Annotated in this window: 51 protein-coding genes and 3 pseudogenes (2 of these 54 running past the window's edge); 30 read left to right on the top strand and 24 right to left on the bottom strand. The window is 54.5% G+C overall.

Features of this window, described 5'->3' with window-relative positions:
* Both mtnK and Q3H59_RS16045 read left to right on the top strand, forming a co-directional pair.
* Window positions 1-691 carry the 3' portion of an S-methyl-5-thioribose kinase gene (gene mtnK, locus Q3H59_RS16050; RefSeq protein WP_137385220.1) on the top strand. Its footprint begins 509 nt before the window's first position, so 691 of the gene's 1,200 nt are visible here — the last part of the coding sequence; the start codon falls outside the window, past its left edge; its stop codon occupies window positions 689-691.
* An 83-nt stretch (window positions 692-774) separates the two neighbouring features.
* Window positions 775-861 (top strand): annotated as a pseudogene (locus Q3H59_RS16045) (hypothetical protein); the annotation flags it as partial.
* 315 nt (window positions 862-1,176) lie between these two features.
* Here the strand turns inward: Q3H59_RS16045 and Q3H59_RS16040 are convergent.
* From Q3H59_RS16040 to Q3H59_RS16030, 3 genes are read right to left on the bottom strand one after another with little or no spacing between them, the layout of a single operon-like run.
* On the bottom strand, window positions 1,177-1,668 hold the full coding sequence (locus Q3H59_RS16040) for a type VI secretion system tube protein TssD (RefSeq protein ID WP_101762526.1): 492 nt from the start codon (window positions 1,666-1,668) through the stop codon (window positions 1,177-1,179).
* The gene (locus Q3H59_RS16035) at window positions 1,669-1,941 is read right to left on the bottom strand and encodes a hypothetical protein (RefSeq protein ID WP_277974563.1); all 273 of its coding nucleotides are present in this window, start codon (window positions 1,939-1,941) and stop codon (window positions 1,669-1,671) included.
* Window positions 1,916-2,437 (bottom strand): DUF2778 domain-containing protein, encoded by a 522-nt coding sequence (locus Q3H59_RS16030; RefSeq protein ID WP_137385221.1) that lies wholly within the window; start codon window positions 2,435-2,437, stop codon window positions 1,916-1,918. Before Q3H59_RS16030 ends, Q3H59_RS16035 begins: the two co-directional genes overlap by 26 nt.
* Window positions 2,438-2,650: 213 nt before the next feature.
* On the opposite strand from Q3H59_RS16030, the gene Q3H59_RS16025 reads away from it, so the two are divergent.
* Window positions 2,651-2,791, top strand: coding sequence for a hypothetical protein (locus tag Q3H59_RS16025; RefSeq protein ID WP_192415402.1), 141 nt, complete (start codon window positions 2,651-2,653; stop codon window positions 2,789-2,791).
* Window positions 2,743-2,916: pseudogene (locus Q3H59_RS16020) on the top strand (hypothetical protein); the annotation flags it as partial. The gene Q3H59_RS16025 and the pseudogene Q3H59_RS16020, both read left to right, overlap by 49 nt.
* A gap of 35 nt (window positions 2,917-2,951) precedes the next feature.
* Here Q3H59_RS16020 and fadE read toward each other — a convergent pair.
* On the bottom strand, window positions 2,952-5,396 hold the full coding sequence (fadE, locus tag Q3H59_RS16015; protein ID WP_309835812.1) for an acyl-CoA dehydrogenase FadE: 2,445 nt from the start codon (window positions 5,394-5,396) through the stop codon (window positions 2,952-2,954).
* A 243-nt stretch (window positions 5,397-5,639) separates the two neighbouring features.
* Here fadE and lpcA point away from each other — a divergent pair, with 243 nt between their 5' ends.
* Window positions 5,640-6,221 carry a D-sedoheptulose 7-phosphate isomerase gene (gene lpcA / locus Q3H59_RS16010; protein ID WP_192415399.1) on the top strand — a complete coding sequence of 194 codons (582 nt, stop codon included), beginning with the start codon at window positions 5,640-5,642 and terminating at the stop codon, window positions 6,219-6,221.
* Window positions 6,222-6,269: 48 nt separating this feature from the next.
* A complete protein-coding gene (locus Q3H59_RS16005) occupies window positions 6,270-7,037 on the top strand; it encodes a class II glutamine amidotransferase (protein ID WP_008108933.1) in 768 nt (255 codons plus the stop codon).
* Here the strand turns inward: Q3H59_RS16005 and dpaA are convergent.
* Window positions 7,008-7,751, bottom strand: coding sequence for a peptidoglycan meso-diaminopimelic acid protein amidase (gene dpaA, locus Q3H59_RS16000; RefSeq protein WP_101762523.1), 744 nt, complete (start codon window positions 7,749-7,751; stop codon window positions 7,008-7,010). The two genes, Q3H59_RS16005 and dpaA, sit on opposite strands and share 30 nt — an antisense overlap.
* Window positions 7,752-7,995: 244 nt before the next feature.
* On the opposite strand from dpaA, the gene dinB reads away from it, so the two are divergent.
* Window positions 7,996-9,051 carry a DNA polymerase IV gene (gene dinB / locus Q3H59_RS15995; protein WP_309835809.1) on the top strand — a complete coding sequence of 352 codons (1,056 nt, stop codon included), beginning with the start codon at window positions 7,996-7,998 and terminating at the stop codon, window positions 9,049-9,051.
* A 115-nt stretch (window positions 9,052-9,166) separates the two neighbouring features.
* Here the strand turns inward: dinB and Q3H59_RS15990 are convergent, their stop codons facing one another.
* The 4 genes from Q3H59_RS15990 to pepD all read right to left on the bottom strand — a co-directional run bounded on the left by Q3H59_RS15990 (window position 9,167) and on the right by pepD (window position 14,493).
* Complete coding sequence (locus Q3H59_RS15990; protein WP_309835807.1) at window positions 9,167-10,231, bottom strand: sugar ABC transporter substrate-binding protein; 1,065 nt, start codon at window positions 10,229-10,231, stop codon at window positions 9,167-9,169.
* Window positions 10,232-10,258: 27 nt separating this feature from the next.
* On the bottom strand, window positions 10,259-11,257 hold the full coding sequence (locus tag Q3H59_RS15985; protein ID WP_309835806.1) for an ABC transporter permease: 999 nt from the start codon (window positions 11,255-11,257) through the stop codon (window positions 10,259-10,261).
* A complete protein-coding gene (locus Q3H59_RS15980; RefSeq protein WP_192415393.1) occupies window positions 11,254-12,759 on the bottom strand; it encodes a sugar ABC transporter ATP-binding protein in 1,506 nt (501 codons plus the stop codon). Before Q3H59_RS15980 ends, Q3H59_RS15985 begins: the two co-directional genes overlap by 4 nt.
* 273 nt (window positions 12,760-13,032) lie before the next feature.
* Window positions 13,033-14,493, bottom strand: coding sequence for a beta-Ala-His dipeptidase (pepD, locus tag Q3H59_RS15975; RefSeq protein ID WP_192415435.1), 1,461 nt, complete (start codon window positions 14,491-14,493; stop codon window positions 13,033-13,035).
* A gap of 255 nt (window positions 14,494-14,748) precedes the next feature.
* Here pepD and gpt point away from each other — a divergent pair, with 255 nt between their 5' ends.
* From gpt to crl, 3 genes are all read left to right on the top strand, one after another.
* Window positions 14,749-15,207 (top strand): xanthine phosphoribosyltransferase, encoded by a 459-nt coding sequence (gpt, locus tag Q3H59_RS15970; protein ID WP_007887137.1) that lies wholly within the window; start codon window positions 14,749-14,751, stop codon window positions 15,205-15,207.
* Window positions 15,208-15,328: 121 nt separating this feature from the next.
* Window positions 15,329-16,576: an esterase FrsA gene (frsA, locus tag Q3H59_RS15965; protein ID WP_280172500.1), complete on the top strand. Its 1,248-nt coding sequence runs from the start codon at window positions 15,329-15,331 to the stop codon at window positions 16,574-16,576.
* A gap of 102 nt (window positions 16,577-16,678) precedes the next feature.
* Window positions 16,679-17,080, top strand: coding sequence for a sigma factor-binding protein Crl (crl, locus tag Q3H59_RS15960; protein WP_008108946.1), 402 nt, complete (start codon window positions 16,679-16,681; stop codon window positions 17,078-17,080).
* 81 nt (window positions 17,081-17,161) lie between these two features.
* On the opposite strand, the gene ompC is transcribed toward crl, so the two are convergent.
* Entirely contained in the window at window positions 17,162-18,253 is a 1,092-nt protein-coding gene (ompC, locus tag Q3H59_RS15955; RefSeq protein WP_101762516.1) for a porin OmpC, read from the bottom strand.
* 245 nt (window positions 18,254-18,498) lie between these two features.
* Here ompC and proB point away from each other — a divergent pair, with 245 nt between their 5' ends.
* The 7 genes from proB to Q3H59_RS15920 all read left to right on the top strand — a co-directional run bounded on the left by proB (window position 18,499) and on the right by Q3H59_RS15920 (window position 23,930).
* Entirely contained in the window at window positions 18,499-19,602 is a 1,104-nt protein-coding gene (gene proB / locus Q3H59_RS15950; protein WP_101762515.1) for a glutamate 5-kinase, read from the top strand.
* A 10-nt stretch (window positions 19,603-19,612) separates the two neighbouring features.
* Entirely contained in the window at window positions 19,613-20,866 is a 1,254-nt protein-coding gene (gene proA, locus Q3H59_RS15945; RefSeq protein WP_309835799.1) for a glutamate-5-semialdehyde dehydrogenase, read from the top strand.
* Window positions 20,867-21,219: 353 nt separating this feature from the next.
* Window positions 21,220-21,951: a S24 family peptidase gene (locus Q3H59_RS15940; RefSeq protein ID WP_309835797.1), complete on the top strand. Its 732-nt coding sequence runs from the start codon at window positions 21,220-21,222 to the stop codon at window positions 21,949-21,951.
* 415 nt (window positions 21,952-22,366) lie between these two features.
* A complete protein-coding gene (locus Q3H59_RS15935) occupies window positions 22,367-22,642 on the top strand; it encodes a hypothetical protein (protein WP_110867800.1) in 276 nt (91 codons plus the stop codon).
* A gap of 183 nt (window positions 22,643-22,825) precedes the next feature.
* Entirely contained in the window at window positions 22,826-23,293 is a 468-nt protein-coding gene (locus Q3H59_RS15930; protein WP_101762511.1) for a glycoside hydrolase family protein, read from the top strand.
* Window positions 23,290-23,640: a hypothetical protein gene (locus tag Q3H59_RS15925; protein ID WP_101762510.1), complete on the top strand. Its 351-nt coding sequence runs from the start codon at window positions 23,290-23,292 to the stop codon at window positions 23,638-23,640. The genes Q3H59_RS15930 and Q3H59_RS15925 overlap by 4 nt, the downstream gene beginning before the upstream one ends.
* A complete protein-coding gene (locus Q3H59_RS15920; RefSeq protein WP_110867798.1) occupies window positions 23,637-23,930 on the top strand; it encodes a hypothetical protein in 294 nt (97 codons plus the stop codon). The genes Q3H59_RS15925 and Q3H59_RS15920 overlap by 4 nt, the downstream gene beginning before the upstream one ends.
* A 19-nt stretch (window positions 23,931-23,949) precedes the next feature.
* Here Q3H59_RS15920 and Q3H59_RS15915 read toward each other — a convergent pair whose 3' ends face one another.
* Window positions 23,950-24,093 (bottom strand): hypothetical protein, encoded by a 144-nt coding sequence (locus Q3H59_RS15915; RefSeq protein ID WP_158527638.1) that lies wholly within the window; start codon window positions 24,091-24,093, stop codon window positions 23,950-23,952.
* 39 nt (window positions 24,094-24,132) lie between these two features.
* On the opposite strand from Q3H59_RS15915, the gene Q3H59_RS15910 reads away from it, so the two are divergent.
* Complete coding sequence (locus Q3H59_RS15910) at window positions 24,133-25,878, top strand: glycosyl hydrolase family 28-related protein (RefSeq protein ID WP_192236783.1); 1,746 nt, start codon at window positions 24,133-24,135, stop codon at window positions 25,876-25,878.
* Window positions 25,879-26,004: 126 nt separating this feature from the next.
* Here the strand turns inward: Q3H59_RS15910 and Q3H59_RS15905 are convergent, their stop codons facing one another.
* Window positions 26,005-27,777, bottom strand: a complete 1,773-nt coding sequence (locus tag Q3H59_RS15905) for an autotransporter outer membrane beta-barrel domain-containing protein (protein WP_309835793.1) — start codon at window positions 27,775-27,777, stop codon at window positions 26,005-26,007.
* A gap of 94 nt (window positions 27,778-27,871) precedes the next feature.
* Between Q3H59_RS15905 and Q3H59_RS15900 the strand changes: the two genes are divergently transcribed.
* Window positions 27,872-28,096, top strand: a complete 225-nt coding sequence (locus tag Q3H59_RS15900) for a hypothetical protein (RefSeq protein WP_225614606.1) — start codon at window positions 27,872-27,874, stop codon at window positions 28,094-28,096.
* Window positions 28,097-29,286: 1,190 nt separating this feature from the next.
* Here the strand turns inward: Q3H59_RS15900 and Q3H59_RS24730 are convergent.
* Window positions 29,287-29,406 (bottom strand): annotated as a pseudogene (locus Q3H59_RS24730) (ESPR domain-containing protein); the annotation flags it as partial.
* 351 nt (window positions 29,407-29,757) lie between these two features.
* On the opposite strand from Q3H59_RS24730, the gene Q3H59_RS15895 reads away from it, so the two are divergent.
* Window positions 29,758-30,066 carry a hypothetical protein gene (locus Q3H59_RS15895; RefSeq protein ID WP_309836765.1) on the top strand — a complete coding sequence of 103 codons (309 nt, stop codon included), beginning with the start codon at window positions 29,758-29,760 and terminating at the stop codon, window positions 30,064-30,066.
* Here Q3H59_RS15895 and Q3H59_RS15890 read toward each other — a convergent pair.
* From Q3H59_RS15890 to Q3H59_RS15865, 6 genes are all read right to left on the bottom strand, one after another.
* Window positions 29,970-33,371, bottom strand: a complete 3,402-nt coding sequence (locus Q3H59_RS15890; RefSeq protein WP_309835791.1) for an autotransporter outer membrane beta-barrel domain-containing protein — start codon at window positions 33,369-33,371, stop codon at window positions 29,970-29,972. The two genes, Q3H59_RS15895 and Q3H59_RS15890, sit on opposite strands and share 97 nt — an antisense overlap.
* A gap of 285 nt (window positions 33,372-33,656) precedes the next feature.
* The gene (locus tag Q3H59_RS15885; protein WP_217547452.1) at window positions 33,657-34,727 is read right to left on the bottom strand and encodes an ABC transporter ATP-binding protein; all 1,071 of its coding nucleotides are present in this window, start codon (window positions 34,725-34,727) and stop codon (window positions 33,657-33,659) included.
* Window positions 34,720-36,489: an iron ABC transporter permease gene (locus Q3H59_RS15880; RefSeq protein WP_101762505.1), complete on the bottom strand. Its 1,770-nt coding sequence runs from the start codon at window positions 36,487-36,489 to the stop codon at window positions 34,720-34,722. Before Q3H59_RS15880 ends, Q3H59_RS15885 begins: the two co-directional genes overlap by 8 nt.
* Before the next feature lie 73 nt (window positions 36,490-36,562).
* Window positions 36,563-37,651 carry an ABC transporter substrate-binding protein gene (locus tag Q3H59_RS15875; protein ID WP_137385230.1) on the bottom strand — a complete coding sequence of 363 codons (1,089 nt, stop codon included), beginning with the start codon at window positions 37,649-37,651 and terminating at the stop codon, window positions 36,563-36,565.
* Between the two features lie 170 nt (window positions 37,652-37,821).
* Window positions 37,822-38,514 (bottom strand): response regulator, encoded by a 693-nt coding sequence (locus tag Q3H59_RS15870; RefSeq protein ID WP_110867792.1) that lies wholly within the window; start codon window positions 38,512-38,514, stop codon window positions 37,822-37,824.
* Window positions 38,507-40,147: a sensor histidine kinase gene (locus tag Q3H59_RS15865; RefSeq protein ID WP_309835786.1), complete on the bottom strand. Its 1,641-nt coding sequence runs from the start codon at window positions 40,145-40,147 to the stop codon at window positions 38,507-38,509. Before Q3H59_RS15865 ends, Q3H59_RS15870 begins: the two co-directional genes overlap by 8 nt.
* A 1,026-nt stretch (window positions 40,148-41,173) precedes the next feature.
* Between Q3H59_RS15865 and Q3H59_RS15860 the strand changes: the two genes are divergently transcribed.
* The 4 genes from Q3H59_RS15860 to Q3H59_RS15845 all read left to right on the top strand — a co-directional run bounded on the left by Q3H59_RS15860 (window position 41,174) and on the right by Q3H59_RS15845 (window position 46,137).
* The gene (locus Q3H59_RS15860) at window positions 41,174-42,151 is read left to right on the top strand and encodes a glycosyltransferase (RefSeq protein WP_101762501.1); all 978 of its coding nucleotides are present in this window, start codon (window positions 41,174-41,176) and stop codon (window positions 42,149-42,151) included.
* Between the two features lie 16 nt (window positions 42,152-42,167).
* On the top strand, window positions 42,168-43,475 hold the full coding sequence (locus Q3H59_RS15855) for an oligosaccharide flippase family protein (protein ID WP_192415371.1): 1,308 nt from the start codon (window positions 42,168-42,170) through the stop codon (window positions 43,473-43,475).
* Window positions 43,472-44,467, top strand: a complete 996-nt coding sequence (locus tag Q3H59_RS15850) for a glycosyltransferase family A protein (protein WP_101762499.1) — start codon at window positions 43,472-43,474, stop codon at window positions 44,465-44,467. The genes Q3H59_RS15855 and Q3H59_RS15850 overlap by 4 nt, the downstream gene beginning before the upstream one ends.
* 380 nt (window positions 44,468-44,847) lie before the next feature.
* Window positions 44,848-46,137 carry an HAAAP family serine/threonine permease gene (locus tag Q3H59_RS15845; RefSeq protein WP_309835781.1) on the top strand — a complete coding sequence of 430 codons (1,290 nt, stop codon included), beginning with the start codon at window positions 44,848-44,850 and terminating at the stop codon, window positions 46,135-46,137.
* A gap of 45 nt (window positions 46,138-46,182) precedes the next feature.
* On the opposite strand, the gene Q3H59_RS15840 is transcribed toward Q3H59_RS15845, so the two are convergent.
* The 3 genes from Q3H59_RS15840 to dbpA all read right to left on the bottom strand — a co-directional run bounded on the left by Q3H59_RS15840 (window position 46,183) and on the right by dbpA (window position 50,665).
* Window positions 46,183-47,739, bottom strand: a complete 1,557-nt coding sequence (locus Q3H59_RS15840) for a methyl-accepting chemotaxis protein (RefSeq protein ID WP_110867787.1) — start codon at window positions 47,737-47,739, stop codon at window positions 46,183-46,185.
* 442 nt (window positions 47,740-48,181) lie between these two features.
* Window positions 48,182-49,144 carry a chemotaxis protein gene (locus tag Q3H59_RS15835; RefSeq protein ID WP_008105989.1) on the bottom strand — a complete coding sequence of 321 codons (963 nt, stop codon included), beginning with the start codon at window positions 49,142-49,144 and terminating at the stop codon, window positions 48,182-48,184.
* Between the two features lie 141 nt (window positions 49,145-49,285).
* The gene (gene dbpA, locus Q3H59_RS15830) at window positions 49,286-50,665 is read right to left on the bottom strand and encodes an ATP-dependent RNA helicase DbpA (RefSeq protein WP_101762496.1); all 1,380 of its coding nucleotides are present in this window, start codon (window positions 50,663-50,665) and stop codon (window positions 49,286-49,288) included.
* A 402-nt stretch (window positions 50,666-51,067) separates the two neighbouring features.
* On the opposite strand from dbpA, the gene Q3H59_RS15825 reads away from it, so the two are divergent.
* Complete coding sequence (locus Q3H59_RS15825) at window positions 51,068-51,265, top strand: hypothetical protein (protein WP_039333073.1); 198 nt, start codon at window positions 51,068-51,070, stop codon at window positions 51,263-51,265.
* Between the two features lie 123 nt (window positions 51,266-51,388).
* Here Q3H59_RS15825 and Q3H59_RS15820 read toward each other — a convergent pair whose 3' ends face one another.
* Window positions 51,389-52,750 (bottom strand): amidohydrolase family protein, encoded by a 1,362-nt coding sequence (locus Q3H59_RS15820; RefSeq protein WP_309835776.1) that lies wholly within the window; start codon window positions 52,748-52,750, stop codon window positions 51,389-51,391.
* An 88-nt stretch (window positions 52,751-52,838) separates the two neighbouring features.
* Window positions 52,839-53,699 carry a LysR family transcriptional regulator gene (locus Q3H59_RS15815; protein WP_309835774.1) on the bottom strand — a complete coding sequence of 287 codons (861 nt, stop codon included), beginning with the start codon at window positions 53,697-53,699 and terminating at the stop codon, window positions 52,839-52,841.
* A gap of 87 nt (window positions 53,700-53,786) precedes the next feature.
* Between Q3H59_RS15815 and Q3H59_RS15810 the strand changes: the two genes are divergently transcribed.
* The 5 genes from Q3H59_RS15810 to yniD all read left to right on the top strand — a co-directional run.
* Window positions 53,787-54,959, top strand: a complete 1,173-nt coding sequence (locus Q3H59_RS15810; RefSeq protein ID WP_192415367.1) for a cyanate transporter — start codon at window positions 53,787-53,789, stop codon at window positions 54,957-54,959.
* Between the two features lie 176 nt (window positions 54,960-55,135).
* Window positions 55,136-55,903, top strand: coding sequence for a transcriptional regulator LldR (gene lldR / locus Q3H59_RS15805; protein WP_101762492.1), 768 nt, complete (start codon window positions 55,136-55,138; stop codon window positions 55,901-55,903).
* The gene (gene lldD / locus Q3H59_RS15800) at window positions 55,900-57,090 is read left to right on the top strand and encodes an FMN-dependent L-lactate dehydrogenase LldD (protein ID WP_309835768.1); all 1,191 of its coding nucleotides are present in this window, start codon (window positions 55,900-55,902) and stop codon (window positions 57,088-57,090) included. Before lldR ends, lldD begins: the two co-directional genes overlap by 4 nt.
* A 62-nt stretch (window positions 57,091-57,152) precedes the next feature.
* On the top strand, window positions 57,153-57,581 hold the full coding sequence (locus tag Q3H59_RS15795) for an OsmC family protein (RefSeq protein ID WP_101762490.1): 429 nt from the start codon (window positions 57,153-57,155) through the stop codon (window positions 57,579-57,581).
* A 79-nt stretch (window positions 57,582-57,660) separates the two neighbouring features.
* Window positions 57,661-57,671 carry the 5' end (the start) of a small membrane protein YniD gene (gene yniD / locus Q3H59_RS15790; protein ID WP_021507251.1) on the top strand. Its footprint extends 97 nt past the window's final position, so only the first 11 of its 108 coding nucleotides appear in the window; its start codon is at window positions 57,661-57,663; its stop codon lies beyond the right edge, outside the window.

The raw sequence follows: 57,671 nt of genomic DNA, 5'->3' as shown, positions 1-57,671 counted from the left end.
CGAAATCACCGAAGATTTATTCTTCAACGATCCGTTTATTGACCATGAGCGCAACAAATATCCTGCGGCACTGGAATCGCTGGTGGTCAGCCTGCGCAGCGACGATGCGCTAAAAATCGCCGTGGCCGGTCTCAAACACCGTTTCTTCGCCGATGCGGAAGCCTTGCTGCATGGCGATGTACACAGCGGTTCCATCTTTGTCGCCGATGGCAGCCTGAAAGTGATTGATGCGGAGTTTGGTTACTTTGGGCCGATAGGTTTTGATGTCGGCAGCGCGATAGGCAACTTGCTGATCAACTACTGCTGCCTGCCGGGCTTGCTGGCACCGCGTGAGGCAGCAGAAGGGCGTGAACGTCGTCTGAGTGACGTGCAGGATATTTGTAATCAGTTTGCCAGCCGCTTCCTGGAATTGGCGAAAGAGAAAACCCGCGATGTGGCGCTGGCCTATCCCGGTTACGCCGAATCTTTCCTGCGCAAAGTGTGGCGCGATACCTTGGGTTATTGCGGTACCGAGTTGATCCGCCGCACGGTGGGAATGTCTCACGTTGCGGATTTCAAACAGATTGAAGATCAGACCATGCGCACCGAGTGTATTCGCAGCTGTATCACGCTGGGACGCACGCTGATTCTGGCTGCCGATCATGTTGCTGATGTGGATGCGCTGATTGCGCGGATTCGTCAGGCGGGTTAATGCTGGCGTCGGGAAATCAAGCAGGGCTGCAGAATAACCGGCTGACGCTGCGCAGCAAAAAACCAGATAGTTAAACTGCGGGGCGACGGGAGAGGTCGTTCCCGAGAGTGGAGAAAGAGAGGCCCTGGAAGTACCCGACAGCCAAAAGAAAAAATGCCAGTCAGGCTTAACTGACTGGCATTAGCCCCGTTTCCGGGGCTTTTTTTATTTCACGTTTAAGCTGGATTTTTTAGCTTCATAACGATGTGTTCAACACCCGGCTCATTCGGTAACAGCTGAAGGGACGATTCAATGACAGTAATTTTCCTGCGTTGATGTCATCCAGGCGGCCACGCACAATCTTATCGGTGTGAACGTTTAAGTCGATGCTAAAAACATCAGCGCTTGCGATCATTTTGTCACGTTCAGACTGTGGCAAGGCTTAAAATTCTTCGAAGTTCTTTGGAAAAGCTTTATTTGCTGAGTGAAAGTTAATTACTAACGGATTACGCAGAAGGACGTTCGTTCCATGCGTCCGTGTACTGGATATTACCATCCACAATACGCCAGGTGATTTTTTCATACTGCAGGCTGACGCTTTCCGTGTGGTTCAGCTTGTCATTGCCCGACAGTTTTGTGTTGGCCACGCCGCAGTTAACGCCGGTGACTTTCACGTTTTCCATCAGCACGGTGTAATAGCACACCTCTTGGCCCGCATCGCTGATGTTGTAGAAACGAATTTCGGCGCTTTTCAGCGTCTGGCCGGTGGCCGCTGCTTTATAGAGATAAGGCGTTGAGCTATCCACCTCTTTCTCGATCATCATTGATGAATGCTGGCGCGTGCCGGTTATTTTGCCGTTAGCGGTGTCTACCGGCAGGTTAATACCGTGGCTCAGGCCGATAATTTCAATGCTGCCTTCACGTTCGTGAACATCGACAGAACCTCTAATATCCGCGCCACCATCGTCTTTAAGCCACATATACGGAGGAATTGGCATTTATTTGCTCCTTATTTTTTTGATTAACTTCATTGTTAAAATGTAAATAACAACCGTGATGGGAATCACTGTGCATACGGACATGTAGAAATAGATGTCGTAAAAACGATCCGCTCCAATCTCTTCATTCCCGTAGATCATTTGGCCGATTTTCAAGGCTAATTGTTCGTTAAACCATAACTCTGGCGGGCCCAGAGTACGGGCGACAACGAGCATCAGCGCGAGAAAAAAAGCGACTTTGGCCGCTCTACGGGCAAGTGTTTGAATAACCACCGGCAACCACCTCAATGTATCCGCGCGCCATTAAATTTTTCATGCAAGGAACCGGGATCGGCGCTGTTCTCAGAAGGGCATTACGAATTAGTGCATAGTCTGAATTAAGGTGGAGAGTTATACATCCTTCAGATACGCGGCCGGGATGAAGGCGAAATAATCCGCGTTTGACGTCATTAATCCACGTTTCATCATCAATGCTCAGATCGTCACGATATAAAGCAAACCATTCGTCGCGATCAAATTCAGCACCGTTAAAAACGCGGTTATATAAATCCTGTGACTTTGCCTTAGCCCATGAAAGCAGGCCACCCCTCCCACGCTCAACAATCCAGTATTTACCCGGTGGGATAGGCCCAACGTTTGGGACGGCCATACATGCAGGAATATTTCTGTAGGCACCTTTTCCGGAAAACGCCATGAAGACGCCCACGCCATACAGATTCAACGGCACGAAATCTGCGCCGTTCAAAATCATCTTACCAATAATTGGCATCGTTAATCCCTAACCTTTAATCCATGTAGTAACTGATGTTTACGTTACATCCCTCAGATTGTCAGGACCAGAAATAATTAGAGTTGGTGATCAATAAAGCTTTTACGATCACGCTTTGCTATTGGCGTTGTTAAAACAACAACGAGAGATAGAGAATCTCAACGAACAATCCCCCTTTCGCGCAAGACGTGCGACACAAACAGGATATTCGTTATGTCGCAGACGCTGACCGATCAGGATTTTAAGAACGCCGCCACCAAACTCAGCTGCAGTGAAGCCGCCGTGCGCGCCGTCGCCGAAGTAGAGAGCTCCGGTATCGGGAAATCAAGCAGGGGCTGCAGAATGACCGGCTGACGCTGCGCAGCAAAAAACCAGATAGTCAAACTGCGGGGCGACGGGAGAGGTCATTGCCGAGAGTGGAGAAAGAGAGGCCCTGGAAGTACCCGACAGCCAAAAGAAAAAATGCCAGTCAGGCTTAACTGACTGGCATTACTCCATGCGGAGCTTTTGTGTTTTAAGCGGCTTCACTGGCCCGCGGGTTGGATTTCGTCTGCGGCTTTGGCACCGCCAGCGCTTCCGGCGCGAAATCATCGACGTTAATCGCTTTCAAACGGCTGGCTTCCGCACGGATCAAGACCTGCGCTTCGCTCTCATCAATCCAGCCCGCTTTCAGGCCCTCTTGTGCCAGCGCATCCAGTCGGGTAAATGACAGATGCTTTTTCTGCTGCTTGCATAAACGATCGTGAATCACTTCGGCGGCCATCACATCCTGCAGCGCCTGCTCCAGCTGACCGGCAGGATTATGTGCGCTTGGTGCCAGATATTGGCCGCGGCCCAAACGGGTACGGGTCGCAGAAGGCAGCTGCAGCAGTTTCGCCAGCTTGTGGTCCAGTTTATCTGACGGTGCCGGGCAGTGATGACCACCGGCGAAAATCACCAGTCGCAGCGCACCGGCCACCATGCGGTTCGGGAAGTTACGAAGCAAATCATCCATCGCCACTTCGGCCTGATGCAGCGCATCCTGCACGCCCCAATGTACCAGCGGCAAATCGGCTTCGTTGCGGCCTTCATCGTCATAGCGCTTCAGGGTGGCGGAGGCCAGATACATCTGGCTCAGCACATCACCGAGACGCGCCGAGATACGTTCACGACGTTTCAGGCTGCCGCCCAGCACCGCCATCGATACATCTGACAGCAGCGCGAGGTTGGCGCTCAAACGGTTAAGGTGTTGATAGTAGCGGCGCGTGGCGTCGCGGGTTGGTGTGGCGCTAGTGCGGCCGCCGGTTAAGCCCAGCCACAGGCTGCGTACTTTATTACTGCCTACGTGGCCAATATGGCTGAATAGCGCGCGGTCAAAGGTCACCAAATCGTTTTTCGCTGCGGCGTTCATCTCTTCCAGCATCCACGGATGGCAGCGGATCGCGCCCTGGCCGAAGATGATCATGCTGCGCGTCAGGATGTTAGCACCTTCCACGGTGATGGCGATCGGTGCGCCCTGATAAGCCCGCGCCAGGAAGTTGTTTTCGCCCAGCATAATGCCTTTACCGCCAGCGATATCCATCGCGTCGATAATCGCGCGCTGACCGCGATGGGTGCAGTGATACTTCACAATCGCCGATAGCACCGCCGGTTTTTCACCGAGCATAATGCCGCTAGTGATTAGCGTTGCGGCAGCATCCATCACGTAGGCGTTACCAGCAATGCGTGCCAGCGGCTCTTCGATCCCTTCCATCTTGCCGATAGAGACTTTGAACTGACGGCGGATGTGCGCATAGGCACCGGTCGCCAGTGCAATGCTTTTCAGGCTGCCGGTTGAGTTCGAAGGCAGCGTGATGCCGCGACCGACTGAAAGACACTCCACCAGCATGCGCCAGCCCTGGCCGGCCATGGATGGGCCGCCGATGATGTAGTCGATGGGTACGAAAATGTCTTTACCGCGCGTCGGACCGTTCTGGAACGGCACGTTGAGCGGGAAGTGACGTTGGCCGATCTCTACGCCAGGCGTGTGCGTTGGGATCAGTGCGCAAGTGATGCCAAGCTCTGCGGTATCGCCCAGCAGGTGATCCGGATCGGAGAGTTTAAACGCCAGGCCCAACACGGTGGCAATCGGTGCCAGCGTGATATAGCGCTTGTTCCAGGTAAGGCGCATGCCCAGCACTTGCTGACCTTGCCACTCGCCCATGCACACCACGCCGGTATCGGGAATCGCGCCGGCATCCGAACCCGCTTCCGGGCTAGTCAGTGCAAAGCACGGGATCTCATCACCGCGTGCCAGGCGCGGCAGGTAATGATCTTTCTGCTCATCGGTACCGTAATGTTGCAGCAGTTCGCCGGGGCCGAGTGAGTTCGGTACGCCAACGGTGATCGCCAGAATGCCGGAGACGCCCGCCAGTTTCTGCAGCACGCGCGCCTGCGCATAGGCGGAGAATTCCAGGCCGCCATACTCTTTCTTAATGATCATGGCGAAGAAGCGATGCTGTTTCAGATACGCCCACAACTCCGGCGGCAGATCGGCCATTTCATGGGTGATTTCGAAATCGTTCGCCATGCGGCACGCTTCTTCAACCGGACCATCGATAAAGGCCTGCTCCTCTTCGGTCAGGCGCGGCTGCGGATAGTTGTGCAGCTTCTGCCAGTCCGGTTTGCCGCGGAACAGGTCGCCTTCCCACCATGTGGTGCCGGCATCGATCGCCTCTTTTTCGGTGCGCGACATCGGCGGCATCACTTTCTGGAAGCTGTGCAGCGCCGGTTTCGAGAACAGGCTGCGACGCATCACCGGCAGGTTAAATGGCAGCAGAATAATCGCCAGCGGCAGCAGCATCCATGGCGTCCATAAGTCAGCGGCCGCCAGTGCGCCGGTCCACAGCAGCAGAATTGCGCTGCTCAGCTGAAGCGAAATTTGGTGGTAGAACAACACGCTAAGCAGGATTAGCGTCGCAACGATTGAGGCAACCAACATAATGAACCACTCCATAAGTAGTAAGAGGTCTGACCTGTTATGGATGTAGGTTTAGAATATGGGGCAAAATTTATCAATCTGTTTACATCGCAATTACAACACATCTCACAAATTCGTTGCACGATGCGCAACAACTGCCAAACTTCCTCGAGACGCCGCGCTTTTCCTTATGGCAGGCGCTTTGCGGCTTAGCCCCATTCCGTTAAACTTGCCGGGTCAATCTTTCCTCTAAAGGACATCTCTATGTATCAGGACATTATTCGCTCAGAACTCAATGAAGCAGCCGATACGCTCAACACGTTCCTGAGTGACGAAGCCAACATTCACGCCATTCAGCGCGCCGCAGTTCTGCTGGCCGATAGCTTTAAAGCGGGCGGCAAGGTGCTCTCCTGCGGTAACGGCGGCTCGCACTGCGATGCGATGCATTTTGCTGAAGAGCTGACTGGACGCTACCGTGAAAACCGTCCTGGCTACCCGGCGATTGCCATTTCTGATGTCAGCCATCTGTCGTGCGTCAGTAACGATTTTGGTTATGACTATGTGTTCTCGCGCTATATCGAAGCGGTAGGCCGTGCAGGCGATGTGCTGCTGGGTCTTTCTACGTCCGGTAACTCTGCCAACATCATCAAAGCCGTGGAAGCTGCGCGCGCGAAAGGCATGAAAGTGATTACTCTGACCGGCAAAGATGGCGGCAAGATGGCAGGTTCGGCGGATATCGAAATTCGTGTGCCGCACTTTGGCTATGCCGACCGCATTCAGGAGATCCACATCAAAGTGATTCATATTCTGATGCTGTTGATTGAAAAAGAGATGGTTAAGTCATGATGCGTTCCTCTCGCCGCGCGCGAGAGGATCTAACTTAAGGCGGTTGCTATGTGCGAATTGCTCGGGATGAGCGCCAATGTCCCCACGGACATCTGTTTCAGTTTTACCGGTCTGGTGCAGCGTGGCGGTGGAACCGGGCCGCACAAAGACGGTTGGGGCATCACGTTCTACGAAGGAAAAGGGTGCCGCACCTTCAAAGATCCGCAGCCGAGCTTTAACTCGCCGATAGCCCGTTTGGTGCAGGAATACCCGATCAAATCGCATTCGGTGGTGGCGCATATCCGCCAGGCGAATCGCGGGGAAGTGTCGCTGGAAAATACCCATCCATTTACGCGTGAGCTGTGGGGCCGCAACTGGACCTACGCACACAATGGTCAGCTCAAAGGTTATCGTCAGCTGGATACCGGGCCATTTCGTCCGATTGGTGAAACCGACAGCGAGAAAGCATTTTGCTGGATGCTGCACAAACTGACCGAGCGTTATCCGCGCACGCCGGGCAACTGGCCAGCGGTGTTCCGCTACATTGCCGAGCTGGCAGCAGAAATGCGTGAGAAGGGCGTGTTCAACATGCTGTTATCGGATGGGCGCTATCTGATGGCGTTCTGTTCGACCAATCTCTACTGGATTACGCGCCGTGCGCCGTTTGGCAAAGCGACGTTGCTCGATCAGGATGTGGAAATTGATTTTCAGCAGCAGACGACGCCGCAAGATGTGGTAACGGTGATTGCTACGCAACCGCTGACGGGCAATGAAACCTGGCACCGGATAGTGCCAGGCGAGTGGGCATTATTTTGCCTGGGTGAGCGCCAGGAATGATTTCGAGGCAGCATCCGGTGTAGCGATCACCGGCGTGCTGTTCACCGCATATTGGCCGGTGGCCGTCACGTTCACGGTAGGCGGCACACGGTACTTAGCGAAGTACGCATAGCCCGGCTGCAGTTCACGCCAGAAGTTAATGTACGTCGAGTATTTATGACGCTGCATATTGCTGTCTGTCATGCGGAACGGATAGATATTGACCTGAATCTCCTGCTGACCATTACGCAGCGCGGCGTTGGTATAGGCAAAGATCTCATCCATCGATGCATCCGTCATTGCGTAGCAGCCCACTGACACGCAATCGCCGTGAATCATTAAATAGTTACCGTTATAGCCTTTAGCGCGATCGTACTGATTGGGAAAACCGGTATTAATAGCGCGATAAAAACGGCTATCCGGTTTTAACTGGTTCAGCTTAACGTTATAAAAGCCTTCCGGACTTTTGAAATCGCCCTGACGACGTTTAGGTCCTAAACCGCCAGAGAAATTACAGATGCGATAGCTGTCCAGCAGACGATATTCATTCCCGATTTTGCCGTACAGTTCCAGCGTACGCTCTTCCTTGAAAATCTGAATAAAAACGGGGGTGCCAATTAGTTGTTTCTTTAACTCTTTGCTCACCGGAGCCAGCGGTTGCGTAGGCTCGGGGTTCATTGCCCAGCTAAGGAGCGGCATAAGAATCATCGCAAGGGTTAATGCGATTCTGCCCATTCTGTAGATACCTTGATGTGGAGAGAGACGATGACGCTGTGCGTCCGGGTATTGCATTATCGGAAATATCCGCTATCGCAGCGCAACATTAACATTGTCTGGCTTTTAATCAAGCCAGTGTCCGAGAAAATGGCGCGTTCCTAAAAGGAATACGACCACTAATTTGTAAACTTTAATCTCGCTCTCAACAAATATTGCCGATATTTTTCGCTGCTGTATACTTATCCAGTATCTGGGAGGGCGTATGCGCAAAATTATTCATGTCGATATGGACTGCTTTTATGCAGCGGTTGAGATGCGCGACGATCCCTCTTTACGTGATATTCCTATCGCCATTGGCGGCAGCCGCGTGCAACGTGGCGTGATCAGCACCGCGAACTATCCGGCACGTAAATATGGCGTGCGCAGCGCGATGCCGACCGGCATGGCGCTGAAACTCTGCCCGCATCTGCGGCTGCTGCCCGGCCGCTTTGATGCCTATAAAGAAGCCTCCCGCCAGATCCGCGACATCTTCTCACGTTACACCTCGCTGATTGAACCGCTGTCGCTGGATGAAGCCTATCTGGATGTGACCGACAGCCTGCACTGTCAGGGCTCGGCGACATTAATGGCGCAGGCGATTCGCGCCGATATCCTGCGTGAAACCGGGTTGACCGCTTCCGCCGGCATCGCGCCGGTCAAGTTTCTCGCCAAGATTGCCTCCGATCTCAACAAACCCAACGGGCAATATGTGATTACGCCGGACGCGATGTCCGATTTTCTACTGACGCTGCCGCTCAGTAAAATTCCTGGCGTGGGTAAAGTGGCGACTAAAAAGCTGGAAGAGATGGGCTTGCGCACCTGCGCGGATGTGCAGCGCGCCGATTTGGCGCTGCTGCTTAAACGCTTTGGCAAGTTTGGCCGCATCTTGTGGGAACGCAGCAACGGCGTGGATGAGCGCAATGTGGTGGTTGAGCGCGAACGCAAATCGCTCGGCGTTGAACGTACCCTGATGGAAGATATTCACAGCTGGGAGCAGTGTCTGGAGATTATTGATTTTCTCTATGCGGAGTTGGATCGCCGCTTAACCGCCATCAAGCCGGATAAGCAGATCGCCCGACAAGGCGTGAAACTGAAGTTCAATGATTTCCAGCAAACCACGCAGGAGCACGTTTGGCCGGTGCTGAATAAAGACGACATGATCGCGGTGGCGCGTCAGGCGTGGGATGAACGCAGAGCAGGGCGCGGCGTGCGGCTGGTGGGATTGCATGTCACGATGGTGGATCCGCAGCTGGAGCGGCAGTTGGTGTTGGGGTTGTGAGATTGTGCGCGCTGCCCCTCATCCCGGCCTTCTCCCGCCAGCGGGAGAAGGAGTAAAACAACCGCGCCGATCGGTTCCCTCTCCCACTCGTGGGAGAGGGTTAGGGTGAGGGAAACTACTTCTTACCGTACTTCGCTTCCAGCGTTGCAAACCATGGCGCGATGAAATCGTTATTTTCGCCCCAGCCTGGAATGATCTTATTCAGCGACGCCACGTTGACCGCGCCTTGCTGGCTGTTCAACTGCTGCTGAGAAATCGATGACGCTTTAAACTCGTAAGTCGCCGGTGTGGTTTCGCCTGCAATCTTGTTCGCCACCAAACGCATATTCACTGCGCCAATGGTTTTTGGATCCACCGCTACGGTTTGTACCCAAGGACTGTTCTTTTCATGCATCAACTGCAGATCCTGATTGGACACGTCGATGCTATACAGTTTGATCTCGGTACGACCATTCTCCTGCAGGGCTTTATACGCGCCCTGGCTGAAGGCATCCCACGAACCCCAGATCGCATCGATCTTGCCTTTCGGGTATTTCGCCAGAATCGCGCCAATCTTGTTGGCGGTATCGCCCTGTACATCAGATGAAACCGCGCCAATCGACTCCAGCTGATGAATGTCCGGATTCTCTTTCAGCAGCTTCTCATACACCACCTGACGACGATCCATCGCCGGGAAACCGGCCACCCACAGCTTGACGATATTCGCTTTGCCGTTGAAGTCTTTGATTAAGCTGCCGAGTGATTCCTGCGCCAGCGAAGCATCATTCTGCGCCGTCACGGTGACGCCCTCTACCGGCGTATTAACCGGCGTATCAAACACCGACAGCTTGATGCCCGCTGCGGCAATACGCTGCACCAGCGCCGTGGAGTAGGGATCTTTACCGTGCGACAGGATAATGCCGTCATATTTCTGGCTAATCGCCTGGTTAACGAAATCCTGGAAGCGCGCATCGTCGCCATTGCTGAGGAAAGTGCTGACCTTAAAGCCCAGCTGGCGGCCTTGCTGAATCGCACCGGCGACAAACTGCGTGGTGTTATCGTCCGAACCCAGGTTGCGGATGATGGCGATGCGTAGCGGGCCTTCATGGTTAGCGATAACCTCAGGCACTGCGGCATCGGCGAAGGCGGCGCTGGCGTTGAGCAGGCTAACCGCCAGCAGCGAAAGGGTAATTTTTTTCATTATGATCTCTTTCTGATTAAACGCGCCTTAACGGCGCTGGATGTAAGTCATCGCCAGCGCCAGCGCCAGTACCAGACCTTTAATAATGTCCATCGCGTAATAGGGCACCGATAACATCACCAGCCCGTTCTGCAACACACCAAGAATGATGGCGCCCACCAAGGTACCCAGCGCATTCGGTTTGCCCGAACCGGCCAGCGAGAAGCCGATCCACGCTGCGGCAACGGCATCCATCAGATAACCGCCGCCGGCATTCACCTGCGAAGAGCCGATGCGTGATGCCAGCAAAATGCCGCCCAAGCCAGCCAGCAGCGAGGCCAGCACATACGCCAACACGCGATAGCGCGTGGTACGAATACCGGAGAGACGCGCCGCTTCAGGATTGCCGCCCAGCGCATACATACGACGGCCATGCTTGGTCAGCGACAGCGCCAGCTGCGCCACAATGGTGACCACCAGCATGATAATCACGATAGTCGGCACCTGGCCGAGCAGACCAAAGGCGGCAGGAATGGTGCCTTCGGCCATGTCGCCGCTCGGCAGCACCATATTCTCGGTGATGGAACCGCCAAAGCTGTAGGTCATCGCCACGCCCTGAATCACAAACAGCGTGGCGAGGGTGGCGAGCATGTCGGGAATACGTAGCACCACAATCAGGAAGCTGTTGAACAAGCCAACCAGCGTACACAGCAGCAGCGTAATAATGATGGCTCCGGTGGTGCCAAAGCCGTGCCAGACGAACAGCGAAATCACCAGCGCATTGGCCAGCGAGGCGGTGGATCCCACCGACAGGTCAAAGCCGCCAATGGTCAGCGAAATCGACACGCCAATCGCAATCACCGTGACGATGGCAATCGAGCGCAGGATGTTAATGATGTTGGTCGGTTCGAGGAAGCTGTCCGAAGCGAGACCAAATGCGGCAATCAAAATCACCACGGTCAGCAACATGCCCCACTTATAAAGGAAATCAAACAGCTGATGGCGCAGAGAAGGCTGCGAGTTTAGGGATAGTTCTTTGCTGCTCACGCAGGTGTTCCTCCGGTGGAATAAAGCAAAAGTGCCTCTTCTGTGGCGGTGTTGCCCTCCATCTCTGCCACAATGCGCCCATCCCAGAGCACACAAATGCGGTCGCACAGACCGACCAATTCAGAAAACTCGCCCGAGGCATAAATGATGCCTTTGCCCTCACGCGCTAAGCCATCGATCAACGTGAACAGATCGGTTTTGGCTTTGATATCGACGCCTTTGGTCGGCTCATCAAAAATCAGCACATCGGCGTTGTTGCGCAGCCACTTGCCAATCGCCACTTTCTGCTGGTTGCCGCCCGACAAACGACGCAGGATTTGCCCCGGTCCGGTGGTGCGCACATTCAGGCGCTGAATCACCGCTTCCGCCCAACGCCACGCCTGGCGATGACCAAACAGGCTCCAGCGCGAGAAGCTGTTATCGGCGCTGATGCTCAGGTTCATGCTCACCGGTTCATCGATGAAAATGCCCTCTTTGCGGCGCTCTTCCGGCACCAGCGCCATGCGGTTTTCTACTGAATCATGCGGTGAACGCGGTCGCCACGGTTTGCCGTGCAGTTCGCCCTTTGTCACACGGCTTTTGCTGGCACCAAAAAGCGCTTTGCACAGCTCGGTTTTACCGGCTCCCGCCAGACCGGCAATGCCCAGAATTTCCCCTTTATGCAGACGCAGCGAAATATCCTGCAGTAGCCGATCGTCGTGTAAGCCTTCCACCGACAGCAGCAGCGGCTGAGTCGCACGGGCGCGACGCGGCGGAAAAACATCATCCAGCCGATGTCCGAGCATTTTTTCCACGATCTGCTCGCCACTCAGCGCCGCCATCGGGCTGCTTTCGATCAGACGACCATCGCGCAGCACCGTTAAGCGGTCGCAAATCGCTTTCAGTTCGTGAATGCGGTGCGAGATAAACACCACGCCAATGCCGCTGGACTGCAAGCGGCGCACCACGGTAAACAGGCGCTCGCTCTCATGCTGATCGAGCGGGGCGGTGGGTTCATCCAGGATCAGAAAGCGGCAGTGATGGGACAGGGCGCGCGCCAGCAGGATTTGCTGCTTCTCTGCCAGCGAGCAGCGCTCCACCAAACGGTTGACGTCGATGTTCACTTCCAGCTGCGCCAGTAACGTACGCGCCTGGCGGCGAATCTCACGCCAGCTGTAGACGTGACCCGGTTCGGCTAAACGATCGAGCAGAATGTTTTCGGCCACGCTGAGCTGTGGCACCAGCGCCACATCCACTTCCTGCTGCACCAGATGAATGCCGAGCTTTTTGGCATCGCGCGGTGAGCGAATAGTGACCGGCACATCATCCAGCAGAATCTCACCGCTGTAATGATCGTGTGCGCCAGCCAGCACCGCCATCAGCGTAGATTTTCCGGCGCCGTTAGCGCCCGTCAACGCATGCACCGAGCCGCCTTCAGTCAGAAAATCCACCTGCGCGAGCGCGGCGAAACCGCCAAAGGCAATGGAGATATTACGCATCTCCAGGCGGTTGATCGCACTCATTGAACCGGGCCTTTAATTAGTTGAGTTGGGGGCATTTTTTCCTGAACCATCACTCTCGGCAACGAACGAAAGGGCATAAGCTAGCACGAAATCTTATTAGCCATCCAGACATCTGGATGTAACGGTGGCTAAATCTGATGTTATGAGGTGTTCTGGTTTAACCGGGAGGCATATCAACGTTTTTTCAGAGGAATGTGCTAAATGGCGGTGGACTCAATCCTTCGCAGGCATAAAAAACCCGACCGAAGTCGGGTTTATCGCGAAAGCGCAATCTTACGCTTTTTCTGGCACCACGCTGAGCAGCGCGGTCAGCAGTTTCCAGTACAGACCCACGCTTTCGATGTGAACCTGCTCATCCGGCGAATGCGGGCCGGTGATGGTTGGGCCAATCGACACCATATCCATGTTTGGATACGGCTTCTTGAACAGACCACACTCCAGACCGGCGTGAATCACCTGAATGTTCGGCGTTTTACCAAACAGCGCTTCATAAGTTTTGCGCGTTAGCGCCATCACCGGTGAATCGGCATCAGGCTGCCAGCCCGGATAGCCGCCTTTAGGTGCGCTTTTCGCCCCGGCCAGATCGGCCAGCGAGGTCAGCACTTCAACCACCCAATCTTTACCGGTATCGATCAGTGAACGAATCAGGCAGATGATTTCGGCATTGTCCTGATCCATGGTCACCACGCCGACGTTCAGCGAGGTTTCCACCACGCCTTTCGCCACGTCAGAGTTACGAATCACGCCGTTTGGCGTAGCGTTTAGCAAATTAAGGAAACGATCGCGGCTGTCAGCGTTCAGCGCCTGGCCTTGATGCGCCAGCGCTTCGGTGACCACGGCGATGTTCTTCTCTTTAATGCCCAACTCGTTCAGCAGCGTCGCCTGGAAATGTGCCGCAGCAGATTTCAGTGCATCAACCTTATGACTGTCGATCGCCAGCGTAGCAAAAGCTTCACGCGGGATGGCGTTACGCAGCGTACCGCCGGTGAATTCAATCAGACGAACATCGAGTTCACGCGCGTGCAGCGCCAGAAAGCGTGCCAGCAGTTTGTTGGCGTTGCCGAGACCATGATGAATGTCGGCACCGGAGTGACCGCCTTTCAGGCCTTTCAGCGTCAGCTTCAGGGTTTCATAGCCTGCAGGAATCGCTTCACGCGTTAGCGGCAGGGTGGTGATGAAGTCGATACCACCGGCGCAACCCATGTAGATCTCACCTTCCTCTTCCGAGTCGGTGTTGATCAGAATGTCGGCCTGCAGCCAGTTCGGCTGTAAACCAAAGGCGCCGTCCATACCGGACTCTTCGGTCATGGTCAGCAGCACTTCCAGCGGACCGTGAATCAGGCTGTTGTCAGCCAGCACCGCCAGCGCAGACGCCATACCAATGCCGTTATCCGCGCCCAGCGTGGTGCCGCGCGCTTTCACCCATTCGCCATCAACATACGGCTGAATCGGATCTTTAGTGAAGTCGTGCACCGTGTCATTGTTCTTCTGCGGCACCATATCGAGGTGCGCCTGCAGCGCCACCGGCGTGCGTTTTTCCATACCGGCGGTAGCGGGTTTACGAATCAGGATGTTGCCAACCTGATCGCGCTCAACCCACAAACCTTGCTCTTTTGCCCAGCCGACAACGTGTTCGGCCAGTGCTTCTTCGTGGTAAGAAGGGTGCGGAATGGAACAGATTTTGGCAAAAATATCCCACAGCGGTTGGGGTGAAAGTTGCGACAATTCAGACACCATGCATCTCCTGTGTCAGCGTGGCGGACATACCGCACGCACGCGGGTTTCCAGTAAAAATCGTCGTCAGAAGATCTGACGTGATGGGCCTGAGAATATCACTGTTTCTCGCCGGGTGCGTAATCAGCCGCGCTAAAAACCTGCAACCAGTAAGACAGATGCTGGTTTTTAAGGCGTCAGATCCTTATAATCTCGCGCAACCTTTTCCCCCTTGCATATTTTTTAAGCCAAGTTTCTTGGCCGGGATTCCTTTATATGAGCGAAAAATACGTCGTAACCTGGGACATGTTGCAAATCCATGCCCGTAAACTGGCCCAGCGCCTGCTTCCTGTGGAACAGTGGAAAGGTATCATCGCGGTGAGCCGTGGTGGTCTGGTTCCGGCATCGCTGCTGGCGCGTGAACTCGGTATTCGCTACGTCGATACCGTGTGCATCTCCAGCTACGATCACGATCATCAGCGCGAAATGAAAGTGCTGAAGCGTGCCGAAGGCGACGGTGAAGGCTTCATCGTGATTGATGACCTGGTGGATACCGGCGGCACCGCGCAGGCGATCCGCGACATGTATCCTAAAGCGCGTTTCTGCACCATCTTCGCTAAGCCAGCTGGCCGTGCGCTGGTGGACGACTACATTGTCGATATCCCGCAGAACACCTGGATCGAGCAGCCCTGGGACATGGGCGTGGTCTACATCCCGCCAATCGTCAAAAGCTAATTGATGCATCGCAAACAACGCCCGGTTATGCCGGGCGTTGTGCTTTCTGCGCCTCGCGCGCGTATGGCGGGTGCAGTACACTCTTAGCCATCGCCACGTTGTTGGCAGGAGAATAGCTGAGATGTCTGATAAAAACCTGAGCGAAGAACTGTTCAAACCGCGTTTTAAACACCCGGAAACCTCCTCATTAGTGCATCGCCAGCATCATGCCGCTGTGCAGGTGCATAACGCCCTTGAAGGGGATACGCAGCGCGGCTGGTATCGCATGCTGAACAAGCTGCTGTGGACGTGGCGCGGTCTGTCGCCGCAGGAGATCAGCGAAGTGCTGGCGCGTATCGCGGTGAGCGAGTTTGAACGCACCAATGAAGCCTTGCTCGATACCGTGATTGGTTATCGCGGCGGCAATTGGAATTACGAGTGGTCGAAGCAGGCGGCGATCTGGCAGCAGCGCGCGTTAGAGAGCGAAAACCATGACGATGCCGGTCAGCATTGGCTGCACGCCGCCAATCTGTTCAGCCTCGCGGCTTACCCTTACATCAAAGGCGACGAGCTGGCCGATCAGGCGCAGGTGCTGGCCAATCGCGCCTACGAAGAGGCCACGCAGCGTCTGCCGGGCGAACTAAAATCCCTGACTTTTCCGATGAGCGGCGGCAGTCCGGTGACGGGGTTCCTGCATATGCCCGCGCAAGCCGAAGCGCCGTATCCCACCGTGCTGCTGTGCGGCGGCCTTGATTCGCTGCAGAGCGATCACTATCGCCTGTTCCACGACTATCTCGCGCCGCGTGGCATCGCCATGCTGACGCTGGATATGCCATCGGTAGGATTTAGCAGCAAATGGCTGCTGAATCAGGACACCAGCCAGGTGCATCAGCAGGTGCTGCGTGAACTGAGCAATGTGCCGTGGATCGATCATACACGCGTGGCGCTGCTGGGCTACCGCTTCGGTGCCAACGTGGCGACACGTCTGGCCTATCTGGAAGTGCCGCGAGTACGCGCGGTAGCGACGCTGGGAGCCATGGTGCACAGCGTGTTTGTGGATGCGCAACAGCAGCAACAGCTGCCGGATATGTACATGGATATGCTGGCGAGCCGTCTCGGTATGTCCTCAACCTCCGACAGCAATCTGCGTACTGAACTCAACCGCTACTCGTTGAAGGTGCAAGGCTTACTCGGCCGCCGCACGCCAACGCCGATGCTGGCGGCTTATTGGCCGGATGATATTTTCGGTCCGGAAGCAGACGCGCAGTTGATCGCCAACTCTTCGTCGCAGGGCAAGACGCTGGCGATTCCCGCCAAGCCGGTTTTTGCCAGTTTTGACAAAGCGCTCAATCAAATTTGTGACTGGCTGGAAAAACAGTTGAAAGGCTAACTGGCGAAATCTCTGAACTCTGCTACTACTTATATCCGGGATTTTCCATTTTTATGTTAATGGAAAGCTGGAAGTGCAATTTAAAGGGTTAAGGGAAAAGAGATGACATTACCGAGTGGTCACCCCCGTAGTCGCCTGCTTAAGCGCTTCACCGAATTGGGGCCGTATATCCGTGAAGGCAAATGTGAAGAGACACGCTTCTTCTTCGATTGCCTGGCAGCGTGTGTCAACGTCAAGCCTGCACCTGAGCTGCGTGAGTTTTGGGGCTGGTGGATGACGCTGGAAGCCTATGAAGATCACTTCACATACGAATATCATTTTGGCCTGTTTGATAAAGCGGGTGATTGGGGCGCTGCGACCATCAAAGGCAAAGAGAACAATGCCAAAGTGGAAAGCACGCTGCGTAATTTCCATGAGCGTCTGAAAGCGATGCTGCTGGAACAGAAACTCGATCTGCGCCCGGCGGAAGGCTTTAAAGAAGAGCCAGTGAAACTGAGCGCCTGATAGACTTTTAAGGGTTTAAAAAGGAAAGAGCCGGTGATGAGCCGGCTCTTTTTTTATAGACACAACGAGGGTACAGCTCAATCAGAATTGGTAAGTTAAGCCAACGGCCACAACATCATCGTTGTTCAGGTTCAGCTTGTTGTTGTCATCCAGCTGGTTGATTTTGTAATCCACAAAGGTCGACATGTTTTTATTGAAGTAGTAAGTCATGCCCACGTCGATGTATTTAACCAGATCCTCGTCACCGATCCCTTCGATGTCTTTGCCTTTGGTCTGGATATAGCCGAGGGACGGACGCAGGCCGAAGTCGAACTGATACTGCGCTACCACTTCAAAGTTCTGCGCTTTGTTAGCAAAACCGCGGGTGCCGATTGGCGTCATGTTGCGGGTTTCGGTGTAGATAGAAGCCAGGTAGATGCTGTTCGCATCATACTTGATACCGGCGCCCCATGATTCCGCTTTATCACCGCTACCCAGCGCCTGCAGCTGCTGCTGGTTAGTACGGTCTGAAGAGGTGATGGCCGACATCAGGCTGATACCGGTGTCAGCAATGGTGTAACCCAGTGACGCACCGTAACCGTCGCCGTTCTGACGAGAAGTATCGGTGATGCTGCCACGGGCGTTAGCGCTGGTGGCGTCGTTTTTGCCCTGATATTGCAGCGCGAAGCGCAGGCCATCAACCAGGCCAAAGAAGTTGCTGTTGCGGTAAGTGGCTACGCCAGTTGCACGCGCAGTCATGAAGTTATCGGTACGCGCGGTACCGTCACCGCCGAACTCTGGGAATACGTCAGTCCAGGCCTCGACGTCATACAACACGCCATAGTTACGACCGTAGTCGAATGAACCGTATTGGCCGAATTTCAGACCAGCAAAGCCCAGACGGGTTTTGTTGCCTGCGTTGGCATCAGAACCTTCAGAATTATTCGCGTTGTACTGATATTCCCACTGACCGTAACCGGTCATAAGGTCATTAATCTGCGTCTGGCCTTTGAAACCGATACGCACGTAAGATTTGTCACCGTCGCTTGACGCGTTATCGCTGAAGTAGTGTTCAGCTTTAACACGGCCGTAGAAGTCCAGTTTATTACCGTCTTTGTTATACACTTCTGCGGCGTTTGCGGTGGAAGCCAGTGCCAGCGCTGATACAACTAATGCCAGTGTGCTCTTCTTCATTTTGCTATCAATCCCAATGAGTAAAATTTGTTGTACCCGTGAAAGGTTTTGTAAAACACCGACTTTTTACCGGTTGGTGATGAACGTTTTATGACAGTTTTTCGGCTTTCTTGTTAATCGCGAACTTTTGGTCTACCGCATTGTCAGGGGATTTTTGTGCTTTTCCCCTTGCTGTTGTTGGCTTCCTTGCTCACTCCTGATAAAACGTCCCTTCGCAGATTTTTTTCTTACATGGCAGGAAAAACATGAGTGGCAGTCAGACCCTTGTGGTCAAGTTGGGTACTAGCGTCCTCACCGGCGGTTCACGCCGGTTGAATCGGGCGCACATGGTGGAGTTGGTTCGTCAGTGTGCGCAGTTGCACGCCGCGGGCCATCGCATTGTTATCGTTACTTCTGGCGCGATTGCCGCCGGACGCGAACACCTTGGTTACCCCGAACTGCCGCCTACCATCGCCTCAAAGCAGCTGTTGGCTGCGGTGGGGCAGAGCCGTTTGATCCAGCTGTGGGAACAACTGTTTTCGATTTATGGCATTCACATCGGGCAGATGCTGCTGACGCGCGCTGATATGGAAGACCGTGAACGTTTCCTTTATGCGCGTGACATGCTGCGCGCGCTGCTCGACAACCACATCGTGCCGGTGATTAACGAGAACGATGCGGTGGCCACCGCTGAAATTAAAGTGGGCGACAACGACAATCTGTCGGCGCTGGCGGCGATGCTGGGCGGCGCGGATAAACTGCTGCTGCTGACCGATCAGCAAGGTTTGTTCACCGCCGATCCGCGTACCAATCCGGAAGCGGAGTTGATCAGCGACGTGCACCAGATCGATGATGCGTTACGCACCCTCGCGGGCGGCAGCGTGTCGGGCCTGGGAACCGGCGGCATGGCGACCAAGCTGCAGGCGGCGGACGTCGCTTGTCGCGCGGGGATCGATGTGATCATCGCCGCCGGCAGTCGTCCGGATGTGATTAGCGATGTGCTGTATGGCAAACCGGTCGGTACGCGTTTCCACGCGCAGCAGTCGCCACTGGAAAACCGCAAGCGCTGGATCTTTGGCGCACCGCCGGCGGGCGAAATCACCATCGATGATGGTGCGCTGGCCGCGATGCTGGAGCGCGGCAGTTCGCTGCTGCCAAAAGGCATTCGTGACGTGCAGGGCAACTTCTCGCGCGGTGAAGTGATCCGCATTCGTAACCTGCAAGGGCGCGATATCGCCCACGGCGTCACGCGCTATAACAGCGATGCCATGCGCATGATTGCCGGTCATCACAGCCAGGAAATCGGCGAGATCCTCGGTTACGAATATGGCCCGGTAGCGGTGCACCGCGACGATATGATCGTCAGTTAAGGAGCAGATAATGTTAGAAGAGATGGGTAAAGCGGCGCGCGCTGCGTCGTACAAACTGGCAGAACTCTCCACCGAACAAAAAAATCAGGTGCTGCTCACCATCGCCGATCGTCTGGAAGCGGAAAGCGCGGACATCCTGACGGCGAACGAGCAGGATTTGGCGGATGCACGCCAAAGTGGCATGAGCGAAGCGCTGCTCGATCGCCTGACGCTCAACCCGCAGCGTCTGAAAGGCATTGCCGATGATGTGCGTCAGGTGTGTCGCCTGGCCGATCCGGTGGGGCAATTGATGGATGGCGGCCAGCTTGATAGCGGCCTGCGCATTGAACGCCGTCGCGTGCCGCTGGGTGTGGTTGGCGTGATTTATGAAGCGCGTCCTAATGTCACTGTTGATGTGGCATCGCTGTGCCTGAAAACCGGCAACGCGGCGATTCTGCGTGGTGGCAAAGAGACTTATCGCACCAACGCCGCCACCGTGCGCGTGATCCAAAATGCGCTGACCCAGCACGGTTTGCCGACCGGCGCGGTGCAGGCGATTGAAAACCCGGATCGTGAACTGGTGAATCAGCTGCTGAAGCTCGATCGCTACGTCGATATGCTGATCCCGCGCGGCGGTGCAGGTTTGCACAAGCTGTGCCGTGAAAACTCCACCATTCCGGTGATCACCGGCGGCATCGGCGTGTGCCATCTCTATCTCGATGAAACCATGGAGACCGAGGCCGCGCTGGAGGTGATCGTCAATGCCAAGAAGCAGCGGCCAAGCGCCTGCAACTCGCTGGAAACGCTGCTGATCCATCGCGATCAGGCGGACACCTTCATTCCGGCATTCCTGCAACGTATGGCGCAAGAGAAGATTGCGCTGCACGCCGACGAAAATGTGCTGGCGCTGCTGCAAAACGGTGCTGCCGAGGTGGTGGCGGTGCAAGCGGAAAATTATGATGACGAATGGTTGTCCAACGATCTGAACGTCAAGTTGGTGGCGGATATTGATGAAGCCATCGCGCATATCCGTGAGCACGGCACGCAGCACTCTGATGGCATTCTGACGCGCAGCATTGGCAATGCCAATCGCTTCGTCAACCAGGTTGACTCATCGGCGGTATACGTAAATGCCAGCACACGCTTCACTGACGGCGGCCAGTTTGGCCTTGGCGCCGAAGTGGCGGTCAGTACGCAGAAGCTGCATGCGCGTGGTCCAATGGGACTTGAAGCGCTGACCACCTACAAATGGATAGGGTGGGGCGACGATACGCTACGTCGCTAATGTTTGCTCCTGCATGACAATGGGCACCGAAAACGGTGCCCATTTTTTTCGTTTTCGATCCAGTTATTCCAAGAGCTTTTTGATTTATTTCTGTCATCTATGGCGGGCTCGCGGCTTTTCACCCATTTTTTCCTTTAGATGCTGGTCTTATTGCTACAGAACAATCCTGAAAACCCCTGTCAGAACAAGCGATATGGCACTGAACACTGGTTTCGCCCTAACCGAAGGGGATAATGATTGTCCAGCTTCATTGATAAAAGCGGTTGGGTAGTAAACTGCCGGTAATATAAAATGAACTGGTAGCAAAAATGAAAATAACATTCAGTCTTTTACTGAAGGCAGATTATTAACTGATGGTTAAAAAAGAAAGTACGAGACAAGCATTCACTGCCAGGCTGATTGCCGCATGCGAAAGCGCGGGAATTGTCGGACATGGACGGAATAAACAGGTTGCGCTGGCTCTGCAAGAGAGGGGATGCAAGATCTCAACGCCGGGGGTGTGGAAATGGTTTAACGGGCAATCGATCCCCGATGATAATAATTTACTGGCGCTCAGCCAGTTACTCGACGTGCGCGTGGAGTGGCTGCAATTTGGCATGGAAAAACCGGCCGCCTTGCTGACGCAGCGCAGTCTGGTGAACCCAAAACATCTGTTTCGCGTGGAGAGTCTGGATATCGGCCAGCACGGTGTGCACAGCGGCTCTTCGCGCGATGAACTGGTGGAAACCATTCAAGCCATTGAATATGGGCTGGAAGAGGCGCGGGTGCTGTTTAACGGCCGCCCGGCAGAAAATATTCGCCTTATCGCGCTGAACAGCGATTCGATGGCCGGCACTTTTGCGCCGCGCGACCAGCTGTTTGTCGATATCAGCGTGCATCGCTTCGATGGCGATGGTATTTACCTGTTCACGCTTGACGATCAGCTCTATCTCAAACGCCTGCAACTTCAGCACAAAAAGGTCGCGGTGATCTCCGATAACAAGCGCTATGAAACCTGGTACCTCACGCTGGAAGAAGCCAGGACGCTGCAAGTGGTGGCGCGGGTGATCATGAGCCAGGCGCGGGATTATCAAATCCTGGGCTGATCACAAAACGCCAGATTGCGGCAAAAAAATATTTTGGCTGAAATCATTAATTTAACTGACGGTAAATAAAAAATTAACCATTGGTGTTTGCCAATGCATTAGAACCTGTTAATAATTTGAGCATGGATGGACAACATACCTGCTCACGGATGAGCCCGCTCTTAAACAATTGAGGCGCTGCACAAGCGCGATACATACCATCCAAAGTTAGTGAACTTTGGGATGGGGTGGATACGCACTTTGCAGCGTTGTCAGTTGCCCTCTGATTTTCACTCTCCTCTACTTCACCCTGGCCGCGAAAGCAGCCGGGTAAGTTGACGTCGGGTATTTTCCAGAGGAATAACGAACGCGTCGGCCTCAGCCGAATTGCCGTGCCTGCCACCCCATCGCCAAAGACTCATTAACAGGAGGAGTTATGGCGATTATCCAGTACGGGAAGTCAGTATTTTCAGGTAATGCACGCACGCGCCGCCATCGGCGCCGCCAGTCCCTCAGCCTTAAGCGCAGCATCGATAGCGCACTCGGCATCGAATACGAAAACGTCACCTTGCGCACTGCTGAACGCATCTGCCAGCGCCAGACGCTGTCGCGCGTTGACAGCGCCGTGCTAGCGCCCGTTCGTGTTCAGCAGGCACAACCCAGCTTTGATAACTGCTGTCTGCCTCACGTCTATTTGTATGCCGTGCGTTAACCCTGCATCACTTTCCCCAGTTTTAAACGGAACGTTCCATTGTTGCTCACTGTTTAACCATTCTTGAGCGTTTCGCTTATATGAAAACGCGCTCAACGTCGTAAACGATCAGCAGGATTTATGTTTTTTGCCGTTTTGCGCAGCCATTTTCAGGCTGTTGCGCCCCGTCAAAGAGGAATTTCTATGAGCCAGATTATTGCCATCCTGAATTTTGAAGAGGGTTATCGCGAAGCGCCTTACCTCGACTCGCTGGGTTTCCCCACGGTCGCTGGCGGCATTCGCATCGGCCCCAAAGGGGCATCGCTTAGCAACTACATCTTCCAGGTGCCGCGTCCCGTCGGCGATGTGTGGAAGCAGTGCATTGTCGAGGGCAAGGTGCAGCAGATGCATCAGCGTGCGCTGGTGCAGCAGGCACTGGCCAAATGCAATGAGGCGCGCAGCGATGTGCTGATCAGCATGGGATATCAGCTGGGGGTGGATGGGCTGGCGATGTTTCGCGGCATGCTCACCGCCATCACGCAGGGCGATTTCAACAGCGCGGCCAACGCCATGCTCGACAGCCTGTGGGCAAGACAAACGTCGGGTCGCGCACGGCGCCATGCCGAAGTGATGCGCAGCGGCACCTACGACATCTATCGGGGGCTGCTATGAATCTGAAACTGCTGATTTTTGTCACCGCGGTGCTGGCAGTGATTGTGGTGGTGTTGGTGATGCAGCGCTTCACCACGCTGGAGTTCGTGAAACATGCGCGGCTGTTATTCAAAACCTGGTCGGTATGGCTGGCGTCGCTCGGTTCGATGCTCAGCGCGTGGGTGCAATCATTTCCCACCGCTGCGCTTGATGCCTGGAACAGCATGCCGCCCGACGTGAAAGCGATTCTGCCGCACAACTATTTGGGGCTGATTGGCGCCTTTATGGTGGCGATGGGCGTGATTGCCCAATTCATCCGCCAGAAAGGCCTCAACCAGCAGAAAAATGCGATGGAGGAAAAAGTATGACATTGCTCATGACATTGTTCGGCGGCAGCTGGCACTGGGTTGCCGCGCTGGCGGGCGTCATCGCCGCGCTGGTTGCCAGCTACTTCGGTGGCAAGAAAATCGGCAAGGTGCAGCAAGCATCTCAGGCGGCCGTCGAGCGCGCCGATAAAGCCGCGGCGCAAGCGGTAGCGGTTAACCAACAGCAGCAACTGCTGCGCGAGGAGGCCAAACGTGTGGAAGCCAGCAACCTTAATCTTGATGACGCTGCTGCTCGTGACAAGTTGCAGCAATCGAAGTATCACCAGCCCTGAATCTCCCGTCGTCATCGACTCAGCCTGCACCCTGTTTTCCCCGATTTACACCCACGGCAATGACGCCGAGCGCATGGACGTTCGCACCGTGCGCGCCATCAACAACCACAACGATCTTTGGGATCAGCACTGCGGCCAGCCGGCTCAGTAACGTTGCTCTCATGCATTTGCATTACCTACCCGAAAAGCCGAGGAGGCTATGATGATCGAAGTTAACTCTTATGCAGAACTGCGCACCACTGTACCGGCCAAAAACGGCGATTTGGCATTCTTACGTCGTTACAACGCGGACTCCACCTTCCACGGTGGCGGTGATTTTACCGGTTTTATCGGCACCACCACGGCGGTAGAAGATGGCGGTACGCTGGTGATCGGCAACGGTTTTTACTGGAAACGCGTGATTAACGATCCCACCGAAATCAACGTTTACCACTTCGGTGCCAAAGGCGACGGTTACGCCAACGATACCGAGGCGTTTAACCGTATGCTGGCGTGGACGCAAAGCTACTCAGGCAACATCACCGCATTACCGGTGCGTTTTCCTGGCGGTCGATTCCTGATTAGCCCCATCGACATCAGCGGTACCGAGCGCGCCTTCTTCGGCTTGCAGGGGGATGATGTCGAGCTGGGTTCGCTGCCGCGCACCACCATCATTTCCGACAAAAGCGCCAACACGGTGTTTAAGGTGAAGGCGCGTCGTACCTCAATCCGCGGTATTGCGTGGAACGGCCAGGCATCCGCCGACATCACCACCAACAAAAGCACTATCACTGCCGATATGTGCAGCAACGTGCAACCGTTCTTCGAAAACACCTGTATCGAAGGCACCACCGTCAATATCTACTGTTTCCGCGCGCAGAATAACGGCGGTACGGTGATCAAAGTGCTGGATACCCTCGACAGTAAATTCGACCAGATTTACACCCTGTATACCTACGGACGCGTGTTTGATGTCGGCTGGTCAAACTCGCCCAAAGGCGCGTGGGATCACTCCACGGCGATTGAGCTGTGTAACTGTAACTTCCAGACCGGTTATGGCGACGCCACGCTTTACATGCCGCGCGTGACGCAGGGGATTATTCGCAACGTGTGGATTGAGCACACGCGTAATCCGGGCGATCTCTCCGACGGAGGCTGGACGGTGGATACGCTGAACATTGAGGATTGCGGTACGCCGCTGAATCTCAACAATGCGCGCGTGGTGATCCGTCAGCTCAATCTGCAATCCGGCGCAAAACTCAGCCTGGATGCGGTGGCTGGACGTTGGTTATCCACCTTTGAGTATGGCTATCGTCGTGACGAGAACTACGGCACCTTTATGACCGGATCGCTGCGCGCGGGCTACTTCAGCGGTTACAAAATTACTAATAACACCGATACCGATAACTGGTATCGCGTTGGGCAGCTGTTCTTCCCGAACGCTAACCAGCAGTGGGTAATGGAGTTTATTGGTAAAGCGGATGCCACTCAGCCAACGGGCACTGCCGGCTCACCGGTCAACGTGGCGGCAACCGGCAAAACCTGGGTCAATCTGCAACGTCTGGAAACGGTGTGGGCCGATGCCTATCACATGGGACAACCTGCGGTGCTGGATATCCGCTACAGCCGCGTCGGCACCACCTATGCGGCGGTGTGGGTAAAACTGCGCGCCAACAGCGGTGACACCATGATGAACCTGAAATGCACCGGCCCTACGCGTTTCGATACCGGTTCCTGCTCGCTGTTCCAGCAGGACTTCTCGGTCGTGACCGATACCACCAAACTGGGCGGTTTCAAACCGGCGGCGCGTTTCGGGCTGCATAACGGTTTGGCCGGTATTGGCGCGAACGAGAAAGGGGTGCTGACCGTCGCGACGGCGGCCGGCACGCCGACCAACAAAACCGCGCCTACGGGCTTTGTGCTGGTCAACATTAACGGTGTCGATCGTAAACTTCCTTATTACGATTGAGGTCCAGCACCTGTTTGGCGAGGCCTTTGGCCTCGCCTTTTTTTGTTTGTGGGGAAAGAGCTCTGGCCATAAAAAAAGCACCGCTGTTTCCAGCGATGCTCTGATTAAAAGAGGCCGATTGCGCTATCAAAAACTGACTTTGACGCCCAGCGCGGCGCTGGAATCGCTGAAGCCTTTACCGCCAACCTGTTGCGCGATGCCGCCCCAGATGCCGACGTGCTGGCTCGGATTCACTTCAAGACCCAGTTTCACTTCGCCGATGTTGCGCGCACCCGCCTGCTCAATCTTCACGCCATCCAGTTTGCTGCCGAAGCGCTGCGTGTTATGCAGCCAGTTCACTTCAGCGTAAGGCTGCGCGGTGGCGGTGTGCATGGTTGCCCGAACGCCGGTGCGGGTTTGCACGTTATTTTTGCCGGTGGCGCTGACGCGGGTGCCGTTCTGCTCGGTATAATCGCCGGTTTTTACGCCCATCCACACCGCCTGCGCTTTCGGCTGCAGGCGATACTGCTGCTGCTCGCCGAAGGCGAAGCTGTAGCCGCCTTCCAGTGACGCGGTCATCCCCTTCGACTTGTAGCTTTCCTGACCGAGACCTTCGCCTTTCACGCTGTTACTGAAGGTGTTGTAGGCCAGCCAGCTGTCGACAAAGGCGCCGCTGCGCGTCTGGCTATTCTGCTGCCAGCCGGCATAGATACCGCCGCTGTAGCCGTTAACCTGGCCTTTGGCGCTGTAGCCGGTGGTTTTCGACAGCGTATTGCTTTTGGCGTTGCCGTAACCCGCCATCACGCCGAGGCTGAAACGGTCGCTGCCATTCAAACTCCATTGTGCGATGTCGCCACCCAGCTGCGTCATGTAGCTGTTGGTGATGCTTTTCAGCTGCGCGGTGCTGTCACTGAAGCGCCCGTGCGCGCCTTCGTTGCGCAGCCACAGCGTGGTTTTTTCCACTTTGCCGGTCAGAGCATCACGGTATTCTGTCACGCCCGGACGATCGGCTGCGCTCAGGGTAAACAGCTTGCTGGCCGCCGCAAGGTTAGCAATATAGCTGCCGACTTCCGGACGGGCGCGCGGGGTACGTTTCGGTTGCGGCACCTCCGGTGCAATGACGGTGCCCGTATCGCCGCCCTCGTCTTTAATGGGATCGACAGGCGTTGGATCAACGGGAATTGGATCGCTAACCAGGCGCCACTTACCGTTTTTATCCTGCACCAGCGCATAATCCCACGCGCCGCCGACAATGCGGCCATCCTGCAGGAACTCACCGTTTTGCGTGCCCTCAACGCGAATCAACTCAATGCCCTCCAGCGTGGCAGCACCTTTACCGCCCGCATTGTGCACCTGAACTTTGGTGGTGCCGCTGGCGTTGCCGGCGATATGCAGTTTATCGCTAGCCGTATCGTCACCCGCCAGCGCAAGGTTCATCACCAGTTTGGCGTTGTCAGCGTGATAGTCGCCCTTAACGGTTAAGGTGTGGAAATCGCCAGCACCGTGATCGAAGATGATGGTGCTGTCTTTGGCCGTCAGGTTGTCGACGGTGGAGCTGCCGGTCATATTCCACTCGCTGCTGCCCGCTAAGCTCAAATCCTGTAAATCATGCGCGGCACCCTGCCAGCGCGAACCGGACTCCAGGCTGACGCTGCTGGCCTGCGTTTTGCTGCGATCAATATTGACATCACCCTGAAGCTGAGAATGATTGCTGGCGTTAACCGTAATACCGCGCACGTCCGCTCCTGCATCTTCGCCGTACGGGTCTAACCCGGTTTCGAGCAGTGTTGTGCCGGACAACAGGCTGTTATCAAGATTCACTGTTGTTAAGGCATGGTTATAAGCGATGATTGCTGGCCCGTTATCCACCGTTAAAACTGTATTATTAAGGTTGATATGACCTTCGGTTTTTCGAGCCACAATTCCAGCGGCGTTATTTCCTTTTATATGTAAAAGTGAATTGCTAATATTAATAGTTAAACTTTTAAGATCTGGCTCACCGCTTGTGGCAGTTATGGCATTAGTTAATTCCCCAGGATTTTTATTGTTATCCATTTCAGCAAAAACATTGTCAGCGGTTAACACTGAACCGCTTTCAACATTGAAAGCAGTGCCACCGCTTTGGCTTATTATTTTTGAGTTTGTTATATTTGTTCTTCCATTAAAACTTGAACCTACGCCATACCCGGCACCTGTGATCTCAATATCTACATTTTCTGCATCAACTTGTCCTGAATAATCGGCATAAATACCAGCAGAATTATTATCCACGGCAATTAATTTACTATTGCGAACGGTGGCAAACCCCTTATCATAGGCAGTAACTGCGCCGCCATAATAAGCTCCAGAAGAAATTATGCTGTCAGTGATATTTACCCGGGAACCCTCACCTTTGGCCAAGGCACCATCTCCTCTTGCATCAATCTGTATATTTTCAGCATTCAGAACGCCACCGTTTTTCGCAAGCATGCCGGTACTGTTTTTTCCTGTAGTGCTGATGCTGCCACCAAAAACATTCAGTTCCGAACCGGTGTTGACCCACGCTCCGAAGGCATTATCACCGGTCGCGACATAATGACTATTATGACTTGTAGTTTTTCCACCATTTTCAGCCAGTAATCCAAATGCGCCATTAGCCGATACGGTGACATGACTGTTGGCGATATTTGCCACGGTATTCACACCATAACCGTTAATGCCCTGGGCTGTAGATTCTACGGTCGTCCCGTCGACATTCAACACGCCACCGTTTTTAGCAAGAATGCCGGTGCTGCCGCCGCCTGTATTGGTAATGCTGCCACCAAAAATAGTTAATACGGATTTACCGTTAACCCAGCCGCCGGAGGAATTTTTTCCCGTAGTGACATAGTGACTATTAATACTGGTGGTTTTACCGCCATTTTCAGCAAGTACCGCGTAACTATTTGCCCCTGCAACAGTGAAACGGCTATCTGAAACGTCGATAACTGCACCCGAGCCTATAGCATTTGCGCCATATTCCTGAGAGTTGACGGTTAAATTTTTACCGTTGATAGTGGCCTTATCTGCATATAAGCCAAATCCGGCGCTATTAATGACCACATCGGCGGCTTTAATGCGGCCACCGTTACCAGCAATAACTCCGTGACTGAATGCTCCCGCTGTATTGACACTACCGCCGGTTATATCAATATTCGAGCCCGCACCATTAACATAAACGCCGTACGCTTTTTTACCGTCGGTCGTGAAGTTCACATTATTGCTGTGCGCGGTGGCGCCTTTTTCAACAAATAAGGCGTGTGCGCTGTCATCGCTGGTAGCCACGTCCTTATCCTGAATATTAATAATATTTCCCGCGCCAGAAGCATATTCACCGTAGGCGGGGGCGGCCAGCGCGGGCTGGATAATCCAGACGCTGGCAAGCGCCATAAAGGCCTTCGCCACGCAGCCTGCGGTGAGGCGACGTGCTGTGCTGGAGCGGGATGATTTTACTTTACCGCGTGCCAGTTCGGAGGTGACAACATAATTACCCTGGCTGTGATTCCAGATAACCCGATAGTTTTTATTCATTTTGACTCTCTGCCTGTGAAAGTATCTCACGCCGCAATAACACAATGATTCGCGCGCGGGATGATTAAGGGATGGATATAACTTGATGGCAGAGAGAATATGAAAGGTGCGGTAAAAAACCGGCTAAGACATGTCTTGAATAAGATAAGTGCAGAAAGAATTTAATTATTGAGCGGCGTATTTAATAGCAGGAGGTGATGTGTCGCTGTTTATTCTGTTTTAAAAAAAATATTTTTAATGAGGATTATCAGTGAAGAAAGGAGGCGGCTGGCCGCCCCCCTTAACATCAGGATTTCGGGAAAATCCACACATGGTTTTCCGGCAGCGCCAGATGGCAATGCTGCGGAACAAATGTTCCCAGCGATCGCCAGGGTTATTCGCAACGTCTGCATTGAGCACACGCGTAATCCGGGCGATCTCTCCGACGGCGGCTGGACGGTGGATACGCTGAACATTGCAGATTGCGGTTCTCAGTTGAATCTCAACAATGCGCGCGTGGTGATCCGTCAGCTTAACCTGCAATCCGGCGCGAAACTCAGCCTGAATGGCGCCCGGCGCATTGATCAGAAATGTACCTTAATACCCAGCGCGGCGCTGGAATCGCTGAAGCCTTTACCGCCAACCTGTTGCGCGATGCCGCCCCAGATGCCGACGTGTTGACTCGGATTCACTTCCAGACCCAGTTTCACTTCGCCGATATTGCGCGCACCCGCCTGCTCAATCTTCACGCCATCCAGTTTACTGCCGAAGCGCTGCGTATTATGCAGCCAGTTCACTTCAGCGTAAGGCTGCGCGGTGGCGGTGTGCATGGTTGCCCGAACGCCGGTGCGGGTTTGCACGTTATTTTTGCCGGTGGCGCTGACGCGGGTGCCGTTCTGCTCGGTATAATCGCCGGTTTTTACGCCCATCCACACCGCCTGCGCTTTCGGCTGCAGGCGATACTGCTGCTGCTCGCCGAAGGCGAAGCTGTAGCCGCCTTCCAGTGACGCGGTCATCCCCTTCGACTTGTAGCTTTCCTGACCGAGACCTTCACCTTTCACGCTGTTATTGAAGGTGTTGTAGGCCAGCCAGCCGTCGGCAAAGGCGCCGCTGCGCGTCTGGCTATTCTGCTGCCAGCCGGCATAGATACCGCCGCTGTAGCCGTTAACCTGACCTTTGGCGCTGTAGCCGGTGGTTTTCGACAGCGTATTGCTTTTGGCATTGCCGTAACCCGCCATCACGCCGAGGCTGAAACGGTCTCTGCCATTCAAACTCCATTGTGCGATGTCGCCACCCAGCTGCGTCATGTAGCTGTTGGTGGTGCTTTTCAGCTGCGCGGTGCTGTCACTGAAGCGCCCGTGCGCGCCTTCGTTGCGCAGCCACAGCGTGGTTTTTTCCACTTTGCCGGTCAGCGCATCACGGTATTCTTTCACGCCCGGACGGTCGGCTGCGCTCAGGGTAAACAGCTTGCTGGCCGCCGCAAGGTTGGCAATATAGCTGCCGACTTCCGGACGGGCGCGCGGGGTACGTTTCGGTTGCGGCACCTCCGGTATAATGACGGTGCCCGTATCGCCGCCCTCGTCTTTAATGGGATCGACAGGCGTTGGATCAACGGGAATCGGATCGCTAACCAGGCGCCACTTGCCGTTTTTATCCTGCACCAGCGCATAATCCCACGCGCCGCCGACAATGCGACCATCCTGCAGGAACTCACCGTTTTGCGTGCCATCAACGCGAATCAACTCAATGCCCTCCAGCGTGGCAGCACCTTTACCGCCCGCATTGTGCACCTGAACTTTGGTGGTGCCGCTGGCGTTGCCGGCAATATGCAGTTTATCGCTAGCCGTATCGTCACCCGCCAGCGCAAGGTTCATCACCAGTTTGGCGTTGTCAGCATTGTAGTCACCCTTAACGGTTAAGGTGTGGAAATCGCCTGCCCCGTGATCGAAGGTGATGGTGCTGTCTTTGGCCGTCAGGTTGTCGACGGTGGAGCTGCCGGTCATATTCCACTGGCTGCTGCCCGCTAAGCTCAGATCCTGTAAATCATGCGCGGCACCCTGCCAGCGCGAACCGGAATCCAGACTGACGCTGCTGGCCTGCGTTTTGCTGCGATCAATGTTGGCATCACCCTGCAGTTGAGAATGATTGCTGGCGTTAACCGTAATACCGCGCACATCCGCTCCTGCATCTTCGCCGTACGGGTCTAACCCGGTTTCGAGCAGTGTTGTGCCGGACAACAGGCTGTTATCAAGATTCACTGTTGAAAGGGCATTATTATAAGCGATGATTGCTGGCCCGTTATCCACTGTCAAGACGGTGTTATTAAGGTTGGCCTGGCCTTCAGTACTGTCAGTCAAAATTCCTGCGGCGTTATTTCCTTTAATGTGTAAAAATGAATTATTAATGTTAACGGTCGGGCCATTATAAAGTGTGGATTCAGTTTTAACATTAATCGCATTAGCGAACTTTTCAGGATTGCTAATATTATCTATTTCAGCAAAAACATTGTCAGCTGTTAATACGGAGCCACTTTCAGCATGGAAAGCAGTGCCACCTCTTTGGCTTTTTATTCTTGAGTTAATTATGTTTGCCCTTCCATTAAAACTTGAGGCTGCACCAAACCCGGCACCGATGATCTCAATATCTACATTTTCTGCATCGACTTGTCCTGAAAAATCGGCGTAAATACCAGCAGACTTTCTATCCACGGCAATTAATTTACTATCTCGAACGGTGGCTAACCCTTTATTACTGGCAGTAACTGCGCCGCCAAAATAAGCCCCAGAAGAAATTTTGCTATTATTTATATTTGCGCGGGTACCCTCACTTTGTGCCACGACGCCACGTCCTCTTGCATCAATCTGTATATTTTCAGCATTCAGGACGCCACCTTTTTTAGCAAGCATGCCGGTGCTGTTTTTTCCCGTCGTAGTGATGCTCCCACCAAAAATATTCAGTTCCGAACCGATATTTACCCACGCACCGAAGGCATTATCACCCGTCGCGACGTAATGGCTGTTATGACTTGTGGTTTTTCCGCCATTTTCAGCCAGTAATCCATATGCACCATTATCTGTAACGGTGACATGACTGTTAGCCACATTGGCTACCGTGTTTGCGCTATAGCTATTGATTCCCTGGGCAGTAGATACCACGGTCACCCCATCAACATTCACAATGCCGCCGCTTTTAGCAAGAATGCCTTTGCTACCTTTACCGGTATTTGTAATGCTGCCGCCAAAAATATTGAGTTCTGAGTCATTGTTCACCCATCCGCCATCAACGTTACTGCCTGACGTGGTGTAATGGCTGTTGGTACTGGTGACTTTAGCGCCATTTTCAGCCAGCAGCACGTAGGCACTATTACCGTTCACGTTTACGTTGCTGTCGGCAATGACAAGCTCAGTACCTTTACCCAAACCGTAAACGCCATAGGCGTTGGCCTGTACGCTCAGGTTCTTGGCCAGAATTTTGGATTTATCGGCGTAAATGCCCACGCTGGAAGTATTCAAGGTAATATCGCTAGCCATTAACTTGCCGCCATTGCCAGCCACTAAACCATATCCCTGTGCACCTGTAGTGGTAATCGTACCGCCGGTTATATCAATATTCGATCCCGCACCATCAACATTAACCCCGAACGCTTTTTTACCGCTGGTCGTGAAGTTCATATTATTGCTGTGCGCGGTGGCGCCTTTTTCAACAAATAAGGCGTGTGCGCTGTCATCGCTGGTAGCCACGTCCTTATCCCGAATATTGATGATATTTCCCGCGCCAGAAGCATATTCGCCATAGGCGGGGTCGGCCAGCGCTGGCTGGATAATTCCGACGCTGGCGACCGCCACAAAGGCCGTCGCCACGCAGCCTGCGGTGAGGCGACGTGCTGTGCTGGAGCGGGATGATTTTACTTTACCGCGTGCCAGTTCGGAGGTGACAACATAATTACCCTGGCTGTGGTTCCAGATAACCCGATAGTTTTTATTCATTTTGACTCTCTGCCTGTAAAAATATCTCACGCCGAAATAAAACGTTGATTCGCGCGCGGGATGATTAAGGGATGGATATAATTTGATGGCAGAGAGAATATGAAAGATGCGGTAAAAAACCGGCTAAGACATGTCTTGAATAAAATAAGTACAGAAAGAATTTAATTATTGAGCGGCGTATTTAATAGCAGGAGGTGATGTGTCGCTGTTTATTCTATTTTAAAAAAAATATTTTTAATGAGGATTATCAGTGAAGAAAGGAGGCGGCTGGCCGCCTCCTTAACATCAGGATTTCGGGAAAATCCACACATGGTTTTCCGGCAATGCCAGATGGCAGTGCTGCGGATCGCGCACCTCGCTGCCATAAGCGCGAATGACAAAATCATCGCCCTGGGTGCGGAACAAATATTCCCAGCGATCGCCCAGATACATGCTGGTGAGCAGCGGCAGTTCCAGCTGATTTTCGCCCGGCCCCTCGACCAGTTTCACCCGCTCGACGCGGATCACCGCCGTGGCTTCCTGGCCGTTTTGCACGCCTGCGCCCGCCAATCCCCACAACGCCCAGCCTTTGCCCTCGATGCGCGCTTTGCCGTCGCGCAGCTCGGTGATTTTGCCGTGCAGCCGGTTGTTGCTGCCCATAAACTCGGCGGTGAACAGGGTTTTTGGCGAGCCGTACATCTCCTGCGGCGTGCCTTGCTGTTCGATTTTGCCGTTATTGAGCAGCAAAATACGGTCGGAAATCGCCATCGCCTCATTCTGGTCGTGTGTCACCATCAGCGCCGACAAGCCCAGTTTGATGATCAGCTCACGCAGGAACACGCGCGCCTCTTCGCGCAGCTTGGCATCCAGATTCGACAACGGCTCATCCAGCAGGATCACCGGCGGGTTGTAGACCAGCGCACGACCAATTGCCACGCGCTGCTGCTGACCGCCAGAAAGCTGGTGCGGATGGCGTTTACCAAGGTGGCCTAACCCCAACTGCACCAACACATCCTGCACGCGTTGGGTGATCTCCGCTGCCGCCACTTTGCGCAGCTTTAACGGATACGCCACGTTCTCGAACACGGTTTTGTGCGGCCACAAGGCGTAGGACTGGAACACCAACCCCAGATTACGTTCTTCCGCTGGGATCTCACTGCGCGGCGTGCCGGCGTAAACCGTGTTGTTGCCAATCACAATCGTGCCTTGCGTTGGCTTCTCCAGCCCGGCGACCGCACGCAGCAGCGTGGTTTTGCCGCTGCCGGACGGACCAAGCAGAGAAACCACTTCGCCGCGCTGCAAATTCATCGACACGCCTTTCAGCACCGGATTGTCGCCGTAAGTTAAGTGCAGGTTTTCGACCGATAATTCAATCATGTAATTTGACTCCAAATCGCAAGGCAATACCCAAACCGACCACGACCAGCAGGATGTTAATAAACGAGAGTGCGGCGACGATATCTATCGCGCCCGCCGCCCACAGGGAAACCAGCATGGAGCCGATGGTTTCCGTGCCGGGCGAAAGCAGGTACACGCCGGTGGAATATTCGCGCTCGAAAATCAGGAACATCAGCAGCCATGAGCCAATCAGGCCGTAACGGGATAACGGAATGGTGACGTGACGCGTGATCTGTCCGCGCGTGGCGCCGGTGCTGCGCGCCGCCTCTTCCAGTTCCGGCCCGACCTGCAGCAGCGTGGACGAGATCAGACGCAGGCCATACGCCATCCACACCACGGTATACGCCAGCCAGACGCTGAAGATGGTGCTGCGCAGTGACCGCAGCCAGACGATCAGGTTATCGCGCAGCCACTGCGACCAGACGAAATCAGACAGCCAGCCCGATTTGAGCGAGTTATCCAGCCACATCGGCAGGAACAGGAACACCCAGAGAAACGCCAGGCCTGCCAGCAAGCCCGGCACCGCACGCGGTACCAGCACGCTGTAGTCGAGAAAGCGCGTGGTGTTATCGGGTTTGCGGTGCATGGCGATGCCGATAAACAGGTAACACACCACCGCCAGCGCGCCGCCAATTACCCCAATCGCCATCGAGTTGACGATGGCGCGCAGCAGGTTAGGCTGCGCCCAGATGGTCTGGAAAGTTTTGATCGACAGCTCATCCCAGATTGAGACGCCAACGCCCCAGTTTGAGATAAACGCACGCAGCACCACGCCCAGCAGCGGCACGCCAATGGTCACCGTCAGCCAGAAGGCGACAACCGCGCCCGCCACCCAACGCCATTTGCCCAGCGGCAGCGCACGCGCCTGCGAGGCTTTGCCTTTTACGGTGACAAAGCGATTGGCGGTGCGCATCAGGCGGCGTTGCAGCATCACCAGCGGGATGGTGATACAGATCAGCACCACCGCCACGGCAGCCATCAGATGATAAGAAGGCGTGCCGAGTTTATTAGTCAGTTGGTAGAGATAGGTGGCCAACACCATGTTGCCTTCGGGATCGCCCAGCACCAGCATCAGGCCGAACACCTCCAGGCCGAGGAAGAACAGCAGCACGGTGGCATACAGCATCGAAGGACGCACCATCGGCAAGCTCACCGCCGTCATCACCTGCAGCGGTGTCGCACCCGCAATACGCGCCGCTTCTTCCACATCCGATCCCACACTGCGTAGTGCAGAAGAGATATACAGATAGGCGTGCGGGACGTGCGTTAGCCCGGCGATCACCACAATGCTCGACATGTCGTAGATATTCCACGGCACAAAACCGAACAGCGATTGTGCCCACAGCGAGAAGAATCCCACCGGGCCCGCCGCCACCACGTAACCAAAGCCGAGTACCATCGGCGAGACAAAAATTGGCACGAGGATCAGCGGCTCAATGATGCGTCGGCCGGGCAGATCGGTGCGCACCATCAGAAACGCCAGAATACCGCCCAGCGGAATGGCGATGATCACCAGCCCGAAGGCGAGAATAAATCCGCTGCGCAGCGCTTTATAGAAGTCGGGATCGGTGAAAATAAATTCAAACGACTCGAGGCTCCACGCTTTCGACGGCGAAAAGAACGGGGCGGACAAGAAACTTTGTATCACGATAAACGACAGCGGAACGTAGATAACCAGCGCGGTTATCAGCACCACAACGCCGCGCGGCAGGCTTTGCCACTTTCTCTGCAATGCACGCATATTGAGACCCTGAATGGCGAATCAGATAACAGAAAGAGAAGCGCGACGCAGCGGCCGCGCTTCGGTACTGCCGTTATTTACCGGCGGCTGTGCGCCACTGTTTGATGTAATCCAGACGTTTTTTCGGTTGCAGATATTCCAGCAGGCTTTCATCAACCGGGATCGGTTTCAGCGCGTTACCTAACATTTTGGTCAGGCCATCAATGTCATTTTTGCCTTCAATATCGTTGCGCAGGGAAGGGATGTCGGCCTGATTGGCCAGAATGCTTTGCCCTTTTTCAGACAGCACGTAATCGAGCCACAGCTTAGCCGCATGGCTGTGTTGCGCTTGCTGGCTGATGAACGAAACGCGTGACAGCACCAGCGTGTAATCCTTCGGATAAGCGATGCCCAGCGACGGATCGGTTTTGGCGCGCGCTTCGGCGTAAGAACCCAGAATGTTAAAGCCAATCAGGTTTTCGCCGGATGAAACCCTTTCCATCATGGTGCCGGTGGAAGACTGCACGGCTAAACCGCCTTTCGCCACGTCGGCCAGGGTTTTGAAGTAGTTGGGGTCGGCTTTGGCATCCTGTACTGAGAGCATGAAGCCGAGGCCCGATTTCTCAATATCGTAGGTGGTGACTTTGCTCTTGAATTTGTCGGTCTGGCTGGCGATCAGCTTGGCTAACGCAGCGTGCGAATCGGGCACGTCACCGGCCGGGATCATGCGCTTGTTGTAGATAAAGACCACCGGTTCGTAGGTGGTGCCGTACGCCTTGTTATTCCACACCGCCCACTTCGGCAGCTGCGCCAGTTCAGGAGATTTGTACTCCTGCGCGTAGTCGGTCGCCAGCTTCAGGCCGGTATCCATTGAGGAGCTCCACACCACATCGCCGCTGGTGCCACCCGAAGCTTGTTCACTGATAAAACGGTTGTACAGCTCGGTGCTGTTCATATCGTTATATTCAACTTTGATGCCGGGATAAGTGGCCTCAAAGCCTTTGACCAGCGGCCCGGCGGCTTTGATGTCGGTGGTGGAGTAGACCACCACTTTGCCCTCTTTGGTGGCGGCATCAATCACGCTTTGGTAGTCCGAAGGGTAACCTTGCGGCGGAGCCGCTACGGCTGACATTGAAACAAACACAGTGGCGGCAATCAGAGACAGAGGAAAAGTGTTCGACATTATAATTAACCTTTTAGTTACATTTGAGGAACTAAAGGTCAACATAGCCGATCGCCTTTTCCACACAAGAGGTGACGGATTGTTATCTTCACGAAGTGTGATTGTTGGCGTCGTTTAGGCAATTAACACCATAAAAACCACAAGTGGCCGCGCGCGGAATTTGCGCGTGATCACAGGATTTTGCGGTACAGCCGTCGCGGGTGGCCGATATTGCCGTACTGCATCTCGACGCCAATAAATCCGATCTCTACGCAATATTCGAGGTAGCGGCGGCCGGTGGTTTTGCTGATGCCGATGTTTTCTACCACCTGTTCAACCGACCAGCTGCTGTGCGGTGCTGCGTTAAAAAAGCCTTTCACCCGTTCCAGCGTAATCGACTCAATGCCTTTGGTGGATGGCGCGGCAGGCGCGTCACTGGCTGGCAGGTTGAACAGCTTATCCAGCGCCTGTTGATCGACATTCTTCATCTGGCGCAGGGTCTGCACCAGCAGCATGAAGCGCTCCAGCGACGCGCGCAGGCGATGGAAAAACACCGGTTTCAGCAGGTAGTCAAAGGCGCCGCTGCGCATCGCGTGGCTACAGGTTTGCATGTCGCTGGCGGCGGTGATGAAAATCACCGAACACTCAAAACGCTTCAGCAGCGGGTCATCAATCAAGGTTACGCCCTGACCATCCGGTAAATAGTTGTCGAGCAGCAGCAGGCGTGGCTGATGCGCAGCAATCAGCGCGCGCGCCTGCGCCAGCGTCGCGGCAATGCCGACCACACGCAGATGAAAGTTCTGCTCAATATATTCACGATGCAGATCGGCCAGATGCGGCTCATCTTCCACAATCACCACATCAAGCGGCTTAGCATTATTCATGGGAAAGTCCTGTTAATGCGGCGGGCTGGAACGGAATAAACACCGAGAAGATGGTTCCCTGCGGTGAGTTGTCGCTGATCTCAATGCTGCCGCCCGCCTGCTGTACATAACCTGCCGCCAGATAGAGGCCGATGCCATGCTCTGCACCGAACATATCGTCTTCGCTGGACGGCTTGCTGGTGACGCCTTGCTCAAACAGATGCGGTTTAATGCTGTCATCGATGCCGCAACCCTGATCGGCCACTTCGATTAACAGCTCCTGATTACGGCCAGAAATATACAATTCTATCGGGGCGGCGGGCGTTGTGGCATTGAGCGTGGCGTCGACGGCGTTATCCAGCAGATTACCAATCACCGACATCAACGCCGTTTCACTCAGCGCGGCAGGAATGCGGCTCAGCTGGCAGGCCGGATCAAATTTCAGCTCCACGCCTTTTTCCCGCGCACTGACATATTTCCCCAGCAGCAGCCCACAGAGCGCGGGTGAGGTGAAGCGCGCCGAGACAAAATCCAGCACCTGCTGCGCGCCAGCTGATTGCGCGTGGATGTAGCGCATCGCGTCGTCGTAACGCTGCATCTGTAACAGGCCGACCAGCGTGGCGGTCCAGTTCAGCTGTTCATGACGCATGATGCGTAAATTATCCGCATAGCGTTTCACCTGGCTCAGCTGGCTGCTCAGCGTATTGATGTCGTTTTTATCACGGAAGCTGCATACCCAGCCGCCAGGCTCGCCGGGTTCCAGCTCGATCGCCACCCGGTTAACGATCACCTGACGCTGATTGAGCACGGTAACGTGATCGTGAGTTTTCACCTCATGCTGGCGCAAAAACGCCGGAGGAATCTGCAACACCGCATCCAGCGGTTTCCCCAGCAGTTCACTCTCACTCTGCTGAATATCCAGCAACTCGCGTGCGGCGCGGTTGATGAGAATCAGCTGCCGCTCCGCGTTGACCGCAAACACGCCTTCATACATCGCTTCCAGCAGCGCTTTTTGTTGCAGCACCAGCAGGGCGATATCCTTCGGCTCCAGCCAGAACATCTGTTTTTTCAGGTTGCGACTAAACATCCAGGAAAAAATAAACAGCAGCAACAGCAGCGCCACGCCATACAAACTGGCCTGCCACAGCAGGCTAACGTTGATATTGGCAATATAGGAAGTGAGATAACCCACCGAGACAATGCCAATCACTTGGTGCTGGGCATTTAAGATTGGCGCCTTGCTGCGCAGTGACACGCCGATGCCGCCTTTGCGCACCGAAATAATGGTTTTGCCCTGCAGCACCTCGGCATTGTCGCCGCCAATCATCGGTAGATTGAGGCGCTCCGGTGACTCCGAGTGATAGAGATGGTGTTCTTGCGTGTCGCCAATCACGATATAGCTGGCATCGCTTTGGTTGCGCAGCGGCTGAATCAGCGCGGCGATGCCAGCGATATCGCGGCGCGCTACTTTCTCCGCCAGCCCGGGCATCAGCGCAATTTCACTGGCCTGCACCCGCGCGCGCTGTCCCAAATCGTGATGCAGCTGGCGATCGATAAAATGAAACAGAATAGTGCCCAGCAAGGCGAGTAGCAGGCAGGAAAACAGCACCAGCGACAGGAAGAGTTTTACCTGGAAAGATAATCTGCGTTTCATACAACCTGCAGTGAAGAGAAACTGGAGAGAGGCATGGCTGCAGACTAGCACGCGAAAATGCGTGCCGTGACACGCTATCTTCAGAGTTGTGAGCTGGCTTCAATCCCGGCGCGGCTTAGGCGCTGGTTACTGTTGGCACCATGTCAGCGATATTCCCATCTTATTCCTGGTATTCGCCTGCTGTGGCGCTAATCAATCGGCAAAAAATCAATTCACCACGGCTAATCTATGCGCCGTTATTTAATCCAGCCTTTCTCTGAGTAAATTCCGGTTTGGCCTGGCAACCATTGACCTTATAACCCTGAGTGGTGAGAATGCCGGGAAAAGTTTTGAATTAGATCGCAAATTTTGGGCATTAAGCCCGTTGCAGTGCGACCGCAAACGCCGCACTGAATTAACGCCACTTGCACTCATCGGAACGCAAAAAGACGCGCCGAAGTAATAAAAGTGCAGGGCACACAGCAAATATCGTTAATGTCGTGACGTTCGTTGAGAAGGCCCGTCTGTTGATGCACCTACTCAGCCCCGGTCGGCATTTCTTGTTTTTGGTGATGAGCGCGATAAAGACGCCAGCGTTTTTTTAACGCTCATTACCAGACAGATAAAAATTTAATTTAAGTTCGCCGTGAATGACGTGGTGACGCTATTAAGCCAAATCACCACAAGATAAAACGTAACTGGCTGAAAATTAACTGAACTCTTACGAGCGCAGCGCAGCCTTTTTATGCCTGAAAAATGGGTTTATGCGTAGTCAGTAAACAGGTAGCTGCAAGCCTGGGGCGGTAGCCTGCCTGTTTTACCTGACGAAAGCAGAATAAATCTGCACGGTTTATTTGGCGATTATCTTATTTAGCGATCTTTTTACAGAGAATTAAAGGCCAGTTTTATTTGACCTGAGGAAACTCTGAAATAGACAGGCAATAAATGTTAAGCCGGGCGCAAGCAACGTGCACTGTTAATCACTGCAATGTTCAGCGAATACTTTTTCCGTCCGCAACTTTTACTCCGACAGAGTCCAGAGGTTATATGCAAAATCCCGTTAACGACGTTTTGATCAGCGTCATCGTGCCGGTGTATAACGCCGCGGCGTATCTGGAGCGATGCATTGACAGCCTGCTACAGCAGGAAGAAAGCCGTTTTGAAGCGATATTTATTAATGACGGCTCCAGCGATAACTCGCTCGCGATATTACAGAATTACGCTCACTACCCACATTTTCACATTATCGACAAAACCAACGGCGGCGTTTCGTCGGCGCGCAATCAGGGCATTCGCGCCTCGCGCGGCAAACTGCTGTGCTTTTTAGACGCCGATGATTTTCTGCCGGCCAGCGCGTTTGCCACCTATGTGCGGCTGATGCAAAACAACATCGCCATGGTGGGTGGGGAATCGCAGCACTTCACGCCGCAAGGCGATCCGCTCGATTTCCCGGCCAACAGCAGTGACGCGCGCCAGCTGACCGCTTCGGCGGCGATTAACGATCTGCTCTATTTCAATCCGCGTCACGGCATCTGCGACAAGGTGTTTCGTGGTGATGTGATTCGTCAGCATCAGCTCACCTTCAACGAGGAGATTTATAACTTCGAAGATCTGCTGTTTGTGGTCAATTACCTGCACCTGCAACAGGATCGTCAGGTGATCTTCACCCAGCAGGTGGTTTATTACTATGTGGAATCCACCAACTCCGCCACGCGATCGGCGTTACGCGAAAAGCATTTCTCCTTTGCGCGTTCGTTTAATGGCATGCAGGCGTTTTTATCCGCGCAGCATAGCCGCTGTTATTACCATCTCTATTTAAAAGTGACCTCGTCTTATATCTATAAAGCGCTGCACAGCGACGGATTCAGCCGCGCCTTTATTGATGAATATATTTCGCTCTACCGTCGCAGCTTCAAGTCCTATTTCACATCAGGATTGATGCTCAATCCGTGGAGCCTGTACTTTGCGCTGTTTTTTGTCAGTCCACGACTGGTATCGCGTCTGCGCCGCCTGGCACAGAAATAAACGCTGAGGTTGAGTTGTGAAAGATAAATTAAAAAATTCTATGTGGATGATCGCTGAAAAGCTGATTGCGGTGTTCGGCCTGATATTTGTCACCTCTTATGTGGCGAAATATGTGGGGCCCACCACCTTCGGCATTATCTCGATTTCGATGCTGGTTTTTCAGTTCATCCAAAGCATCGCGCTGATGGGCAGCGATGTGATTCTGCTGAAACGCTTATCGCAAAATCATCACTCCGGCATGCGCTTAATGATGGCGACCTTTCTGCTGGTGTTAGTGATTTACGGCATTCTGGCAGCCAGCGGCATGCTGATTATGGGCGAAGAGTGGAGTGCTGAAGCGCGGGTATTTGTCTGCGCAGCGGCGATTGCCTGTCTGTTTTCTTCGCTCGATCTGGTCAATATCTACAACGAGGCGATGCTTAATGCGCGCCTGAATGTCATCGCCAATCTGGCGGGGCTGGCGATCAGTTTAACCGTGCGCTTCTTTATTTCGTATTACGGTTTGGATCCGCAACTGTTGTCGATTCCGATCGTACTGGCGACCTTTATTCCTTTTGCCATCAAACTGACGATATTCCTGAAATACCATCGTCAGGTACCGATTCCGGCACTGCGCCAGATGAAGAAATATTCCCGCTATATGGTGGCGTCCGGTATTTCTTTGGTGTTTTCCGTGATTGCGGTGGCGATTTATACCCGCGTTAACCAAATCAGCGTGTCGTATTTCCTTGGTGTGAAAGAGGCGGGGATTTTCTCTGTCGCGCTGACGCTCGCCACCGCGTGGGTATTTTTACCCAATGCCTTGCTGGCTTCCTTTTTTCCGGCGTTCTTTGCCGAACGTGACGATCGGCAATCGATTATCAAAGCACAGAAATTACATCTGCTGGTGATTGGTGTCTCGTCGCTGGTGATTCTGGCGATTTGGTTATTGTCCGGATGGTTTATCCGTGACTTTTACGGTGCGGAGTATCTCGATGCGGTAGCGCCAACGCTGTTACTCAGCGTGGGAGCGATGTGCGCGGTGCTAAGCAGCGTGATGGATCGTTTCATTATTAAGTACAACGGATATCGCTATTTAGTGAAGAAAACCTTCGTGGTGTTATTAATTTGCGTGGCCTCCTCTTTATTGTTGGTTCCTTATTTCGGTTTAAATGGCGCGGCCATGAGCGTGGTATTAACCGAGTTTTTATCTTTCTCCCTGCTTAATTACTTTTTCCCTGCTCAACCCGTAATGCGTATTCATCAAATTTTTATCAATCCCAGGAAACTATGGCTGTTATTTAACAATATCAAAACCTCAGACAGTAAAGAGAGTTTATCATGAATGAAAAACCCCTGTTTAGTCTTATCATTCCCGTCTATAACTCACAAAAAACCATTAAACGTACCTTACTGAGCGTGCTTAAACAGACGTTCAGCAGTTACGAAGTGATTGTGGTTAATGATGGCAGCAGCGATTCAACCGCGAATATTCTGCAGGAGTTCAGTGCTTATTCGCAGGTCACGGTAATTCACCAAATTAATGCCGGTGTCAGCGCCGCTCGAAATAGCGGAATGCAGCAAGCCAGCGGTGAATATGTGTTATTCCTCGATGCGGATGATTGGGTGGATGATAACTTCCTGATGATCTTCAAACAGAATCTCGATGCCTGGCCAGCGGAATCTGTCGATTTGATGGTGGGCAACCTCAACGACAATCGCGTGGGCAAAGTGTCGCAGGCGGGCTTCTTCAGTCAGGAGGACATTCCTTATGTGCTCGGTGAGCTGGAGATGAGTGATAACATCGGTTATCTGCATAACAAATGTTATCGCCGTCAGATTATTGAGGAGTTGAACCTGCGCTTTTTGGAAGGTATCTCCATGAGCGAAGATTTGCTATTTAACCTTAAATTCTTCAGCTGCATTAGCAATTTTCTGGTCACGCCGGGTGCGGCTTATCATTATGAAGATGTGGCGGGTTCATTATCGAAGCGTAAAGTGCAATACAGTGAACTGAAAGTACGTAAACAGTTTCTCACCGCACTGTATGATTCGATCATCAGTAAATATCAGGCCAGCGATCTCGACTATTTCCTTAAAGGCATCTCCAAACGTGTGCTGGCGCTGGATATGCAAATCGTGACCGCAATGTATCACTCATCGTTTTCACCTGCGGATATTGCCCAGGAAATTGATCAAATAAAGCGGGGTAAATACTCAAAAGGTATTTTCATCCTGCTGAATAAAAATGAAAAATTGAAGTACATGATTATGAATTTGAATACACTCACAGCGTACTATTTTCTTTATGCACTCTACAGAATGCGCGCATTCTAATTAAATTCTCCCGGCGTTAGCCTCTGGACGCATTTGCTGTATCAGAGGCTAGTGGCCGGGGGAGTTGCTCTTTATGTCATCTGCACCACCCGTGGTAACAGCCCAGCGTTGCCACACCTTTCCATTTTCCTCACGCCTTTCTGCTGACTCCCCGTTACTCCTTCTTGCACTCATTCCGCGTCTCATGTCAAATAGCGCCCCATGCAATCGATTGCGCGCATGTTTCGTGCATTTACTGCGGCGCAAAACATCAGGATGCGTGAATTTCATCTCATGAAGCGTCATCCTTTGCGTTCCGGCCGGGCGGAGCAGCCCACGCCATGATTGGTAGCCATCTTTGTGGCTGCATGTTGATAAAGCTTGAAATTCTGGAGAGACAGATGGACAACTCACAAACCGGTACGCTTGGCACCGTAGAAACGGCGGCTAAGGGCTGGCGTAAGAGTGATACCGTGTGGATGCTGGGTCTGTACGGTACGGCGATTGGTGCGGGCGTGCTTTTCCTGCCGATTAATGCCGGTGCAGGCGGGCTGATTCCGCTGATTATCATGGCGATTCTTGCCTTCCCGATGACCTATTACGCGCACCGTGCGTTAACGCGCTTTGTGCTCTCCGGTAAAAATCCCGGCGAAGACATTACCGAAGTGGTGGAAGAGCACTTTGGCGTGGGCGCTGGCAAGATCATCACCTTGCTCTACTTCTTTGCTATCTATCCGATCCTGCTGATGTACAGCGTGGCGATCACCAACACCGTCGATAGCTTTATCGTGCATCAGCTGGGGCTGGTTTCGCCGCCGCGTGCGCTGCTGTCGCTGATTCTGATCATCGGCATGATGACGGTGGTGCGCTTTGGCGAGCAGATGATTGTGAAAGCGATGAGCATACTGGTGTTCCCGTTTGTGGCGGTGCTGATGCTGCTGGCGGCTTATCTGGTACCGCACTGGCATGGTGCAGCGCTGGAAACGTTGTCGTTAGATGCGAATGTAAGCGGCCACGGCATTCTGATGACGCTGTGGCTGGCGATTCCGGTGATGGTGTTCTCCTTCAATCATTCGCCGATTATCTCCTCTTTTGCTGTTGCCAAGCGCGATGAGTACGGCGCAGGCGCGGAGAAGAAATGTTCGCGCATCCTGGCGAACGCCCATCTGCTTATGGTCGTGACGGTGATGTTCTTTGTGTTCAGCTGCGTGCTGAGCCTGTCGCCCGCCGATCTGCAGGCGGCGAAAGATCAGAACATCACTATTCTGTCCTATTTAGCCAACCACTTTAATGTACCGATGATTGCGTGGATGGGGCCGATTGTGGCGATGGTGGCGATCACGAAGTCGTTTCTCGGGCATTATCTGGGGGCGCGTGAAGGGTTTAACGGCATGGTGGTGAAGTCGCTGCGCAGCCGCGGTAAAACCGTCACGCCGCAGCGTCTGAATCGCCTGACCACCGCATTTATGCTGCTGACCACCTGGCTGGTGGCGACGCTGAACCCCAGTATTCTGGGCATGATTGAAACGCTGGGTGGGCCGATTATTGCGATGATTCTGTTCCTGATGCCGATGTATGCCATTCAGAGAGTGCCGGCGATGCGTCAGTACAGCGGAAAAATCAGTAACGTGTTTGTGGTGATCGTTGGCGTGCTGGCGATTTCGTCGATTGCTTATTCGCTGGTCAGTTAAGCATACATATTAGAAAGGTCGCCAGGCATGGCGACCTTGTCATCATTACACCGCAGCCGTTTTAAACACACTCATCGACTGCGCCAGGCGATCCGCCTGTTCCTGCAACGCCTGCGACGCCGCTGAGGCTTCTTGCACCAACGCGGCGTTCTGCTGCGTCACCGCCTCCATCTGCGTAATCGCTGAGTTGATCTCGCTAATCCCGCTGCTTTGCTCGCTGCTGGCAATGGTGATTTCGCTCATAATATCCGCCACGCTCTTCACGCTGTTGACCACTTCACCAATCGTTGAACCGGCGTGCGTCACCAGACGGCTACCTTCATCCACCTGCGCGACCGAATCCTCAATCAACACCTTGATCTCTTTCGCGGCAGATGCCGAACGTGCCGCCAGATTACGTACTTCGGTGGCTACCACGGCGAAACCACGGCCTTGCTCACCGGCGCGTGCGGCTTCGACCGCGGCGTTAAGGGAAAGTATGTTGGTCTGGAAGGCGATGGAGTCGATCACGCTGATAATATCGACGATCTTCTTCGAAGAGAGCGTAATGGCTTCCATCTTCTCGATCACCTGTTCCATCACCACGCCGCCTTGCTTCGCCACGTTGGAGGTGTTGGCCACCAGCTGATTGGCTTCCCGCGCGTTTTCGGCGTTGTGCTTGACGGTGGCGGTCATCTGTTCCATCGCCGATGCGGTCTCTTCCAGCGAGCTGGCCTGCTGTTCAGTGCGTGATGAGAGATCGATGTTACCGCTGGAGATTTGATTCGAGGCGACAGCGATGGTATCGGAACCGGCGCGCACATCGGAAACGATAGTGAGCAGATTGTCGTTCATCGCCTGCAGCGCCTGCATCAGCACGGCGGTTTCATCTTTACCGCTGATTTCAATGTGCGAACTGAGATCGCCTGCCGCGACTTTCCCGGCGATTTCCACCGCTTCATTAAGCGGACGCACAATTGAACGCGTTAGCATAAAGCCTAATACGATGGAGGCTGCAATGGCGAGAGCGGAGAAGATTAGCGTCATCTCAATAGCGGATGAGCCGTTATCAATAATCTTCGCGCCTTCTTGCTGTAACTGCTGCGATTGCGAATCGGCAAACGCCACCGCGCTTGCCAGGAAAGCGTTTTGCGTATCGGTAATGGATTTCAGTACATAGGTGCTGGCGGCGTCTGCATCGCCAGCGCGTACCAGCTCAATCAGCTGATGTTTCTCGGCCTCGAATTTGTCACTGGCCGCCAGCAGCCCGGCGATTTTCTTTTTACCCACTTCGGTAACCTGTATCGCTTTGATTTTATTCATCGCGTTGTTGGTATGCTCAGTGGCTTCGGCGAGTTGCTGATAACGTTTAACGTTATTTTCCGGACGCGTGGTATCAATCACGATGCCACGCAGATATTTAATTTGATCGTTAACACCGTCACGGACGTCAAAACCGAGACGCACTTTTACGTAACGGTCTTCCACAATCGACGTAATACCGGTTTTGATGTTGTTAATTTTGGTAATCGACGTGATGCCGACAATGACTAACAGTGCCACCACTAAACCAAAGGCGATGCCCAAACGGACGCCGACCTTCATATTCTTTAAGCTCAACATTGGTTCTCCCCGTAATGCCAAAAATTGATGTTTTCAAGACGGAAAAGCAGGCAAGGTGCCCGCATCAGGTTGATGTTTTCTAAGGTAAAAATGGTTACGCAGCGTGACAGATCTGGTATGGCAGCACCAGCGCAAGCGCTATCAGTTATCGGTTGTTAATGTTTTAACTTTAATTTTTTAGAGATGCGTCACGGTTTGGTTAATGACGTTAACCTTGATTTTTGACTGGATGGGAAAGTGAGGCGGGAGGATCCTGGTTGAAGGGTCGCCAGGAATGGCGTAATGCCGATCAGTTAAGCACCTTATCAAATCACCGCACATTCCGTAGCGGCGCGATTTATCGCGCAATGAATTGCGCCGCTACACTGTGTGCTCTCGGTAATTAAGGGTTTTCAGGTCTTAACTGACAAGCATTACGCTATGAACGGTGGCGTTACGATAATTAACGCGGCTTTTTCAGCACGCCGTGGATCACATTCGACAGCTCGTTGATTTCGAACTTCGCCACGTAACCATCGGCACCGACTTTACGCACGTGATCTTCGTTGGCGCTGCCGGAGAGTGAAGAGTGGATCACCACCGGAATCTGGCGCAGGTTGTTATCGCGTTTGATGTTGCGCGTTAAGGTAAAGCCATCCATTTCCGGCATTTCGAGATCGGTCAGCACCAGCGCGATCTTATCGTGGATCGACTCACCGTTTGCAGCCGCTTCTTTCTGCATCTCGTTAATTTTGATCCAGGCTTCCAGACCGGTGTTGTGCATAATCGCCGGGATGCCCATGCTTTTCAGGCCTTGCTCCAGCAGCTGACGCGCCACTTTGGAATCTTCCGCCACAATCGCCACCTGGCCAGGCTTCAGATTGAAGTCTTTGGCGGTCTCCGCGCTTGGCTCAACGCCGCGCACTGAAGGAATGATGTCATACAGAATCTGCTCAACGTCCAGCACCATCGCCAGATTATTGCTTTGGCCGTCGGTATCCAGACAGGCGATGCTGGTGATGTTGCGGCTACCGATGCCCGCTTCCGCCGTGTGCACCTGGCTCCAGTCGAGACGCACAATGTTCTCCACCGATTCCACCGCAAACGCCTGAGTGCTGCGCGCATATTCGGTCACCAGCAGCAGGTTAAGGCCGGTTTCTGGTTTGCAGCCGGTGACGGCGGGCAGATCGATAACCGGAATAAACTGGCCGCGAATACTCGCCATGCCAAGCAGCGGCGATTGCATGCCAGCGGCGCGAGTGATGGTGGGCATCGGCACGATTTCACGCAGTTTAAACACGTTGATGCCGTACAGCTCAGATTTGCCTTTCAGCTGATCGGAACCCAGTCGGAACAACAGCAGTTCGAATTTATTGGAAAGCGCAAGGTTGGCGCGTTCATCGATCTCTTTCTGAAAATTATCCATCATGGCCTCGGAGCAGATCTGGGCTGAGTAAAGGGCAGGGCAATATCGCCATGATTAACTTATCGGCAGAAGAGAAAAAAAATGAAGGGGGAGATAACGGAAATTTTAGCGTGAGAGCGATCGCCCTCACGCGGGTACCCTTTACTTCAGCAGAATGGCGCGCACGCTTTTGCCTTTGATCTTGCCCTCTTTCAGCTTGATCAGCGCTTTCTTCGCCTGAGCGGCGTCGATGGCAACATAGGCGTGGGTGGCGGTCATATCGATCTTGCCGATCTGGTCGCCGCTAAAACCGGCTTCACCGGTCAGCGCGCCGAGAATATCGCCCGGACGGATTTTGGCTTTACGGCCGCCATCAATACACAGCGTCATTTTGGTCGCCGGCAACGATTTGGCGCTGGTGCCTTTCAGCGAGCTGGAGGAAACCCAATTGAGCTTCTGCTGCAGATACTCTTCCAGCGCATTGGCGCGCACCATTTCGTCGGGGGCGACAAAGCTTACCGCCAACCCTTTCTCACCGGCGCGACCGGTACGGCCGATGCGATGAATGTGCACTTCCGGATCCCACGCCAGCTGGAAATTCACCACCAGCGCCAGCGATTTAATATCCAGACCGCGTGCAGCGACGTCGGTGGCGATCAACACGCGGATGCTGCCGTTGGCGAAGCGAATCAGCACGCGCTCACGATCGCGCTGCTCCAGATCGCCATGCAGCGCTAACGCACTGATATCACGCTCGTTCAGCGCGGCAGCAACGTCGTCACACTCGCGTTTGGTGTTACAGAACACCACGCAGGAGGCCGGTTGTTGCTGGCTGAGCAGCGCGCCGAGCAGGCTGTGGCGCTCTTTGGCGCTGGCTTCAATAAACTGCTGCTCGATGGTCGGTAACTCGGTTTTATCTTCGGTGGCGACTGCCAGCGCATCGCGCTGAAAACGCTGGCTGAGACTGGCGATGGTATCCGGCCAGGTGGCAGAAAACAGCAGCGTCTGGCGCGTTTCCGGCGTAAAGCCGATGATCGCTTCCATATCGTCGCGGAAGCCCATCTCCAGCATGCGATCGGCTTCATCCAGCACCAGCGTTTGCAGCTGGCTGAGATCAAGGTTGTCACGCTTCAGGTGATCGAGCAAACGGCCCGGCGTGCCCACCACGATATGTGGCGCATGCACTAAGGAATCACGTTGCGCGCTCATCGGCTGGCCGCCGCACAGCGTCAGAATTTTGATGTTGCGGGTAAAACGCGCCAGCTGACGCAGCACGTTGCTGACCTGATCGGCCAGTTCACGCGTCGGGCACAGAATCAGCGCCTGAGTGTGGAACTGGCTGTTATCGATGCGGTTCAGCAAACCCACGCCAAAGGCGGCGGTTTTGCCACTGCCGGTTTTCGCCTGCGCACGCACGTCGCGCCCTTCCAGAATCGCGGGCAGGGAAGCGGCCTGAATCGGCGTCATGGCGTCGAAACCCATCTCGCGCAGGTTATCGAGTTGGCTGGCGGGCAGTTGCGTCAGGGTAGAAAAAGCAGTCACGGGAAAGTCTCTAATTGCGGGTAGGATGGCGGCGGTCAGTCTGGCAGAAAGGGGCGTCATCGGCAATGGCAAAAACGCTTCTGCTGCCTGCCTGAAAACCGTTAGCGTTATAGCAGGCTTGTCTCGTTTTTATACGCATACTGTTGCGAAGTTCTAATGCTTTTATGGTTGATTTTATTCTGCAATGAAGGCGCTAAACCTCGACATATTCAACGAAAAAGGAGAATTAGCGTTATTAAACAAGCATTATCAGGGTTTGTTAATGCTTACTTATAAGTATTGTGCTAATGAATGGCTTCGCTTAGGTAAAATTCTGATTAAAACGAATAGCCGATTTGCTTTATATTTACCCCGCCGTTTGGCTAATCAGTAAATACCCATAATATTTCAGAGGTCATTTCATTGAGTCATTATGTCCAGGGACAAAACGAAGACATTCTGAAAATCGTCGGCCGCGCCGTGTTAACGCTGCATCTGCATGGGGAAACCTTATCTTCGGATAAAGTCAGCTCTATGATTGCCTGTTACGCGGAAGAAGAGCCTGTCAGCGACGATGAAAACCAGCGGCTGTATGCGCTGGCGATTCAGATGCTTTCGTAAAATCCAGCACTCATCGGGTGTGCGCATGCCGCCTGTTTATGTCGTACGTAAAGCCTCCTTGCGGAGGCTTTTTTGTTGGGTGCCTTCAGCCACGCGCCGCTACGGGAATGTGCGATTTTCGGCTTACGCACTGAACACTGGCAATCCGCGGTGGAAGGTGGCGCGGACCGGGGAGATGCGGGCAACGGCTTCGGCGGAACAGCTGGCCTCGACCAGCATCATGCTGGCTTCATCGTCGACCTTCGGCCACTGACGTTCGCCCTGATTCGACAGCGGCAAAATCCCGCCGGTGGCGATATGCAGCGCGCGGCTCAAACCGAACTCATCGGAACCGCGATACAGCTGCGCGTACAAATTGGCTTTCTCCAGCATGCTGCCGGTGCCAAACGGTGACCAGTGATCGATCACGCTGTCCGTGCCGGTCATCACCGTGATGCCCGCCGCCTGCAACTGCGGCAGCGGCATGGTCAGCTTGCCAATCGGAATGGTCGACGCCACGCTCATCTGCTGCTCGGCCATGCCCGCAATCATCTGATCCAGCGCTTTGCCTTCCAGCGTGCCGAGCGCAAAACCGTGGCTCAGCGTCACTTTACCCTTCAGCTGCGGGTTTTTCGCGATGGTATCGATCATGTACTGAATGGCCGCCACGCCGGATGGCGAGGTTTCGTGCAGATGGATATCCACGCCGCGCTGGAAATCGAGGGCGATCTGGAACATCGCATCCAGCGACGCCTGCATCGCACCATCCACGTTGGTCGGATCGAGCCCGCCGACAAACTGCACGCCCATCTGCATCGCTTCGCGCATCAAGCCATCAACCTTCGAGTGCAGCAAACCGTGCTGCGGGAAGGCAACGATTTCACACGGGAATTCCGGATGATTCGCTAGCGCCAGCTTGAGATGCTCAAGGCTTTTCAGGCCGCTCACCGGATCGATATTGCAGTGGCTGCGCGCTTCTGTGGTGCCTTTGCTGTGCAGCAAACCAATGATCGCTTCGGCACGCGCCTGCGACGTTGGCAGCAGTTGCGGGATCAGCACCTGTTCGCGCGCAATCATATCCATGATGGTTTTGCCCTGACGCGGACGTGGCGCTTCCCACGGACCACCGTAAAAGGTTTTGTCGAGATGGATATGCATATCACGGGTGCGCGGCAGCAGCAGGGCGCCGTTGGCATCCCACTGAGGCAGATTGGTGTTGCGCGCTTTGCCTGCGGCATCAATCGCCGCGAAAGTGCCGTCTTTGATGGTGATGTCGTACAGCGCGGTGCGTGTGGCGATCACCTCTTTACCGTCGCGCTCAAAGCCCTCTTCGAGGCGGACATTGAGCAGCTGGTAGTGCGCAACGCGCGGTGGCGGCGTGTGCGGCTGTGTGCTGTTAGCGAGCAGCGGTGAAGCGGGTGCAGCGCAGCTGATGCCGGCGGCCAGCAGGCTTCCGGCGGCGGTCAGACTAAGAAATTCACGACGGCTGGGAGAGGTCAGTTGCATCAGCGGTTCCATCAAATGAGAAACGCTTAATCTGGCAAAACTCAACGCAGCGCGCTGCGATATTTGCCACTGGTTAGCAGTGGAAAAATCACTGCCACTGCAGCTGACAAAAGGTCACCAGCGCGGCGGCCAGCGTCTGCTGCAGTTCGTCCTGCGGCGCACGGCAAAATAGCGCCAGTTCAAAATGGTTGATGGTGGGTAAACCATGGGCTTCCCCTAATACGCGATGCTCAGGCAAGCGGCAGCTGGCGGGCAGCAGCGTTAAGCCCAATCCGGCGGCGCTGGCGCTGGCGAGCGCCACCAAACTGGCGCTGCTGTAGCTGATGCGCCAGCTGCGGCCGAGGCTATCCAGCGTTTGCGCCATCTCCTCGCGATATAAACCGAGCTGCGGGAACACCACCAGCGGCACCGGCGTTTGCTCAAAGCAGGGATGTGCGGCGCTGTCCAGCCATAGCAGCGGCTCGGGGCGCGCAGCCAGCGGACGTTCACCGCCCGGCTGTTTGATCAGCATGATATCCAGCTCCTCACGCTGCCAGGCGCGATGCAAATCGACATACATGCCGCTCATCACATCAAGGCGCAGTTGCGGATGATCGCGGCTGAACTCCGCCAGCAAACCGGCGGTCGGCGCGGCGAAATCTTCCGGCACGCCAAGGCGCAGCACGCCGTCGCGCCATTTATCGCTCAGCACGTCGTGCGCTTCGCCGTTTAGCGCGATGATGCGGCGCGCATAGCCCAGCAGCTTTTCGCCCTCTTCGGTGAGCGCCACCTGATGCGACGTGCGCTGCAACAGCGGTTTACCGATCATCTCTTCCAGCCGACGCACCTGCTGGCTCACGGTGGATTGCGACAGATGCACGCGATCGGCGGCGCGGGTGAAGCTGGCGGTTTCGCACACCGCGACAAAACTCAGCAGTTGCTGCGGGGTGAACATCGGTTGACGATTCATTTTTCCACTGATCACTATGGTGTTATTTCATTTCCAAATAGTAACAACTGCTGCGATGCTGACAACCTCTTTGCAGCTGGATTGTGTATGAATCGACATTTCAACGGATTAACGCTCGCCGCTTTGGTATTGGCTGGGCTGAATATGCGACCGTTACTCACTTCTCTTAGTCCATTACTCGGCCAGCTTCGGCAGATGATGGGCCTCTCTTCACTGGCGGCTTCGCTGCTGCCTGCGGTACCGATGGTGATGATGGGCGCGGTCGCGCTACTGAGCGCTTCGCTGATGCAGCGCGTGCCGCTGCAACGCTTGCTGCTGGCCGGATTGACGCTGCTGCTGCTGGCGCTGGCGGCGCGTGGCGTGATCCACGACGGCAGTTGGCTGGTAATCAGCGCGCTGTTTGGCGGCCTTGGCGTGGGCGTGGTACAGATGGCGATGCCGGGCCTGATTCGTCAGCGCTTTGCACAGCGCAGCGCGCCGGTCACCGGATTGTGGGCCGGTGCGCTGATGGGCGGCGGCGGTTTAGGAGCGGCGTTATCGCCGTGGCTCAGCGATCATTTGGGCGAGCCGCTGGCGCTGAGCGGCTGGGCGCTGCCGGTGCTGCTGGCGATTGGATTGTGGTTATATGTGCGGGTGCCAACCGTCGCCAGTACGGAAAACGTTGCGCTGCCGTCGCTGTGGCGCACGCCGCGCGCCTGGACGCTGGCAATCAGTTTTGGACTGGTGAACGGTGGTTACGCTACCTGTGTTGCGTGGCTACCGGATGCCTATCATCATCTTGGCTGGTCGGCGCAGGCCGGCGGATCGCTGCTCGGCGCAATGATTCTGTGTCAGGTTGCGGGTGCGCTGTTGATGCCGCTGCTGGCGCGTAAGGCGGATCGCCGTCCGCAGCTGATTATCAGCCTGGTTTGTCAGCTGATCGGCATGAGCGGCTTTCTGTTTGCTCCACTGTTCGCGCCGTGGCTGTGGGCGGCGATTGCCGGATTTGGACTGGGCGCGGCATTCCCGCTGGCGATGGTGCTGGCGCTTGATCACCTGCCGCATCCGCAGGCCGGTGCACGGCTGGTGGCGTTTATGCAGGGCGCGGGCTTTATCATCGCCGGCTGCATGCCGTTTATCGGCGGTCAGCTGCAGGCATTAACCCACAGTTTTTCCAGCGTCTGGCTGATGCAGGCGGCGGTGACGGTCGGGCTGATTTTGCTGAACCTGCGCTTTCATCCGCGCAGTTATGGTCGGGCCTTTGGCCGGACTGCGGCGTAATTGGTCCTACCAAAAGATTCAAATGTGGCCGCGTCGTCACATAACCTGAAAAATCCCGCCTGTTTCGTTGCATCGAAGTAACAAAGCATTAACCATTCTCCTCCATTAAGCCCGCCACGCTGCATTTTGGTCCTACCAATGCAGCATGGTGGGGGAGCCTTTCTCAGGATAATGCGATGACCGAAAATACGCTGCGGGCGCGGCTCTGCGCCTGGATTACCGAGCATCAGCTGGAGCCGGGCATGCGGCTGCCGTCCGAACGCGCGCTGGCGGCCGAGTTCGGTTCATCGCGATCGTCACTGCGCGAGGCGATCCAGCAACTGATCAGCAGCGGCGTGTTGATCAGTAAACGCGGTGGCGGCACCTGGCTACGTCAGCCGCAGCAACCGTGGTCGGAACAGCGCATCGTAGAGCCGATTCGCCAACTGCTGGCTGAAGATCCCGATTATCGCTACGACATCCTTGAAGCGCGTCACGCAATAGAGGCCAGCACGGCGTGGCATGCGGCGTTGCGCGCCACCGAAGCCGATAAAGAGCGGCTGGCTTACGCCTTTGATGCGCTGCTGAAGATTAAGCAGAGCGACGATGCCGATCTCGCGGCGCAGGCCGATCTGCGTTTTCATCTCGCCATCGCCGAAGCCTCGCACAATGTGGTGCTGCTGCAGACCATGCGCGGCTTTTTCGATCTGTTGCAATCCTCGGTGCTGCACAGCCGTCAGCGCATGTATACCCATCCGGTGATTTTTAATCGTCTTAACGAACAGCATCAGGCGATGTTTGATGCGGTGATGGCCGGTGATGCGGAAACGGCGCGCCAGGCGGCGATGGATCATCTCGGCTTTGTTCACACCACTATGAAAACCCTGCATGAAGATGAGGCGCGCCAGGCGCGTATTACGCGTCTGCCGGGCCACCAACCTCAGCACAAGGAAAATAACGGATGATCATTTCTGCTGCCAGTGACTATCGCGCCGCGGCGCAACGCATCTTGCCACCGTTCTTGTTTCACTATCTGGATGGCGGCGCTTACGCCGAGCACACGCTGAAGCGCAATGTCGCCGATCTCTCCGACGTGGCGCTGCGCCAGCGCGTGCTGAAAAACATGTCGGAGTTGAGCCTCGAAACCAAGCTGTTCAACGAAACCCTGTCGATGCCGCTGGCGCTGGCGCCGGTCGGCTTGTGTGGCATGTATGCGCGCCGCGGTGAAGTGCAGGCGGCGCGCGCGGCGGCGCTGAAAGGGATTCCGTTTACGCTCTCAACCGTGTCGGTTTGCCCCATCGAAGAAGTGGCGCCGGCCATTAATCGTCCGATGTGGTTCCAGCTCTATGTGCTGCGCGATCGCGGCTTTATGCGCAACGCGCTGGAGCGCGCCAAAGCCGCCGGCTGTACCACGCTGGTGTTCACTGTCGATATGCCGACGCCGGGCGCACGCTATCGTGATGTGCACTCCGGCATGAGCGGCCCCAATGCGCCGCTGCGTCGATACTGGCAGGCGGCAACCCATCCGCAATGGGCGTGGGACGTTGGTTTACATGGCCGTCCGCACGATCTCGGCAATATCTCTACCTATCTCGGCAAACCGACCGGGCTGGAAGATTACATCGGCTGGCTGGCGAACAATTTCGATCCGTCGATTTCCTGGAAAGATCTGGAGTGGATTCGTGAATTCTGGGATGGCCCGATGGTGATTAAAGGCATTCTCGACGCGGAAGATGCGCGCGATGCGGTGCGATTTGGTGCCGATGGCATTGTGGTGTCGAATCACGGCGGGCGTCAGCTGGACGGCGTGCTGTCGTCGGCGCGCGCGTTGCCGGCCATTGCCGATGCGGTGAAAGGTGATATTACCCTTCTCGCCGACAGCGGGATTCGCAGCGGGTTGGATGTGGTGCGGATGATCGCCCTCGGTGCCGACAGCGTGCTGCTGGGACGCGCATTTGTCTATGCGCTGGCAACGCACGGTCAGCGCGGCGTTGAAAATCTGCTCAACCTGATTGAGAAAGAGATGAAAGTGGCGATGACGCTGACCGGCGCGAAATCGATCAAAGAGATTACGCAGGCTTCGCTGGTGCAGGCTAACGCGCTGTTGAGCGAGGCGGGCTTGAGTCCGGCGCGTCCACGCGCGGTGAGCTAATCCAGCAGAATGAGTCATGTTGTCTATACTCAATAGCTGTCGAACACAACAGGAGGAATGACATGACCATTCATAAGAAAGGATCGGCCCATTGGGAAGGCGACATTAAAGGCAAAGGTACGGTAAGTACCGAAAGCGGCGTGTTGAGCAATCAACCGTACGGTTTCAATACCCGTTTTGAAGGCCAGAAGGGCACTAACCCGGAAGAGCTGATTGGTGCTGCGCACGCTGCTTGCTTCTCAATGGCGTTGTCATTGATGTTGGGCAATGAAGGGCATCCGCCAACAAGCATTGATACCACCGCGGATGTGTCGCTGGATAAAAAGGGTGACGGTTTTGCCATCACCAAAATCGCGCTGACCAGCGCCATCGTCTTACCGGGCATTGATGACGCGAAGTTTGATGAGATTATCCAGAAAGCCAAAGCGGGCTGCCCGGTTTCTCAGGTACTGAATGCTGAAATCACGCTCGACTACACGCTGAATAAATAATCGCCCAAATGGGTGACCAGCGTTAGAATCAACGGTGCGCCTTAGGGCGCACCGTTGCTTTCTGTCGTCTGGAGGATGCGTGGCAAAAAA

The organism is Pantoea sp. SORGH_AS_0659, from assembly GCF_031453915.1.
Lineage (GTDB): Bacteria > Pseudomonadota > Gammaproteobacteria > Enterobacterales > Enterobacteriaceae > Pantoea > Pantoea leporis.
The sequence above is the reverse complement of the archived record's forward strand: the minus strand, read 5'-3'. Positions and strand labels throughout refer to the sequence as shown.

Bases quoted from the DNA above. Each gene is read 5' to 3' on its own strand.
- Q3H59_RS15940 (WP_309835797.1), top strand. From the start codon at position 21,220: ATGGTTAAAAAAGAAAGTACGAGACAAGCATTCACTGCCAGGCTGATT.
- Q3H59_RS15980 (WP_192415393.1), bottom strand. From the start codon at position 12,759: ATGAGTGCGATCAACCGCCTGGAGATGCGTAATATCTCCATTGCCTTT.
- frsA (WP_280172500.1), top strand. From the start codon at position 15,329: ATGTCTGATAAAAACCTGAGCGAAGAACTGTTCAAACCGCGTTTTAAA.
- Q3H59_RS15895 (WP_309836765.1), top strand. From the start codon at position 29,758: ATGTTCCCAGCGATCGCCAGGGTTATTCGCAACGTCTGCATTGAGCAC.
- Q3H59_RS15990 (WP_309835807.1), bottom strand. From the start codon at position 10,231: ATGAAAAAAATTACCCTTTCGCTGCTGGCGGTTAGCCTGCTCAACGCC.
- Q3H59_RS15885 (WP_217547452.1), bottom strand. From the start codon at position 34,727: ATGATTGAATTATCGGTCGAAAACCTGCACTTAACTTACGGCGACAAT.
- Q3H59_RS16025 (WP_192415402.1), top strand. From the start codon at position 2,651: ATGTCGCAGACGCTGACCGATCAGGATTTTAAGAACGCCGCCACCAAA.
- Q3H59_RS15870 (WP_110867792.1), bottom strand. From the start codon at position 38,514: ATGAATAATGCTAAGCCGCTTGATGTGGTGATTGTGGAAGATGAGCCG.
- Q3H59_RS15925 (WP_101762510.1), top strand. From the start codon at position 23,290: ATGAATCTGAAACTGCTGATTTTTGTCACCGCGGTGCTGGCAGTGATT.
- Q3H59_RS15910 (WP_192236783.1), top strand. From the start codon at position 24,133: ATGATCGAAGTTAACTCTTATGCAGAACTGCGCACCACTGTACCGGCC.
- Q3H59_RS15865 (WP_309835786.1), bottom strand. From the start codon at position 40,147: ATGAAACGCAGATTATCTTTCCAGGTAAAACTCTTCCTGTCGCTGGTG.
- crl (WP_008108946.1), top strand. From the start codon at position 16,679: ATGACATTACCGAGTGGTCACCCCCGTAGTCGCCTGCTTAAGCGCTTC.
- proB (WP_101762515.1), top strand. From the start codon at position 18,499: ATGAGTGGCAGTCAGACCCTTGTGGTCAAGTTGGGTACTAGCGTCCTC.
- dinB (WP_309835809.1), top strand. From the start codon at position 7,996: ATGCGCAAAATTATTCATGTCGATATGGACTGCTTTTATGCAGCGGTT.
- Q3H59_RS15920 (WP_110867798.1), top strand. From the start codon at position 23,637: ATGACATTGCTCATGACATTGTTCGGCGGCAGCTGGCACTGGGTTGCC.
- Q3H59_RS15835 (WP_008105989.1), bottom strand. From the start codon at position 49,144: ATGGATAATTTTCAGAAAGAGATCGATGAACGCGCCAACCTTGCGCTT.
- Q3H59_RS15875 (WP_137385230.1), bottom strand. From the start codon at position 37,651: ATGTCGAACACTTTTCCTCTGTCTCTGATTGCCGCCACTGTGTTTGTT.
- Q3H59_RS16030 (WP_137385221.1), bottom strand. From the start codon at position 2,437: ATGCCAATTATTGGTAAGATGATTTTGAACGGCGCAGATTTCGTGCCG.
- Q3H59_RS15840 (WP_110867787.1), bottom strand. From the start codon at position 47,739: ATGTTGAGCTTAAAGAATATGAAGGTCGGCGTCCGTTTGGGCATCGCC.
- fadE (WP_309835812.1), bottom strand. From the start codon at position 5,396: ATGTTGGTTGCCTCAATCGTTGCGACGCTAATCCTGCTTAGCGTGTTG.
- Q3H59_RS15795 (WP_101762490.1), top strand. From the start codon at position 57,153: ATGACCATTCATAAGAAAGGATCGGCCCATTGGGAAGGCGACATTAAA.
- Q3H59_RS15935 (WP_110867800.1), top strand. From the start codon at position 22,367: ATGGCGATTATCCAGTACGGGAAGTCAGTATTTTCAGGTAATGCACGC.
- Q3H59_RS15810 (WP_192415367.1), top strand. From the start codon at position 53,787: ATGAATCGACATTTCAACGGATTAACGCTCGCCGCTTTGGTATTGGCT.
- Q3H59_RS15915 (WP_158527638.1), bottom strand. From the start codon at position 24,093: ATGAGAGCAACGTTACTGAGCCGGCTGGCCGCAGTGCTGATCCCAAAG.
- Q3H59_RS16040 (WP_101762526.1), bottom strand. From the start codon at position 1,668: ATGCCAATTCCTCCGTATATGTGGCTTAAAGACGATGGTGGCGCGGAT.
- Q3H59_RS15815 (WP_309835774.1), bottom strand. From the start codon at position 53,699: ATGAATCGTCAACCGATGTTCACCCCGCAGCAACTGCTGAGTTTTGTC.
- gpt (WP_007887137.1), top strand. From the start codon at position 14,749: ATGAGCGAAAAATACGTCGTAACCTGGGACATGTTGCAAATCCATGCC.
- Q3H59_RS15890 (WP_309835791.1), bottom strand. From the start codon at position 33,371: ATGAATAAAAACTATCGGGTTATCTGGAACCACAGCCAGGGTAATTAT.
- Q3H59_RS15850 (WP_101762499.1), top strand. From the start codon at position 43,472: ATGAATGAAAAACCCCTGTTTAGTCTTATCATTCCCGTCTATAACTCA.
- Q3H59_RS16005 (WP_008108933.1), top strand. From the start codon at position 6,270: ATGTGCGAATTGCTCGGGATGAGCGCCAATGTCCCCACGGACATCTGT.
- proA (WP_309835799.1), top strand. From the start codon at position 19,613: ATGTTAGAAGAGATGGGTAAAGCGGCGCGCGCTGCGTCGTACAAACTG.
- dpaA (WP_101762523.1), bottom strand. From the start codon at position 7,751: ATGGGCAGAATCGCATTAACCCTTGCGATGATTCTTATGCCGCTCCTT.
- Q3H59_RS15860 (WP_101762501.1), top strand. From the start codon at position 41,174: ATGCAAAATCCCGTTAACGACGTTTTGATCAGCGTCATCGTGCCGGTG.
- Q3H59_RS15845 (WP_309835781.1), top strand. From the start codon at position 44,848: ATGGACAACTCACAAACCGGTACGCTTGGCACCGTAGAAACGGCGGCT.
- lpcA (WP_192415399.1), top strand. From the start codon at position 5,640: ATGTATCAGGACATTATTCGCTCAGAACTCAATGAAGCAGCCGATACG.
- Q3H59_RS15930 (WP_101762511.1), top strand. From the start codon at position 22,826: ATGAGCCAGATTATTGCCATCCTGAATTTTGAAGAGGGTTATCGCGAA.
- lldD (WP_309835768.1), top strand. From the start codon at position 55,900: ATGATCATTTCTGCTGCCAGTGACTATCGCGCCGCGGCGCAACGCATC.
- Q3H59_RS15880 (WP_101762505.1), bottom strand. From the start codon at position 36,489: ATGCGTGCATTGCAGAGAAAGTGGCAAAGCCTGCCGCGCGGCGTTGTG.
- ompC (WP_101762516.1), bottom strand. From the start codon at position 18,253: ATGAAGAAGAGCACACTGGCATTAGTTGTATCAGCGCTGGCACTGGCT.
- Q3H59_RS15900 (WP_225614606.1), top strand. From the start codon at position 27,872: ATGGCATTAGTTAATTCCCCAGGATTTTTATTGTTATCCATTTCAGCA.
- Q3H59_RS15820 (WP_309835776.1), bottom strand. From the start codon at position 52,750: ATGCAACTGACCTCTCCCAGCCGTCGTGAATTTCTTAGTCTGACCGCC.
- lldR (WP_101762492.1), top strand. From the start codon at position 55,136: ATGACCGAAAATACGCTGCGGGCGCGGCTCTGCGCCTGGATTACCGAG.